This window comes from Streptomyces sp. NPDC047453 (assembly GCF_040643155.1).
Classification (GTDB): domain Bacteria; phylum Actinomycetota; class Actinomycetes; order Streptomycetales; family Streptomycetaceae; genus Streptomyces.
Genome location: NZ_JBEYTS010000006.1, coordinates 1 through 56,754 on the forward strand (window position 1 = coordinate 1; position 56,754 = coordinate 56,754).

A 56,754-nucleotide genomic window follows, 5' to 3' on the forward strand; every position below is an offset into this window, starting at 1 on the left:
GACCAGCGTCAGGTGGACTGGCAATTCACCACCCACGATGCACGCATCAAACTGCGCCATCTCTATCCCAAATATTAGCTGCGACAGTCTACTAGCCACCGAAGACCAACGGCAGCACCGCCGCGGCGATGATCAGGCTGACCCCGCTCACCAGGTCCGCGCGGATCCGGATGAGGCGCACCGCGGCCCGCCCGAGCTGGAGCCCGATCAGCGACATCACCGCCGTGATGAGGCCGAAGACGGGGGCCGAGAACCACGGCGAGAGCCCGAGGATGCCCAGGCTCGCGCCGGCGACCAGGTTGTCCAGGCTCAGCGTCAACGGGATGCCGAACAGCGCCCACGGGTGGTCCAGCTCGTCCGGCTCGGGGTTCCGGAGGGACGAGATGACGAGGTAGAGGCCGTACCCGCCGAGTGCGACCGCGCCCAGCACGTCGGCGACGCCTCCGACGGCCTCCCCGATTTCGCGGCCGATGAGCAGCCCGCCCAGCGGCATGACCGCGTCCCACAGCCCGAAGGTCAGCGCGACCTGCATCGCGCGGTTCAGACCGAAGGGGACGGTGCCGAGCGCTATCGACACCCGGAAATTGTCCAGGCTGAGTACGAAACCCAGGCCCAGCATCTCCCAGATCATGGCCACGTCACTGTCCGATGACGACCGACGTCGGCGTGAGCGGCTCTGCCTCGGCTCCTACCCGCCATAATCAGCCATTTTATACGGCGATTTGCCGGAGTTCCGCCCCGCATGAGGGGGTAGCCGAGTCAGCCGACGTGTGCGGCGAACGCCTCGTAGGCGCGGTCGTCGAAGAGGACGAAGCGGACCTCTTCGACCGAGGTGCCGGTCTCCCTCACGGTCTCCACCGCGATCCGGGCCGCGTCGTCCATCGGCCAGCGGTAGACGCCGGTGGAGATCGCCGGGAACGCCACGGTGCGGGCGCCCAGCTCGTCGGCGACACCGAGCGACGCGCGGTAGCAGGAGGCCAGCAGGTGCGAGCGGTCCTCGGTGCGGCTGTGGACGGGGCCAACGGTGTGGATGACCCAGAGGGCGTCCAGTTCGCCGGCCGTCGTGGCGACCGCCTGGCCGGTGGGCAGGCCTTTGCCGTAGCGGGAGGCGCGCAGGGCACGGCACTCCTGGAGGATCGCGGGGCCGCCGCGGCGATGGATGGCGCCGTCGACGCCTCCGCCGCCGAGGAGGGAGGAGTTGGCGGCGTTGACGATCGCGTCGACGCGCTGCCTGGTGATGTCGCCCTGGACGAGCGTGATGACGGTGGTCATGTCTGCCGCAGCCTCCTCCAGACGGCCTTCGCGGCGTTGTGCCCCGACATGCCGTGCACGCCGGGGCCCGGCGGGGTGGCCGAGGAACAGATGAAGACGGCCGGATGCGGGGTGCTGTACGGGAACAGCGACGGTTTCGGGCGCAGCAGGAGCTGGAGCCCGGAGACCGCGCCGGAGCCGATGTCGCCGCCGACGTAGTTGGCGTTGCGGGCGGCGACCTCGGGCGGGCCGGCGGTGGCGCGGGCGAGCACGCGGTCGCGGAAGCCCGGGGCGAAGCGCTCCAGCTGGCGTTCCACGGCGTCGGTGAGGTCGCCGGTCCAGCCGTTGGGGACATGGCCGTACGCCCAGAAGACCTGCTTGCCCGCGGGGGCGCGGGTGGGGTCGGCGACGCTGGGCTGGACCGTGATGAGGAAGGGCCGGTCGGGGGCGCGGCCCTCGCGGGACGCGGCGCGCAGCGCGGTGCCGATCTCGGCGCTGTCCGCGCCGATCTGCACGGTGCCGGCGCCGCGGGGCTCCCGCGCGGTCCACGGCACCGGGCCGTCCAGGGCGTAGTCGATCTTGAAGACGCCGGGGCCGTAGCGGTAGCCGTCGTAGTAGCGGCCGAGGCCGGCGATGCGGGCCAGCGCGGTGGGCGAGGTGTCGAAGACGTACGCCCGCGCGGGGGGCAGGTCGTCGAGGCGCTTGACCTCGTAGTCGGTGTGCAGGGCGCCGCCGAGGTCCTTGAGGTACGCGGCGAGGGCGTCGGAGATCGACTGGGAGCCGCCGCGGGCCACCGGCCAGCCGCGGGCGTGCGCGGCGAGTGCGAAGATCAGGCCGACGGCGCCGGTGGCGAAGCCGCCGAGGGGCGCCATGACGTGGGCGACGAGGCCGGCGAAGAGGGTCCTGGCCCGCTCGTCCCGGAAGCGGCGCATCAGCCACGTGGACGGGGGCAGGCCGACCAGGCCGAAGCGGGCCAGGGTGACCGGGTCGCGCGGGAGCGCGGTCAGGGGCAACGACATGAAGTCGCGGGCGAGGGTGTCCCACCTGAGCAGGAACGGCTGGACCAGTCTGCGGTACGTGCCCGCGTCGCGCGGCCCGAAGGAGGCGGCCGTCTCGGCGACGGAGCGGGCCAGCACGGCCGCGGTGCCGTCCGGGAAGGGGTGCGCCATGGGCAGTTCGGCGTGCAGCCACTCCAGGCCGTAGCGCTCCAGGGGCAGGGCGCGGAACGCGGGCGAGTTGATGCCGAGGGGGTGCGCGGCGGAGCAGGGGTCGTGCCGGAAGCCGGGCAGGGTGAGCTCCTCGGTGCGGGCACCGCCGCCCACGGTGTCCCGCGCCTCGAACACCGCCACGTCGAATCCGCGGCGGGCGAGCTCCACGGCAGCGGTCAGTCCGTTCGGCCCCGCACCCACCACGACCGCATCGAGCATCGACGGCACCTTCGGACCCCCTAGTCAGCCGATGGCCACTCGGCCCCAGGATATGCCGCACCCCCGACACACCGGGGTCGGGGCAGCGGGCTCGGGAACGGGGAGGCGTTACAGCGGGTCGCCCCGGCGCCCTCGGGAGGCTTTGACCGGGGGGCAGGGCGGCCGTCGCCAGGACGAGCCACCGACGCCGGCCAGGCCGGGCCGGGGATGCCGAGGACCGCCGTGCCCGGGCTCGCCGGGATCACGGCGTCGGGGTCGGGTCTTACACGCCGGGCAAGGAGGTGTGGGTGTCCGGGGCGGTGAGGAGGCCGGTGATGTGGCGGGCCGTGGCCGTGTTGCGGGCTGCTGTGAAGGGCAGGGTGTTGCCGCCCGTGATGCGGAAGGGGGTGCCGGTCAGGGTCAGGTGGGTGCCGCCGGCCTCCTCGACCAGGAGGAGACCTGCCGCGTGGTCCCAGGCCGCCTCCCAGCAGAAGGCCGTGGCGTCCAACTCGCCCCGGGCGACCGCGAGATACTCCAGTCCCGCCGACCCGCAGGGACGAGGTGCGACACCGTCCGCCCACAGGCCGCGCAAGGCATGCTTCTGCTCGTCCGTCGTGTAGTCGGGGTGGGACGTGGCGACTTCGAGGGGCCGCCCCGGCTCGGGCGCACCGCAGCGCAGGGGCACGCCGTCGAGGAAGGCGCCCTGACCGCGTACGGCCGTGGCGAGTTGGTCGCGCGCCGGCGCGTACGTCCAGGAGGCCAGTACGACCCCGTGCCGGGCGAGGGCGACCAGGGTGCAGAAGCCGGGGTCGCCGTGCACGAACTGCCGTGTGCCGTCCACCGGGTCGACGATCCACACGGGGGCGTCACCCCGTACCGCCTCGTAGACCGCCGGGTCGGCGTGCACCGCCTCCTCGCCGACCACGACCGAGCCCGGCAGCAGGGCGCCGAGCGCGTCCGTGAGGTACCGCTCGGCCAGCCGGTCCGCGTCCGTCACCAGGTCGTGCGGTCCGGACTTCTGGTCCACCTCGTGCTCCGCCAGCCGCCGGAAGCGGGGCATGATCTCGGCCGCGGCCGCCTTGCGGACCGCCTCCTCCACATCGGCCGAGTGACGTGCGAGAAACTCTTCGATGGTTTCCGTCTCTTCGATCATGTCTCTATGAGAACATGCCCCACTGACATTCCCCGCCGGGCCGGTGCACACCGGATGGAATCGGCGTGAACACCCGTCATCGGACATCCCGGTACGTCCGGTGGAGGCCCGCGGCCGGCGCGTGGTGGACGCCGGCCGGCTTCACCGGCCGACCGCGTACCCCTGCATCCCCCTCGGGTTGGCGGCCGCCGACAGGATGCCGGTCTCGGGGCAGCGGGCGACGGCGCACAGGCGTCCCTCGGACCACGGCTCGCCGACGGTCACGTCGTGACCGCGGCGCCGCAGCTCCGCGACGACCTTGGGGCCCATGCGCGACTCGACCGTGACGCTGCCGGGGCGCGTCCCGCGCGGGTAGAAGGAACCGGGGAAGCTGTCGTTGTGCCAGTTCGGCGCGTCGATGGCGCCCTGGAGGTCGAGGCCCCCGCGGACGGCGGCGCGCAGCGCGACCGCGAGGAAGAAGTGCGTTTGCCACTGGTCCTGCTGGTCCCCGCCGGGCGTGCCGAACGCCATGACCGGCACCCCGTCGCGCAGCGCGATCGAGGGGGTGAGGGTGGTGCGCGGACGGCGGCCCGGCGTCAGCGAGTTGGGCAGGCCCTCCTCCAGCCAGGCCATCTGGAGCCGGGTGCCGAGCGGGAAGCCCAGTTCGGGCACGACGGGGTTGGACTGGAGCCAGCCGCCGCTGGGGGTGGCGGCGACCATGTTGCCCCAGCGGTCGACGACGTCGATGTGGCAGGTGTCGCCGCGCGTGCCGCCGTCGGCGGCCACGTCGGGTTCGCCCGGCACGGGTGACGCGGGGCTGTTGGCGAACGTCGGCTCGCCGACACCCATCGCGTCGAACTCGCCCTCGCCGGCCGCCACCGCGTGCGCGTGCGTGCTCAGCCGTGGGACGCGCCCGCCGGGGCTGCCGGGCCGCAACTCGTACGAGGCGGCGGCGCCGACCAGCCCTCGCCGCTCGGTGTTGTACGGCGCCGACAGCAGCTCCGCCAGCGGCACCTCGTCGGCGTCCCCGTACCAGGCCTCCCGGTCGGCCATGGCGAGCTTGCAGCCCTCGATGAGCAGGTGAACGTAGTCGGCGGAGCCGTACGGGGGCAACTCAGCCGGAAGCAGGGCGAGTTGCTGGAGGAGCACCGGGCCCTGGCTCCAGGGGCCGGCCTTGCACACGGTCCAGCCGTTCCAGTCGTACGTCGCCGGCGTCTCGTAGGTCGCGGACCAGGCGGCGAGGTCGGCGGCCGTCAGGGTGCCGGTGTGCCGTTCGCCGCTGGTGTCCAGCGTCGGCCGCCCGGCCTGCCGGACCAGCGCCTCGGCGATGAAACCGGTGCGCCACACCTCCCGCGCGGCCTCGATCCGCGCCTCCCGGTCCCCCGCGCCCGCGGTCTCGGTGAGCAGCCGCTTCCAGGTGGCGGCGAGCGCGGGGTTGCGCAGCAGCGTGCCGGGGCGCGGCGAGTGTCCGCCGGGCAGGTAGACCTCTGCGGACGAGGTCCACTCGGTCTCGAACAGCCTCCGCACGGTCTCGACGGTCTCGCCGACGCGCTCCACGGGCGCGTGCCCGTGCTCTGCGTATCCGACGGCGTACTTGAGGACGTCGTCGAGGGACTTCGTGCCGTGGTCGCGCAGCAGCACCATCCACGCGTCGAACGCGCCCGGCACGGCGGCGGCCAGCGGGCCGGTGCCCGGTACGAGGTCCAGCCCGAGCGCCCGGTAGTGCGCGACCGTCGCCCCCGCCGGGGCGACACCCTGACCGCACAGCACCCGCACCTCGCCGCCCGCCGGGGCGAGCAGGATCGGCACCTCACCGGCGGGCCCGTTCAGGTGCGGCTCCACGACGTGCAGTACGAAGGCCCCGGCCACGGCCGCGTCGTAGGCGTTGCCGCCGCTCTCCAGCACGGCCATCGCCGACTGCGAGGCGAGCCAGTGGGTGGAGGACACCATGCCGAAGGATCCCTGAAGCGTGGGTCGGGTGGTGAACTGCATCTCTCACCTCGGTGTTTGGGCGCGCCTGCGGCCTCGCCAATCCTTCATACCTGTTCTGGGAAGGATCAGGGGAGTTTCAGCTTGACTCCGCTCAGCCTTGACCAGGCAGCAGGCTACCGATCGGATGCGCTCTCACTCCGGTGCCCCACCGGCTGACGCCTTCCCAGCGCGTGGCCGCAGGTTCGAGTCCTGCCGGGTCGCCTTTGACAGCCCCCAGTGGGAGGGCTTTTCACTGGTCAGACCGGGTTTCACCGCGCACGACGAAGCCCCGGGCCCCCGACGGTCATGGGAAGGCTCCGGGGCTGTCCGGCTGCCACCGGGTTTTCGCGGGTGACGTGTCGAATACCTGGCGAAGTTCTCGGCCGGACGGTCAGCCGACTCGCGGGACGGTCGCTGCGTGTCGGAGGAGTGGAGCAGGAAGCCCGCTCCGTCGTTCTCGTACGAACGGCGTCCGGCCCGCCGCCAGTGCCGCGGCCTTGGCCTCGTGGATGTCGATCCCTTGGACCTCGTGCCCGATTTCGGCCATGCAGGCGGCATGGACGGCACCGAGGTAGCCGGTGCCGATGACGGTCGGTTTCATGTGCTGCTCCGGGGGGTGGCGTGGAGGCGGACCGGCCCGGTCGTGGCACGGGGCTCGGCGACGGCGGGGCCGGGGACTCCTGGGGTTCGGTAGCCGTAGGGGTTGGCGGTCTGGAAGCGCCAGGAGTCCCGGCACATCCGGGCCAGGCCACGGATCGGGTACCAGCCCAGGACATCGGACGCGGCGGACCCGTCGACGACGAGTTCCGGCACGTCACCCGGACGCCGGGGGCCGATGCGGTACGGCACGGGCCGGCCGGAGGCCCGTTGGTAGGCCTCGATCAGCTGGAGCACCGAGGTACCGCGCCCGCTGCCCAGGTTGAGGACGTGCAGTCCCGGCGGCGCGGGACGCTCCAGCGCGAGCCGGTGCCCTTCGGCCACGTCCATGACGTGGATGTAGTCGCGCACGCCCGTTCCGTCCGGGGTGGGCCAGTCGTCACCGAAGACTGTGACGTGCTCGCGCAGGCCCGCGGCGACCTGGGCGATACAGGGCATGACGTTGTCCGGCATGCCGAGCGGGTCCTCCCCCAGAAGCCCGGACCGGTGGGCGCCGACGGGGTTGAAGTAGCGCAACGCGTGCACGGTGAACTCGGGCCGGCGGGCGCACACGTCGGCGAGGATCTGTTCGCACATCCACTTCGAGCGTGCGTACGGGTTGGCGGATGCCACCTGGTAGTCCTCGGTCAGGGGCATACGGGCGGCGGCGCCGTACAGGGAGCATGAGGAGGAGAACACCAGCCGGTGCACATGGTGTTCACTCATCACCTCCAGCAGTGCGGTGGTGCCGCCCACGTTGGTGTCGTAGTACTCGACGGGCATCCGCGCCGACTCCCCCACTGCCTTGCGGCCGGCGAAGTGAACCACCGTGTCGACGGGATGGCGGGCGAAGACGCTGGACAGTGCGTTGCGGTCGCGGACGTCCAGGACGTAGGAGGCGGCCAGGCGGCGGCCGGCCACCGACTCGACGCGACGGAGCGCCTCAGGGACGCTGTTTTGGTGGTTGTCGACGACGATCACGTTGTGACCGTGCGAGAGGAGCTCTGCGCAGGTATGGCTGCCGATGAATCCGGCACCCCCGGTCACCATGATCGTGCGTGGCTGGGACATGGAGTGACACCTCCGTTGGGCATCGAGGGGGAATGGAGGAGGACGGAATGAGGGGCGCGCGGCACCGCCCGGACCGTCGCGCCCATGAGGAACGCCGCCGGGCGAGCCGCTCAGCCGAGCAGGCCCGCCAAGTACTCGAGGAGGATCAGCACAGCGAGGACCAGCGGGGATGCGGTCGGGGCGGCCACGGCGAGCGGCGCTCGGACGGTGGCCAGAGCCCGCCACCGACGGATGTTCGCGGTGCCGGCGGTCTCCACAGCGTGCAGCAGGCAGACCCGGCAGGCACCACGGTGCAGGTTCCGGCGCCCGGCAGGCACAGGCAGACGTAGCCGAAAGCGGGACCGTTGATTTCACCGAAGAGGCCGGCGCCGCCGAGACCCCCAGCAATGATCACGTAAGGCATGACGAGCCGCAGAGACAGGGGAGCGACGGGCTGGTGTGCCTTGGGCGTGACCTGGAAGGTCAGGCTGCGCGGCCGGAGTCTGGCCCAGACCGCCGACAGCATTCCCCTGAGGTCCGACGAATCCCGCGCCCCCGGTCACCACGACACGCATGTTTCTCCCATCGATGTCACCTCAGTTGGGCAAGGTCAGGCACAGACATGAAGAAAAGATATGAAATCGGCCGGTATGACGATCTGGTCCCGGGTGGAGAGCTACCGCCGACCGGCCCAGTCCGGGCGGCTGTGCGGTTGCGCTTTACCGGCTAGGCCGCATTCCCTCGCGGCACATACCTGCACCGATGGAGTGAACGATGGCCCCCTGCCCAGCGTCGGCGAGTCGAACGGAATCAGGGTCCAGGCAGGCCAGACCGAGCCCGTGAACCGGCAGACCACATCCCGCACTGTGATCCTCATCCGCCTGGACCAACCGGCGATCACCGGCACACGGTTCCCGCCGGCGCGCGGGGAGTTCGAACGGCACGAGCCGGTACCCCTCCCAAAGACGCTGAAAGACCCGTTCCCGCAGGTCAGGGACTTAAGAGGTGTCGAAAGCCCAGGTCAGCGGCCCGATCCCGGGCCCTCCATGCCGAAGGCGCCCTGGAGGGTGGGCCGGGTGGTGAACATGCGGTGTCTTACCTCGCTGTTTCCGCGCGTCGGTCGGTCCGGGCGAACGACCTCGTCTCACCGCACGTCCGCCGGGAGCTCAATCCTCCCGGCATACGGCCCCTGGTTCTCCTCGCCGACATGCTGCTCGAACGTGATGTCGGCGCCGCCGTACGGGATCAGGAAACCGAAGTCCAACCGGTGACTCCTGATCCGGTACGTCTTCGCGTCCAGGACCAGTACCTCGTCAAGGCCGGAGAGCGTCAGCCGGGCGTCCTCGACGGCCACTCCCGCCTTGCGGAGCTGTTCAGCCGTCGGATCGAACTCGCGCTTCGCCTTCTTCGCCCAGGCCCGGTCCGCGACGGCACTCAGCTTCCGTTTGCCGCTCGCGACGCGGAGTTCCACCGTGCCGTCGCCCGTCCCGGTCACCTTCACGTCTCCCCCGGTGGCCTTCGCATACGTCCGGAACTCTTCGACGACCGCGACCGGGTCCTCGACCTTGTTCCACATCTCCGGGTCGGTGACGGGGGCGTGCTTCCAGGGCACGTCGCCTTCCTTGAGGTAGGCGGTGCCGTCGGCGACGTATATCTCCTCGTTCTTCCTGGTCCCCTTGCTGCTGGTGGTGACGCCCTCGGACCGCAGCGCCTCCGGCTTCATCGCGCGCCGGACCGTGGCCCGGTAGGTGGCCGCGTTCTTCTGCCCCTGGAGTGTGAGCCCCTCCTCCCCCTTCACGGAGAAGGTCCAGCCGGGCTTCTCGGCCATCGCCTTCTCCGCGAGGTCGAGGAAGTCCTCCGGGGACTCGGGCGTCGCGGACGGCTCGGGCGGCGCGGACACAGTCGCCGCCACCTCGGGGCTTCCCGCCGCCCCGGCCGGCTTCCGCGCCTCAACTCCGCATGCGTCCAGCGAGAGCACGAGCGGGAGTACGAGCACGAGGGCACACCGGAGGCGAGTTCGCATGGACCTTTTCCTTACGTCACGGCGGAGCGGCGCGGACTGTACAGCAACACTCGGCCGAGATCATCCCGACGGTCATTCCGCGCAAATCGACACACTCGACGGCTCGCCCTCGACCTCGTCACTCTGAAACCGGTATGCGTCGCGCTCAGCCCCTGACAACCGGGCTCCCACCGTCCGATTCTCACGGTCACGGCCCCGCCTGGACGTCGTGCGCCACCGCCCTGGATGACGCCCACGCCCCACGGACCTCGTAGGCGCGGGAACACCACGACGGTCCTCGGTGTTGATCTGCTGCGGCAGAACGGAGGTCGGACGGTGCACGGTGAGTACAAGGTCCCCGGCGGCAAACTCGTCGTCGTGGACGTGGAGGTCGAGGACGGCGCGCTGCGGCACGTGCGCGTGGCGGGTGACTTCTTCCTGGAGCCGGACGAGGCGCTGGACGCCGTGAACCGCGCGCTGGAGGGCGCCCCCGCGGACGCCGGCGCGGCGGGCCTGGCCGCCCGGATCGACGCGGCGCTGCCCGAGGGCACCGTGATGTACGGGCTGACGTCCGAGGGCGTCGGGATCGCGGTGCGCCGCGCGCTGGCGCACGCCACGGACTGGACGGACTACGACTGGCAGCTCGTCCACGACGGCCCGCAGTCCCCCGCGCTGCACATGGCGCTGGACGAGGTGCTGACGGCGGAGGTCGCCGCTGGCCGGCGTCCGCCGACCCTGCGCGTGTGGGAGTGGGCCGCACCCGCGGTGATCATCGGCAGTTTCCAGTCGCTGCGCAACGAGGTGGACCCCGAGGGGGCGGCGCGGCACGGCGTCGAGGTGGTGCGCCGGATCTCCGGCGGCGGCGCGATGTTCGTCGAGCCGGGCAATACGATCACGTACTCGCTGTCGGTGCCGGAGGCGCTGGTGCAGGGGCTGTCCTTCCAGGACAGCTACGCCTACCTGGACGACTGGGTGCTCGGCGCCCTCGGCGACATGGGCATCCGGGCCTGGTACCAGCCGCTGAACGACATCGCCACCGACCAGGGCAAGATCGCGGGCGCCGCGCAGAAGCGGATGGTGGGACCGGGCGGAGGGCCCGGGGCGGTGCTGCACCACGTGACCATGTCGTACGACATCGACGCCGACAAGATGCTCGAGGTGCTGCGGATCGGGCGGGAGAAGCTGTCCGGCAAGGGCATCGGGAGCGCGAAGAAGCGGGTGGACCCGCTGCGCCGGCAGACCGGGCTCGCCCGCGAGGCCGTCATCGCGCGGATGGTGGAGTCCTTCCGCGCCCGGTACGGCCTGACGGTCGGCAAGGCGACCGACGAGGAGCTGGCCCGCGCGCGGGAGCTGGCGCGGACGAAGTTCGGCTCGGACCAGTGGACGGCGCGGGTGCCATAGCGTTCACACGAACCGTACCGGCCCCGACTCCTGGGCGGGGACGAGGAGTTGCCGGCGCGGGCCTCAAGGGCCCTGCTCCGCTTCCCCTCCCCCGCCGGGACATAAACGGCAAACGGTACGTCAGAAGCAGGCGGCCGTGACCGTCCGGGCACGGAGCGGAGTACCGCTTCCGCCACACGGGGAGTCGTGTGACACTGAGGTCCCGTCCGTGGTGTGGAATCGCTTCGCACCGCGTCCGTCCCCCACACGAGAAGTGCGCCGTGCGTGAACTTCCTCTCCCCCTCGCGCTCACCGCGCGTCTGAGTCCGGTCGTCGTGCTCGCCTGCGCGGGCTGGGCGTTGACGTCCGGCCCGTTGGCCGCCTCCCCAGCCGCCGCCGGACCCAATACCGAACAGCAGGAGAACCGCGGCGCCGACGACGGCTCGTCCTCCGAGCCGTCCGCGCCGTCGTCGACCGCGGTGACCAAGACGTACGCGTCCGCCCCCGCACCGTGCACCAGCATCGCCGCGAAGACGGTCACGTCCCTGGTGCCGGGTGCAAAGCCGGCGGGCAAGGAGATCCCGTCGACGGACACCAAGGTGCGCCGGACCTGCTCCTGGAACGCGCTCAAGGACTACGACTACCGCTGGCTCGACGTGTCCTTCGAGATCATGGTGACGGACGAGGCGGCGCTGAAGTCGTACCAGCAGCGGACCAGCGACAAGAGCGGCGGCGGGGCGGTGCCCGGCCTCGGGGACAGCGCCTACTCGGTGGTGAACCTGACCACCGAGGACAAGCAGGAGACCCGCGAGGGCGTGGTGCTGGCCCGCTCCGCCAACGCGATCGTGGTCGTCACGTACAACGGCAGCGACTTCGAGTCGAAGAAGGCGCCGAGCACGGACGAGATCAACAAGGGCGCCATCAAGGCCGCCAAGGAGGCGATGGCCGCCCTGGAGAACGGTCGTACGGGCTGACCGTCCTCCCCGGGCGGTGAAGCGCGTCGGGCAGTACAGCGCTTCAGGCGGTGATGCGCGTCAGACGGTGGCCCGCTGCCGCCCGCGCGCCGCCATCAGCAGCAGGTACAGCACCAGTGAGGTGCCCAGGCCCACCGCCCAGCCGTAGTCGGCGAGGGACCTCAGGGCGGGGATGGGCCGGCCGTCGATCAGCGGGTGGAAGTCCGCGCCGCCGATGGCCAGCACGCCGCCCACCACGAAGGCCACGACCGCCCGCCAGTTCCAGCCGCCCTCGTACCAGTAGCGTCCGCCCGCGCGGTACAGGTCGGCCAGGTCCAGCCGGGAGCGCCTGAGGACCCAGTAGTCGGCGATGAGGATGCCGGCGACGGTGCCGAGCAGTCCGCCGACCAGGCCGAGCCAGGTGAAGATGTAGCCCTGCGGGTCGGCGTACAGCTTCCACGGGCACATCACCACGGCGAGCACGGCGGTGACGAGCGCGCCGGCGCGGAAACTGACCTTGCGCGGTGCGACGTTGGAGAAGTCGAAGGCCGGGGAGACCATGTTGGCCGCGATGTTGACCGACAGGGTCGCCACCAGCACGGTGACCAGCGCGTACACCAGGCCCACCACGTTGTCCGTCTTCGCCGCCAACTGCACCGGGTCCCACACCGGTTCGCCGTACACGGCCTGGGAGCCGGAGGTGACCAGCACGGACAGGAACGCGAACAGGGTCATGGTCGTGGGCAGTCCGAGCGCCTGGCCCCGGGTCTGCGCCTTCTGGCTCCTGCCGTACCGGGTGAAGTCCGGGATGTTCAGCGACAGGGTGGACCAGAAGCCGATCATGCCCATCAGGGAGGGCGCGAACAGTTTCCAGAAGTCCGCTCCCCAGCCCAGTTTCGACGGCTGGTCGAAGAGCGGGCCGAGTCCGCCGGCCTTGCTGCTCATCCACCACAGCATCACGAAGGCGCCGACGAGCACGAAGGGCGCCGCCCAGTTCTCGAACCGGCGGATGGTCTCCATGCCCCGGTAGATGACGGCCACCTGGATCGCCCAGAAGATGGCGAACGACGCCCACATCGTCCAGGCGTGGCCGCCCACCTTCGCGGCGTCCGTCCAGCCGCTCCCGATCAGCTTCCCGGCGAGGAAGTAGATCGCCTCGCCGCCGATCCAGGTCTGGATGCCGAACCAGCCGCACGCCACCAACGCCCGTACGACGGCGGGCAGGTTGGCGCCGCGCACGCCGAAGGAGGCGCGGGCGAAGACCGGGAAGGGGATGCCGTACTTGGGTCCCGCGTGCCCGGTGAGCAGCATGGGGACGAGCACGATCAGGTTGGCCAGGGCGATGGTGAACACCGCCTGCTTCCAGTCCATGCCGACGGCGATCAGACCGGAGGCCAGGGTCCAGGAAGCCGTGTTGTGGGCCATGCCGACCCACAGCGCGGAGAAGTTGTACGTGGTCCAGGTGCGCTTGGCGACCGGGACGGGCAGCAGGTCCGCGTTGGCGTAGGGGCCACTGGGCGGCGGAGTGCCGGGGGCGATCTCCACCCGCCCGTCGGGGAGGGTGACCTGCGCGGACGGCGGTATGGCCGGAGGAGCGGTGTCGGTCATGGGCAGCCCAATCGATGAGACGGGTCGAAACGGGGCGGTGCGGGCGCCCGGCCCCTCCCCGGGGAGGTGGGGAGGGGGGACAGAGGGGGGATGGGAACAGCGCTCGGGGACTCAGGAGTTGACGGCCGGGATGATCTGCTGCCCGTACGCGTCGATCACGGCTTCCTGCGCGTCGTGCATGTCGTACACGGCGAACTGGTCCACGCCCAGCTCGCGCAGCGCGTTCAGCTTCTCGATGTGCTTCTCGACCGGTCCGACCACGCAGAACCGGTCGACGATCTCGTCGGGCACGAACTGCGTGTCCGGGTTGCCGCTGCGCCCGTGGTGGGCGTAGTCGTAGCCCTGGCGGGCCTTGATGTAGTCGGTGAGTTCGTCGGGTACGGCGGCGGAGTGCTCGCCGTAGCGGGCGACCAGGTCGGCCACGTGGTTGCCGACCATGCCGCCGAACCACCGGCACTGGTCGCGGGCGTGGGCGAGCGCCTTGGGCGAGTCGTCGGCGGTGACGTAGGCGGGGGCGGCGACGCAGATCCTCACCTCGGACGGGTCGCGCCCGGCCGCGGCCGCCGCGTCCTTCACGGCCTTCACCATGTACTCGGTCAGGTAGAGGTCGGCGAGCTGGAGGATGAACCCGTCGGCCTCCTCACCGGTCATCTTCAGCGCCTTGGGGCCGTACGCGGCCATCCACACGGGCAGTTCCGCGCCGGGCTTGATCCACGGGAACCTGATCACCGTGCCGCCGAGGTCGGCCTCCTCTCCCCTGCCCAGCGCCCGGATGACCTTCATCGCCTCGCTGATCCGGGCCAGGGTGTTGGGTTTGCGGCCGGCCACCCGCATCGCGGAGTCGCCGCGGCCGATCCCGCAGACCGTGCGGTTGCCGAACATGTCGTTGAGGGTGGCGAAGGTGGAGGCGGTGACCTCCCAGGTGCGGGTGCCGGGGTTGGTGACCATGGTTCCGACGGTCAGCTTCTCGGTGTTCGCGAGGATCTGGCTGTAGATCACGAACGGCTCCTGCCAGAGCACGGCGGAGTCGAACGTCCAGCCGTAGCGGAAGCCGTTGCGCTCGGCGCGCTTCATCAGGCTGACCACGCGCGAGGCCGGCGGGTCGGTCTGCAGGACGAGTCCGAAGTCCATGGGCGGCACTCCTAGTCGAGGTACTGGCAGGTGGAGCGCGGGGTGTAGACGCCGTGCCCGGCGTGCCCGGTGTACTCCCGCTCGGTGATGACGGGTACGCCGCGGGAGAGCACGGTCTCCACCCGGCCGGTGATCCGCCTGCCCTCGTACGCCGAGTAGTCGACGTTCATGTGGTGGGTCTCGGCGGACATGACCTGCTCGGCGTGCGGGTCGTAGACGACGACGTCCGCGTCGGCGCCCGGCGCGATGGTGCCCTTCTTCGGGTACATGCCGAACATGCGGGCCGGGGTGGCGCAGCCGATCTCGATCCAGCGGCGGCGCGAGATGTGCCCGTCGACGACGGCCTGGTGGAGCAGGTCCATCCGGTTCTCCACGCCCGGCATGCCGTTGGGGATCTTGGAGAAGTCGCCGCGGCCGAGTTCCTTCTGGCCGGTGAAACAGAAGGGGCAGTGGTCGGTGGAGACCACCTGGAGGTCGTTGGTGCGCAGGCCCTTCCACAGGGCCGCCTGGTGCTCCTTGGGCCGAAGCGGTGTGCTGCACACGTACTTCGCGCCCTCGAAGTCGGGCTCGGCGAGGTTGTCGGTGGACAGGAAGAGGTACTGCGGGCAGGTCTCGCCGAAGACGTGCAGTCCCTGGTCGCGTGCCCTGGCCAGTTCGGCGACCGCCTCCTGCGCCGAGACGTGCACGACGTACAGCGGCGCGCCCGCGACCTGGGCGAGCCGGATGGCGCGGTGGGTGGCCTCGGCCTCCAGCAGGGCCTTGCGGACCTCTCCGTGGTAGCGCGGGTCGGTCTCGCCGCGGGCCAGGGCCTGTTCGACCAGGACGTCGATGGCGATGCCGTTCTCGGCGTGCATCATGATCAGCCCGCCGTTGTCGGCGGCCCTCTGCATGGCGCGCAGGATCTGCCCGTCGTCGCTGTAGAAGACTCCCGGGTAGGCCATGAACTGCTTGAAGGAGGTCACGCCCTCCTCCACCAGCAGGTCCATCTCCTTGAGCGTCTCCTGGTTCACATCGGAGACGATCATGTGGAAGCCGTAGTCGATCGCGCAGTTGCCCTGGGCCTTGGCGTGCCAGGCGTCCAGGCCCTCGCGCAGGGCTCCGCCGACGGTCTGGATGGCGAAGTCCACGATCGTGGTCGTGCCGCCCCAGGCGGCGGCCCGGGTGCCGGTCTCGAAGGTGTCCGCGGCGTAGGTGCCGCCGAAGGGCATCTCCATGTGGGTGTGGCCGTCGACGCCGCCCGGGATCACGTACTTGCCGGTCGCGTCGATGGTCCGCTCGGCGGTGAACGCCCCGGCGGCCGGGGTGCCGGAGGCGGCGAGGGCGGCGATGCGGCCGTCCTCGATCAGGACGTCGGCGTGGATCTCGTCGGCGGCGGTGATGACGAGGCCGCCGCGGATGACGGTGCGGCTCATGCTCCCTCTCCTTCCGGTCGGGTGTGCGCGGTGGGTCGCGGGTTCCCGGTCAGGGCGCGGTCAGCGGCTCGTACGTGCCCGGGGCGCGGTCGCGGTAGAACTGCCAGCGGTCGCGGACCTCGCGCAGCTTGGCCAGGTCCAGGTCGCGCACGACCAGTTCGGTGTCCTTGTCGCTCGCCGGTTCGCCGACGAACTGCGCCTCCGGGTCCACGAAGTACGAGGTGCCGTAGAAGTCGTTGTCCCCGTACTCCTCGACGCCCACCCGGTTGATCGCGCCGACGAAGTACTCGTTGGCGACGGCCGCCGCCGGCTGCTCCAGCTGCCAGAGGTAGCCGGACAGTCCGCGCGAGGTGGCCGACGGGTTGAAGACGATCTCGGCGCCGGCCAGTCCGAGGGCCCGCCAGCCCTCCGGGAAGTGCCGGTCGTAGCAGATGTAGACGCCGATCCTGCCCGCCTTGGTGTCGAAGATCGGCCAGCCGCTGTTGCCGGGCCGGAAGTAGAACTTCTCCCAGAAGCCCTTGACCTGCGGGATGTGGGTCTTGCGGTACTTGCCGAGGTAGGAGCCGTCCGCGTCGATCACGGCGGCGGTGTTGTAGAGGACGCCGGGCTGCTCCTCCTCGTACATGGGCAGCACCAGGACGATGCCGAGTTCCTTCGCGAGCGCCTGGAAGCGCCGGACGATCGGGCCTTCGGGGATCTGCTCGGCGTACGCGTAGAACGCGGGGTCCTGGACCTGGCAGAAGTACGGTCCGTAGAACAGTTCCTGGAAGCACAGCACCTGGGCGCCCTGCGCGGCCGCGTCGCGGGCCGCCTGCTCGTGGACCTGGATCATGGATTCCTTGTCGCCGGTCCACGCGGTCTGGAAGAGGGCGGCACGGATCACCTTGCTCATCGGGACCTCCACTCGCTGGATGTGCCGGGAGCGTAGAAAGCCGGCGGCTCCGCTTTGAGGTGCACCGTGTCACGTCTGCGGGGGCGGGGCGTGCCACCGTGTCACTCCGGGTCCGTCCCATGTCTCACCGCCGTTCTCCCGGCCGTTCTTCCGGCTCACTCCTGTTGCGCGTCGTGCGCGAGGAGCGCGATGTGCACCGAGGCGGCCTGTTCGAAGTCGTCGAGGTCCACCCCGAGGCACGCCTGTATGGACTCCAGGCGGCGGTACAGCGCGGGCCGGGAGACGTGGTGGAGCTGGGCGGTGCGGGACTTGTTGCGGCCGGTGGCGAGGTAGGTGCGCAGCACGGACAGCAGGTCGTCGTCGGCCCGGCGCAGCAGTCCGGCCAGTTCCCGCTCCGCGAAGGACTGCACGTGCGGGTCGTCGCGCAGCAGCCGGACCAGGCCGCGCAGGTGCACGTCCTTCAGGCGCACGACGGCCGGGAGGTCCAGGGCGTCGGCGGAGTCGGCCACGGCCCGGGCGACGTGCCGGGCCTCGCGCAGCCCGGCGGGCACGTCGTCCCAGACGGTGCGGGCGTCCGCGGCGGCGACGACCGTGCGGTCCGCGCCGGACCCGTCGCGCAGCCGGGCCGCGAAGTGCTCGGTGAGGGCGTCGGCGTCCTGGTCGCGGGCGAGGCTGAGCAGCACGGCGGTGGCGCCCTCGGCCAGCTCGGCGACCAGCCCGGGAAGGCCCAGCAGCCGCAGCAGCCGGTCGAGCCCGGCCACGTCGCCGTCCGGTACGGCCAGTGGTACGAAGCTGCGCCGGTTGACCGGCAGCCCGGCGGCCCGTGCCCGGGGCAGCAGCTGCCGGGCCGGCACGGCTCCGCCGACGAGGTCGGTGAGCAGGCCCTGCGCGGACTGCTCCTCCCAGGAGCAGCCGGCGTTGCCGCCGAGCATGCGGTGCAGGACGAGGGCCTCGGCGGCGCGGTCGGCCAGCAGCCGTCCAGTGGCGCTGTCGCCGCGGTGGCCGCACAGCACGATCCGGCCCCACCGCTCCCCGCGTCCGCCCAGTTCGGCGCGGATCCAGCCGTCGCCCTGGCCCGCACCGGCCTGCCGGGCGATACGTTCCCAGTCCCGCAGCACGTCGTCGACCGCCGACCGCTCTCCCGCCGTGGCCAGGACGCGGTGGGCGAGGTTGGTGACGACGACGGGGCAGGCGCTGTGCTGGGCGATCTCGTCGAGCAGTGCCTGGAGCGGGGCGCCCGCCGTGATCAGCGCGGTGAGGGCGGTGCGTACGGCCTCCGACAGGCTGACGGAGGCGAACTTGCGCCGCACCAGCCGGGACTGGACCTCCTCGGTCAGCTCGGCGAAGGGGAAGGGGCGGTGCAGGACGACCAGGGGCAGCTGGCACCGCTCGGCGGCCCGGCGCATCACGTCCGGCGGCGTGGGGAAGGCCCGGCCGAGGCCGAGTACGACGGCCGCGGCCTCCGCGCGGTGCAGGGAGCGGATGTACTCGGCCTGCTTCTCCTCGTCACCGGCGAGCAGCACGCCGGTGGTGAGGACCATCTCGCCGCCGGTGAGCATCACGCCGACGTCGGCGGCCTCGGCGACGTGCACCCAGCGCACGGGCCGGTCGAGGTGGCCGGCGCCGGCCACCACCTCGGGCTCCCCCGCGAGCACCCGCTCCAGGGTGAGGACCTGGCGCACCGACAGAGCGGGTTCCGACGGGTTCCAGGATGCCGGGGGTGTGTCCGAGGCGGTGGTCATGGCGACGTTCCCCTCTTTGTGCGGTTCGGTCCACCTCCGGTGGCGCTCAGTACGCGGCGCGCAGCGCGCTCTCCAGGATCGCGGCGCCCTCCTCGGCCTCCGCGACGGTCAGGGACAGCGGCGGTGCGATGCGCAGGGCGCTGGTGTTGTGTCCGCCGCCCTTGCCGATGAGCAGGCCGCCCTGCCGGGCCGCCTCCAGCACCGCGGTGGCCGCCTGCGGGTCGGCCTCGTCCGTCCCGGGCCGGGTCAGCTCGACGCCGATCATCAGCCCGCGTCCGCGGACCTCGCGCACGCCGGGCAGTTGGGCGGCGACGGCCCGCAGCCGCTCGATGAGGAGTCCGCCGACTCGCCGGGCGTTGCCCTGGAGGTCGTGTTCCAGGAGGTAGTTGAGGTTGGCGAGGCCCGCGGCCATGGTGAGCTGGGTGCCGCCGAAGGTGGAGATGCTGTTGGCGTCCAGGCAGTTCATGATCTCGGCGCGGGCGATCACCCCGCCGATGGACGTGCCGTTGCCGATGCCCTTGGCGAAGGTGACGATGTCGGGCGGCCCGCTGCGCGCGTGCGCCTGCCAGCCCCAGAAGTGGTCGCCGGTGCGGCCCCAGCCGGTCTGCACCTCGTCGGAGATCCACAGGATGCCGTGCTCCTGGAGCACCTCCCGGAAGGCGGCGTACAGGCCGTCGGGCGGAGAGGTGAAGCCGCCGACGCCCTGGACGGGTTCGGCGATCAGCGCGGCGGGCGGGCGGGTGTGGCCGAGGAGGTCCCTGAGGTCCTCGACGCAGGCGTCGATGAACTCGGCGTCGCTCAGGTGGGCGAAGGGACCCCGGGTGCGTACGCCGCCGTGGACGTAGAGCGTCTGGAGCGGGGACAGGGAGGTCGGGGACCAGCCGCGGTTGCCGGTGATGCCCACGGCGCTGAAGGAGCGGCCGTGGTAGCTGTTGCGCATGGCCAGGATGGTGTTGCCGCGCCGGTAGGTGGTGGCGAGCAGCAGGGCGGTGTCGTTGGCCTCGGTTCCGGAGGTGGTGAAGAACACCCGGGCGTCCGGGATCCCGCTCAACTGGACGACCCTCTCGGCGAGTTCGACCATCGGGCGATTGAGGTAGAGCGTGGAGGAGTGGATGATCCGGCCGGCCTGCTCGCTCACCGCCTTGGTCACCTCGGGCAGCGCGTGCGCGGTCATGGTGGTGAGGATTCCGCCGAAGAAGTCGAGGTAGCGCCTGCCGTAGGCGTCCCAGACATGACGGCCCTCGCCGTGGGTGATCTCGATCGGGTCCTCGTAGTAGAGCGCCAGCCAGTCGGGCGCGACGGCCCGGTGACGGTCATACAGGTCGCTCACGGCTGCACCAGCCCTTCGTAGGCGTCGGGGCGGCGGTCGCGGTAGAAGGCCCACTGCTGCCGCACCTCTTCGATGACGTCGAAGTCAAGGTCGCGGACGAGGAGTTGCTCCTTGGAGTCGTCGGCGACGTCTCCGACGAACCGTCCGCGGGGGTCGACGAAGTAGCTCGTTCCGTAGAAGTCGTTGTCGCCGTACTCCTCTCGGCCGACGCGGTTGATCGCGGCGACGAAGTACTCGTTGGCGACGGCGGCGGCCGGCTGTTCCAGCTGCCACAGGTAGGCGGACAGGCCGCGGTGGGTGGCGGAGGGGTTGTAGACGAGCTGGGCGCCGTTCAGGCCGAGCTGCCGCCAGCCCTCCGGGAAGTGGCGGTCGTAGCAGATGTAGACGCCGACCCTGCCGACGGCGGTGTCGAAGACGGGCCAGCCGAGGTTGCCGGGTTTGAAGTAGTACTTCTCCCAGAAGCCCTTGACCTGCGGGATGTGGTGCTTGCGGTACTTGCCGAGGTAGCTGCCGTCGGCGTCGATCACGGCGGCGGTGTTGTAGTAGAAGCCGGACTGCTCGACCTCGAACACCGGGACGACGATCACCATGCCGGTCTCGCGGGCGAGTTCCCGCATGCACCGCACCGTGGGCCCGTCCGGCACCGGCTCGGCCCAGCGGTAGTGCTCCGGCTCCTGGACCTGGCAGAAGTACGGCGCGTTGAAGACTTCCTGGAACCCGATGATCCGGGCACCCTGACGGGCCGCCTCTCGGGCGTGCTCCTCGTGTTTGGCGACCATGGACTCGGTGTCGCCGGTCCAGGTGGCCTGGACCAGGGCCGCACGGACGACGTTGGCCATGAGCTGCTCCTTCGACGTACGTCAGAGCCTCTACGCCCGTAGAACAGGCCTAGAGGCACGAACGTAAGCCTCTTCTCGTGGCTTGCCAAGACCATTGTCGTCAACCCGCGAAGTCGATCGTGTTTCGCACTCCGGTGGGCGAGCGCGTCGGCCGGCGGTAGGGGCGTCACGACGGGGCCGGGACCGGGGCACTCACCCTGGCCAGCAGCTCGTGGGGCGCCGCCGGGCCGGCCTGGAGCCCGGGAAGCAGCAGCAGCCACAGGGCGGCCAGGCGGTCCTCGATCAGCAGGCGGTCGTCGAGGACGTCGGAGAGCGTGTGCAGGCCGAAGAAGGCGGCGACCAGGGTGGGGGCGTCCCGGCCGGGCTCCGCCCCGGGGGCCAGTCCTCCCTCGCTCCGGGCGGCGGCGAGCATGCGTTCGACGGTGGCGATCCAGTCCACGAACGGCGGGGGCATCTCCACGTCGATGGACCGCCGCTCGGCCCACAGCCGCGCGCCGGCGCGGACGACGACGTCGTCACGGAACGCCCGGGCCACCGAGAAGCTCAGCCGCACCAGCCTCTCCAGGGCGGGCTCGGGCACCGACTCGTGCTGTGCGACCAGGGCCGGCCAGGCGGCGAAATGCGCCGTGACGACGGCGAGGGCGAGCTGCTCCTTGTTGGTGTAGTGGAAATAGATGGCCCCGCTGGTACGCCCGGACCGTGCGCTGATGTCGGCGATACTGGTCCCCGCGTAACCCCGTTCGAAGAACAGGTGAGCTGCTGCCTGCAATACGGCTCTGCGGGTTTCCTCCGCCCGTTCCTGCACGCGTCTCCCTCGTCCGTAGGTGCGTCGCGAGGAGGAATCTATCGGCCTTTGCCGCCCGGCCGGGAGAGCCCAACATGCGAAACTCTTAATAATCTTATTAGCATTTTTCCATGGACTCCGGATCGCGCACGCGGGATTCCCGCACCCCGTCGACCGGGTCCGGCGACCCCACCGCCCTTTCCCCTCTTTCCCGCCCTTCCCTGCTTTCCCGCCCTTCCCCGCTCGGCCGGTCCCGGACGGTCGAGCGCGAACTGGTCCACCGGACCTCGGTGGCCGAGGTGTTGCTGACCGACGTCCGCCCCCACGGTCCGCTCTCCTTCCGCGCCGCCGCCGCGTGGCCGCGCTCGCACCCCACGTTCCCGCGCGGACGCGACGACCGGCACAGCCCCTGGATGATCGTCGAGACCCTGCGCCAGCTCGGCATCTACATCCCGCTGCGCCACCTGGACGTGCCCCGCACCGCCCGCTTCCTGATCGACGACCTGTCCTACGCCCTGGACGTGGACGCGGAGCCCACGGCACCGCACGGGGCCAGCGAGGTCACCTGCCTGGTGCGGGTGGGCGGCCTGCGCACCGACCACGGCGGGAACGTGCTGACCGGGCTGCGCATGCGGGTCGACTTCCTGGCCGGCCGGCGGCCGTTCGCCCGCGCGGCGGGCGGGGCGCGGTTCCTCGACGCCGAGCGCTACGACCGGCTCAGGGCCGGCGCCGCCGCGGCCGTGCCGTCCGGAGCCGGGCCGCGGCCCGAACCCGCCCTGCTGGGGCTGGCGTCGGAGTCGGACGCCGTCGTCGCCGTGGCCGGCGAGGAGCTGCTGGTGTGCCCCGCCGATCCGCGCCATCCGTTCCTGTTCGACCACGGAACGGACCACGTGCCCGGGACGGCCCTGCTGGAGGCGGCACGGCAGGCGATCGCCCTGCGCAGCGGAGGGCGGCTCGTGCGACCCGTCGCCTGCCGGATGTCGGCCCTGCGGTTCACCGAGCACGCCCCGCCCGCCGTCATCGACTGCTCCGCCCGGGGCCGCACCGGCGAATTCCTTTTCCGGCAGGGCGGCACCACCACGGCCGAAGGCGTATTGCGATACCCGTGAGGTGTCACCCACACGTGCGTATTGCGGCAGTGAATATCCGCGACCGGTCAAGTGGAGCGTAACGTTCATTATGTTTCCGGTTCCGGATGAATTCCCGGAAACCGCGCAGTGCGGTGCGTGTGACTACCTCACCCCTCAACCACCCCTGTCCGCCTGCGACTTCACGCTGCCTTGAAACGCGTGACGAACGGCAGGCGCCGACGTCCACGACCGGCGGATCGCGCCGCCCTCCGGCAGGTCCGTCCCGCGCCAGAACGGCAAGAGCACATGGCCACACATCACATGTTCGACCTCGACTGGACCCCCGAAGCCGTCGTCTTCGACTGCGACGGCACGCTGGTGGACTCCGAACAGCACTGGCAACAGGCCCGGGTCAGCGTCCTGCGGGACTTCGACTGCGAACCCGGCCCGGACTTCACGGAACGCGCGAAGGGACTGCACTACACCGAGTGCGGCGCCCTCATGGCACGCGTCGCCGGGAGGCCGGACGCCGCCGAGGAGATGACCGAGCGGCTGCTGACGACCTTCCGCTCCCTCGTCGCACGCGAGCCGGTGGCCGCGCGCGGAGCCAAGGGGCTGGTGACGATCCTGAGCCGGGTCGCACCGCTGGCCGTGGCCAGCAACTGCCCCGCCGACGTGGTGGAGTTCTCCCTGGAATCGGTGGGCTTACGGCACCACTTCCGGCACATCGTCGTTCCCGACGAGGAGGTCCGCCCCAAGCCGCACCCCGGCACCTACGCGGAAGCCGTGCGCCGTCTGGGGGTGGCCGACGGCAACACGCTGGCCGTGGAGGACTCGGTCAACGGACTGAAGGCCGCGGCGCACGCCGGCCTCCGAGTGGTCGGGGTGGGCCCGCGACCGGGCCCCGAGGCCGCCGCCCTCGCCGACCTGTGGGTGGGCGCGCTGGACAACGCGGGCCTGATGGCCTGGGCGGCCAGCCGCCCCAGAACCGTCCGGCTCAGGACCGGCACCCCCGGCGCGGCGCCCGGCCGCCCCACGGTTCCGCCCCCCGGCGGCCCCAGCCGGTCCGGCACCACGCCCGCCCCCTGAGCGCCGTACCGCCCGCGGTGGTCCACGCCGCGCCGACGGCCACCGCGGGTGGTGCGGACGGTCATACCCCGGCCAGTGCGCTCCGCTCCGCCAACTCCTCCATGGACAGCCCCAGCACCCGGGCCAGCGCGGCGATCGTGAAGAAGGCCGGGGTCGGGGCCCGGCCCGTCTCGATCTTGCGCAGCGTCTCGGCCGAGATGCCCGCGCTCGCCGCGACCTGAGCCATGCTGCGTTCGCCGCGCGCCGCGCGCAGCAGGCGGCCGAGCCGCTCGCCGCGCTCGCGCTCCTCGGGGGTCAGGGGGGTGCGCACCATACGGGCATCCTACCGCGATTCAAATACCGGTATAGTAATTGGCATGGTGGAACTGAAGACGGACACGTCGATCGACGCAATGTACGAGGCCGGGCAGGTCGTGGCACGGGCCCTGACCGCCGCGCGCAAGGCCGCCGGCGTGGGAGTGTCCCTGCTGGAGCTGGACGAACTGGCCCACGACGTGCTGCGGGAGGCGGGCGCGGCCTCGCCGTTCCTCGGCTATCGGCCCTCCTTCGCCCCGACCCCCTTCCCCGCCGTGCTCTGCGCCTCGGTGAACGACGCGATCGTGCACGGGATCCCCACGAGGTACCGGCTGCGCGACGGCGACCTCGTCTCCCTGGACTTCGGCGCGAAGCTCGGCGGCTGGGCCGGCGACTCGGCGATCAGCTTCGTCGTGGGCCGGCCGCGCCCCGCGGACCTGCGGCTGATCGAGACCGCCGAGCGGGCGCTGGCCGCGGGTATCGAGGCGGCCGTGGTCGGCAACCGCATCGGCGACATCGCCCACGCCATCGGCTCGGTGTGCCGCGCGGCGGGCTACGGCATCCCGGACGGGTTCGGCGGCCACGGCATCGGCCGCCAGATGCACGAGGACCCCGGCGTCCCGAACGAGGGCCGGCCGGGCCGGGGCCTGCCCCTGCGCCACGGCATGGTCCTCGCCATCGAGCCGATGCTGATCGCCGGCGGCACGGACGGCTACCACGCGGCCCCGGACGGCTGGACCCTGTGTACCGACGACGGCTCCCGCGCGGCCCACGTCGAGCACACGGTGGCGATCACGGAATCGGGCCCGCGCATCCTCACGGAACGGTAGGGCCACCCGCGCCCAAGGGGCGCGGGGCCGTATCGGTGTGCGGCTCCGCCGCGCGGGCGCGACCAGCCGCGACGCACCCGCAGCCGCACGACGGCACAGTGCCCGCGACCGGCGGCCGCTCCGTGTGCCGTCCGCAGGAACTCGTGCCATCGTGGCATGAACGACCCCCACACCGGTTACCCGGCGGGAGCCACTGTCAGCGAAGGAACGGACAGCGATGACCAGCGGCTTCAACGGCCCGGAGGGCGACCGCGACCGCGACCCCTTCGGTGAACTCTTCGCCCGCTTCTTCGGCGGACCGCGCCCCGGCCCCCGGCAGATAGACATCGGCCGGCTGCTGAGCCAGCCCGCCCGGGAGCTGGTGCGGGGCGCGGCGCAGTACGCCGCGGAGCACGGCAGCCGGGACCTGGACACCGAGCACCTGCTGCGGGCCGCGCTCACCACCGAGCCCACCCGCAGTCTGCTCAGCCGGTCCGGTGCGGACCCCGACTCGCTCGCGACGCAGATCGACGAGCGGGCCGGCCCCGTGCAGCACCCGCCGGGCGAGGCGCCGCCACCGACCTCACTCTCGCTCACCCCGGCCGTCAAACGCGCCTTCCTCGACGCGCACGACATGGCGCGGGCCAGCGGCGCCGGTTACATCGGTCCGGAGCACGTGCTCAGCGCGCTCGCCGCGAACCCCGACTCGGCGGCCGGGCACATCCTGAACGCGGCTCGGTACGCCTCCTCCGGCCTGCCGCCCGAAGCCCCGGACGCCGCCACGCCGCCCGGGACGGAGCGGCAGCGGTCCACCTCGACACCGACCCTGGACAGGTACGGGCGCGATCTCACCGAACTGGCCCGGCAGGGGCGCATCGACCCGGTGATCGGACGGGAGCAGGAGATCGAGCAGACCATCGAGGTGCTCTCCCGGCGGGGCAAGAACAACCCGGTGCTCATCGGCGACGCGGGCGTCGGCAAGACCGCCATCGTGGAGGGTCTGGCGCAGCGGATCGCCGACGGGGACGTGCCCGACGTCCTGACCGGCCGCCGGGTGGTGGCGCTGGACCTGACGGGCGTCGTCGCGGGCACCCGGTACCGGGGCGACTTCGAGGAGCGGCTGAACAACATCGTCACCGAGATCCGCACCAACTCCGAGCGGCTGATCGTCTTCATCGACGAGCTGCACACCGTCGTCGGCGCCGGCGCGGGCGGCGAGGGCGGCGCGATGGACGCGGGCAACATCCTCAAGCCCGCCCTCTCCCGCGGCGAGCTGCACATCGTGGGCGCGACGACGCTGGAGGAGTTCCGGCGGATCGAGAAGGACGCGGCGCTCGCCCGCCGGTTCCAGCCGATCCTGGTGCCCGAGCCGTCCGTCGCGGACGCGCTGGAGATCCTGCGCGGGCTGCGCGACCGCTACGAGGCCCACCACCAGGTGCGGTACACCGACGAGGCGCTGGTGGCCGCCGTGGCGCTGTCCGACCGCTATCTGACGGAGCGCCGTCTGCCGGACAAGGCGATCGACCTGATCGACCAGGCCGGTGCCCGGGTGAAGCTGCGGGCGCGCACCAAGGGCACCGACGTACGGACCATGGAGCGCGAGGTCGAGCAGCTCACCCTGGACAAGGACCAGGCGGTGGCGGACGAACAGTACGAGCAGGCCACGCAGTTGCGCGACCGGATCACCGAGCTGAAGCAGCGGATCGGCCAGGCCACCGGCGGCGGCGAGGCCGACGAGGGGCAGCATCTGGAGGTCACCGCGGAGGCCATCGCCGAGGTGGTGTCGCGGCAGACCGGCATCCCCGTCAGCAGCCTCACCCAGGAGGAGAAGGAGCGCCTGCTCGGCCTGGAACTGCACCTGCACCGGCGGGTCGTCGGCCAGGAGGAGGCCGTGAGCGCGGTCTCGGAGGCGGTGCTGCGCTCCCGTGCCGGGCTGGCCAGCCCGGACCGGCCGATCGGGAGCTTCCTGTTCCTCGGCCCGACCGGCGTCGGCAAGACCGAGCTGGCCCGGGCGCTGGCCGAGGTCCTGTTCTCCAGCGAGGACCGCATGGTCCGCCTGGACATGAGCGAGTACCAGGAGCGGCACACCGTCAGCCGGCTGGTGGGCGCCCCGCCCGGGTACGTCGGTCACGAGGAGGCCGGCCAGCTCACCGAGGTGGTGCGCCGGCACCCGTACTCGCTGCTGCTGCTCGACGAGGTGGAGAAGGCGCACCCGGACGTCTTCAACATCCTGCTCCAGGTACTCGACGACGGGCGGCTCACCGACTCCCAGGGCCGCACCGTGGACTTCACCCACACCGTCATCGTGATGACCAGCAACCTCGGCTCGGAGGCGATCACCCGGCGCGGTGCCGGCATCGGGTTCGGCGCGGGCGGCGCGGAGGCGGACGAGGAGGCACGGCGCGAGCAGATCCTCAGGCCGCTGCGCGAGCACTTCCGGCCCGAGTTCCTCAACCGGATCGACGAGATCGTCGTCTTCCGCCAGCTGACCGCCGAGCAGTTGCGGCAGATCACCGACCTGCTGCTGGAGAAGACGCGCCGGCTGCTGCACGCGCAGGACGTCACGGTCGAGTTCACCGAGGCGGCCGTCGACTGGCTCGCCCGGCGCGGCCACCAGCCCGAGTACGGCGCCCGTCCGCTGCGCCGCACCATCCAGCGCGAGGTCGAGAACCAGCTCTCCCGGCTGCTCCTGGCCGGCCGGGTCCGCGAGGGAGGCCGGGTCGTCGTGGACGCGAAGGGCGACCGGCTCACCTTCGACCCCCAGAACAAGGAGCCCGCGCCTTCGCCCACGGAGTGAACGGCATGAACGGCCGGGGCCCGCTCTCCCTTCCGGGAGGCGGGCCCCGCCGACGTCTCAACCGGCCCGGGTCACGGCGACGGATTCACCACCATCGCCGAGCCTCCGCCCCGGCGCACCTTCTCCGCGGCGGCCAGCCACCTGCCGTCCGGCAGGCTCTGGACGCCCGTGGCGGCGCCGATCTCGGGATTGAGCTTGAACGAGTGGCCGATCGCCTCCAGCTCCTTCTTCAACACGCTGTCGTAGAGGGCCGGTTCGAGTTCGGTCTGCGCGGCGTTGCGCTGGCTGGCGCGCGGCGCGGCGATCGCGTCGACCAGGGACTGGTGCCGGTCGAGGAACCCGGTCAGGGTCTGCAGCACGGTCGTGATGATGGTCGCCCCGCCCGGCGAACCGAGCGCCACCACCGGCCGGTTGTGCCGGTCCAGCACGATCGTCGGCGAGATCGACGAACGCGGCCGCTTGCCCGGACCGGGCAGGTTCGGGTCGTGCACGGCCGGGTTGGCCGGGGCGAAGGAGAAGTCCGTCAGCTCGTTGTTGAGCAGGAAACCCCGGCCGGGCACGGTGATGCCGCTGCCGCCGGTCTGCTCGATGGTGAGGGTGTAGGCGACGACGTTGCCCCACCGGTCGGCGACCGTCAGGTGCGTGGTGTTCTCGCCCTCGTACGTCGTCGGCGCGGCCGTGCCGCCGCGGGAGCAGGCCGCGGGGTGGCGCGGGTCGCCGGGTGCGAGCGGGCTGGTGAGGACCACGTCGTCCTTGATCAGGCAGGCGCGGGAGTCGGCGTACTTCTGCGACAGCAGTTGCTTCGTGGGCACGTTCTCGAAGGCGGGGTCGCCGACCCAGCGCCCGCGGTCGGCGAAGGCGATACGGCTCGCCTCGATGAAGTGGTGCAGGTACTGGAACTCGTTCGCCGTCGAAAGTTCCGTGCGTTGCAGGATGTTGAGCGCCTCGCCGACGGTCGTGCCACCGGAGGAGGAGGGCGCCATGGAGAACACGCGCAAGCCCCGGTACGAGGTCTGCGTGGGCACCTGGAGCTTGGCGCGGTAGGCCGCGAGGTCCTTGGCGGACAGCTTGCCCGGGCGGGCGTTCCAGCCGGACTTCGGGTCGACGGGCGGGTGGTTGACGGTCTTGAGGATGTCCTTGCCGAGGTCGCCCCGGTAGATCGCGCCGACGCCCTTGGCGGCCAGCTCCTGATAGGTGCGCGCGAGGTCGGGGTTCTTCAGGGTCGAGCCGACCTCCGGCGGCTTTCCGCCGGGCAGGAACAGCTTGGCGGTGTCGGGGAAGTAGCGGAAGCGGGCCTCGTTGGCGGCGGTCTGCGAGCGGAAGGTCTCGTCGACCGTGAAGCCGTCGATGGCCAGCTTCTCGGCCGGCTTCAGGACCGCGCCCAGTCCTTTGGTGCCCCAGTGGTCCAGCGCCGTCTGCCAGGTGGCGGGCGTGCCCGGGGTGCCGACGCTCAGACCGCTGCTGACGACGTCGTTGAAGGCGAGCGGCTTGCCGTTCGCCATGAAGAGCGTCGAGTCGGCGGTCAGCGGGGCGGTCTCGCGGCCGTCGATGGTGTGCACCGTGCGGGAGCGGGCGTCGTAGTAGACGAAGTAGCCGCCTCCGCCGATGCCGGCGGAGTAGGGCTCGGTGACACCGAGGGCGGCGGCGGTGGCGACGGCCGCGTCGACGGCGTTGCCGCCCTGCTTCAGCACCTCGATACCGGCGGCGGAGGCGTCCGCGTCGACGCTGGCCACGGCGCCGCCGTAGCCGGCCGCCACAGGGACCTTCTCGACCGGTCTCGACTTGGCCTCCGGCTGGGCGGTGGGCGGGGCCGCGGCCCCCACCGACACCACGGCGGCCGAGACCGCCAGAGCCGCCAGTTTCCGTGCGACAGGACGACGCATCCGCACCTCCACGCTGATTGTGGTTCGGTTGCCTGATCGTTCGCGCAGCTTAATTCATTGCCATGCTCCCGTCAGGCCGACGGGGCCAGTCGGGTGTCGAACAAGGGTGCGCAGGACCGGCTACCATGCGCGGCCATGAACGACGACGTGCGCAACATCGTCCTGGGAGTGGCCGCGGCAGGGGTCAGCGCCGCGTTCGGCTGGCTGGCCCGCACCTATCTGTGGCGGCGCAGGCTGCGTCGCAAGCAGGCGTTCTTCGGGCTGCCCGACAACGCCGAGTCGCTGCTGGTGGTCAACCGCGACCCGGCGACGGCGGAACTCGCGGTGCACCGGTTCGACGTGTTCGCCCTGCTCGAACTCGCCGCGCTGATCAAGAGCTGTGGCGCGAACGTCCAGATGGTCACCCAGGACACGATCCATCAGGGATTCGGCGAGCGCACGGAGTTCTGCGTAGGGGGTCCGGGGTCGAACCGGCGCATGGTGGCGCACATGTCGGCCATGCTGCCGGGGGTGCGGGTGAACACCGACCGGGAGCCGGGCCCGGACCAGTGTGCCTTCCGGATCGGCACCGAGCACTACCGCATGGACTCGGGCGTCACGGAGCACGTGCTGCTGGCCCGTCTCACCGCGGGCGAGCGCGGCGGCAGCCGGCCGGTGTTCCTCTTCTGCGGCCAGCGCGCGATCGACAACCAGGCCGCGACCCGCTATCTGGCCCGCAACCACGAGCGGCTGTACCGCAAGTACGGCAACGGCTCCTTCGTGCTCCTGCTGAAGGTGATCAACTCCCAGGCCTACGGCCCGGACGTGGTCGAACTCGTCGCGGACGTGACCCGAGCGGCACGGGCTCCCCTGCCGGAACCCGAAGCCGAACCCTCAACAAGCGTTACCAGTACGTAACTTACGGCGCCGCCTACGGCGAGCCGTCCGGTGTGGATCCGCGTCGAGCACAACCCGTCCGGCGCGCAGCTGACCTTCCCCTCGCCGGCGGACGACCCGTCATATCGGTCCGTCCCGCCGCGCGAGCAGTGATCTCCGGCTGCCGCCGGCCGGGTATGGCTCTCCGTGACCTGCTGCCCCCTAAGGTCGAGGGGCCGCCGTGGGGGTGCCTCACCCGGCAGCAGCGTCCCCGTCCCGGTGGCGGTGGGCCAAGGCGCCATCACCACAGGGACGAGCGAAACATCGTAGTCGAGGTCGGGCGCGCCGGGCCCGGCGGTGTGGAGGAACGCCCTTCGGGGGCCGTGCGGCCCCGCTCCTTCCGGCGCTCACACCTCCGCGATCTCCGCGTACAGCTGGGAGAGTTCGGGCACCCCGGCGCTCGCCCAGCCGTGGCCGGCGGTCACCACGTCGATCTCGCGTCCGGAGGCCAGCCTGACGACCGGACGGCCGCCCGGCCCGATCTCCCAGCCGGCGCCGGGCACGGTCCGTACGACGACCGTGCCCAGGTACAGCCCGGCGTCGTTGCCGAGCCAGGTCAGGGTGTCCTCGTCGTCGCGCCAGCGCGGCAGCAACTGGTCCAGCGCCTCCAGGGAGGCGGCGGAGTCGTCGAGCCGGAGTCCCGCCCCGGACACCTGGGAACGCAACAGCTCACACTCGGAGAGGAGTTGAGCGAGGCCCGCCCGGCCCTCGGATCCCTCGGGGAACACCACGGCACCGACGGACGAGTCCTGCCTTTTGCGCCACCTGCCCAGGAAAGGGATGTCCATGGCCCCAGGGTGACATCCGCACCGCCGGTCGCACCACAGGCGCGCGGTCCCGGCCGGGCCCTAGACGTCGAGGTCCACCACGACCGGGGCGTGGTCGGAGGCGCCCTTGCCCTTGCGCTCCTCGCGGTCGACGTAGGAGTCGGTGACGGCCTTCGCGAAGGGCTCGTTGGCGTACACCAGGTCGATGCGCATGCCGCGGTTCTTGGGGAAGCCGAGCTGGCGGTAGTCCCAGTACGTGAAGGGGTGGTCGTACTTCAGGGGCCGGGGGACCACGTCCGAGAGGCCCACCTCGCGCAGAGCGGTCAGGGCGGCGCGCTCGGCCGGGGTGACATGGGTGGAGCCCTCGAAGGCGGCGCGGTCGAAGACGTCGTCGTCCGTCGGCGCGACGTTGTAGTCGCCGAGGACGGCGAAGGGGCGGCTGCCGCCCGCGTCGCCGGCGACGGCCGCCCTGAGGGCTTCGAACCACTGGATCTTGTAGGCGTAGTGGGGGTGGTCCACCTCGCGGCCGTTGGGCACGTACACCGACCAGACGCGGACCGGGCCGCAGGTCGCCGAGATGGCGCGGGGCTCCTCCACGCCCTCGTAGCCGGGGTCGCCGGGCAGGCCGCGGACCACGTCCTCGAGTCCCACGCGGGAGAGCACCGCCACGCCGTTCCACCGGCCGGTGGCGTGGACCGCCGCCTCGTAGCCCAGTTCGCGCAGCTGGTCGAAGGGGAACTGCTCCTCGGCGACCTTGGCCTCCTGGAGGCACAGCACGTCCGTGCCGCTGCTCTCCAGCCAGGCCAGCAGCCTGGGCAGACGGGCGGTGATCGAGTTCACGTTCCAGGTCGCGATGCGCATGCCTCACAACCTACCGGGCACCGCTGACAACGCCCTCCGCCCGGCTTCAGGACCCGGCTCAGACCTCCGCCGACGCCCCCGGCGTCAGCCGCAAGTGCTCCGCGCCGCCCAGGGCGCCGATCTGCCGGTCGTAGATCGGGCGGGCCAGGTCGGTCAGCAGGGCGTCGTGGATGTCGTAGGCACGCCGCGGCCCGACCTCGCGAACGTAGTCGATCACCTCGGAGATCTTGTTCCAGGGCGCCATCACCGGCAGCATCAGCGTCTCGACCGGGACGTCCGGCACCGTGAGCGCGTCGCCCGGGTGGAAGACGCGGCCGCCGTCGACGAGGTAGCCGACGTTGGTGATGCGCGGGATGTCCGGGTGGATCACCGCGTGCAGCTCGCCGTGCACCTGCACGTCGAAGCCCGCGGCGGTGAAGGTGTCGCCGTGGCCGACGGTGTGGACGCGGCCCGGGAAGGCGGCGGCGATCTGCTCCGCGACGGACTTCAGGGTCCAGATCTCGGCGCCGGGACGGGACTCCAGGGCGGCGCGCAGATGCCCCTCGTCGAAATGGTCGGCGTGCTCGTGGGTGACCAGGATCGCGTCCGCGCCCGACGCGGCGTCCTGCTCGCTGAACCCGCCGGGGTCGATGACGAGCGTCCGCCCATCCTTCTCCAGGCGAACGCAGGCGTGCGACTTCTTCGTGAGTCTCATGCTCCCCAGCCTGGACCACCCGCGCGCCGGGCGCGCGGGTGGTCCCCGGTGGCGGCGCCCGGCGCCCGGCCGGGGATCACTCCGTGGGCGTCGTCTCCTCGCGTATGACCTGCTGGGCGATCCCGAAGGCGGCGCCCGCCGCGGGAATCCCGCAGTACACCGCGGTCTGCAGCAGCACCTCCTTGATCTCGTCCGGGGTCAGCCCGTTGCGCAGAGCGGCCCGGGTGTGGGCGGCGAGGTCCTGGAGGTGGCCGCCCGCGACCAGGGCGGTGAGGGCGACGCTGCTGCGGGTGCGCCGGTCGAGGCCGGGCCGGTCCCAGATCTCGCCCCAGGCGTAGCGGGTCAGGAACTCCTGGAAGTCACCGGAGAAGTCCTCCGCCGCGGCGAGCGTCCCGTCCACGTGCGCGTCGCCCAGCACCTCGCGGCGGATCTTCAGACCGATGTCGTACCGGTCCGGCCCGCCCGCCGCCTGCGCCGGCACGGGCGCCGGGGCGATCTCGGCGATGGGCGAGACCTGCGGGGGCGCGGCGAGCACCGGCCTGACCGGGGGCCCGACGATCGCCATGTGTCCTGTGGTCGAGTCGAAACCCGGGTGCCAGGCGGTGGAGAAGTGCCGCACCAGCAGGTCGGTCACGGCGACGGGCTGTTCCACCGGCACCAGGTGGGAGGCGCCGGGCACGACGGCCAGGCGGGCGTCGCGGATGCCGGCGACCAGGGTACGCGCCTCGGCGGGGCCGGTGACCTGGTCGTCGGAGCCGACCAGGACCAGCGTGGGCACGCCGATGTGGCCGAGCTCGGCGCGGACGTCGAAGACGGCCAGCGCCTCGCAGGCGGCGATGTAGCAGCCGGGGTCGGTGGTGCGCACCATCTGCACGGCCCAGTCGGTGATCGCGGGCTGCGCGGCGGCGAAACCGCTGGTGAACCAGCGTTCCGGGGAGGTGCGGGCGATCGGGTCGAGCCCGTTCGTCCGGACGATCACCCCGCGCTGCCGGAACTCGTCGGGGGTGCCGAACCGCGGCGAGGTGGCGATCAGGGCGAGGGAGGCGAGTCGCTCCGGGTGGCGCAGCGCCAGTTCGACGCCGATCGCGCCACCGAGGGCGCACCCGGCGTAGCCGAAGCGCTGCACGCCCAGTCCGTCCAGGGTGGCCAGCAGCCGGGTGACCAGGTCGGAGACCGAGTCGGCGGGGTGCGCGGGCGCTCCGCCGTGTCCCGGCAGGTCGAACCGGAAGACACGCCACTGCTTCGTCAGCTCCGGGACCTGCCGGTCCCACATGTGCCAGGTCGTACCCAGTGAGGGACCCAGGATCAGGACTGGGGCGTCTTCCCGCCCGTCGAAGCGGTATTGCAGGGTGTTCGTCGGTGTGTCACTCACGCCCTGCACGCTCTCACATCACACAAATTCTCAATTGCTTGGGTCGGAGCCCCTCGCAAGCCGTCCCAGGTTGTGGTGACTTCGCGAAGATCCTCTCCTTGTCGACTTTAACGGGAAGTGACGGTCCCTTCCTCAGACGCGTGTAACGCCTGTTACTTTCGCAAGGTGAGCAATGATTCGGCGAGGAACTGGGTGCTGCTGATCCTGCGGCTGCCCGCGCATCCGTCGCGCCACCGGGTGGCGGTGTGGCGGGAGCTGCGCAAGGTCGGCGCGCTGTCGCTCGGCCAGGGCGCATGGGCGGTGCCGGACGTGCCGGTCTTCGCCGACGGCGTGCGGCGGGCCCTGGAACTGGCCGAGCGGGCCGGGGGCGAGAGTGTGGTGCTGAGCGCCGCCGGCCGGGAGCCGCGGGACGCGGCCCGGTTCGAGGCGATGTTCACCGCCGCCCGCGAGGAGGACTGGGGGGAGTTCACCGCCGACTGCGGCAAGTACACCGCGGAGCTGGACAAGGAGATCGGCAAGGGCAAGTTCACCCTGGCCGAGCTGGAAGAGGAGGAGCAGTCGCTGGAGCGGCTGCGCCGCTGGCACCGCGACCTGCGGGCCCGGGACGTGTTCGGCGCCCCGGGCGGTGCGGAGGCCGACCGGCGGCTCGCCGAGTGCGTACGGCGCTTCGAGGACTACAGCGAGCGGGTCTTCGCCCATCTGCACGCCTTCTCCGCCGGTACCGGGGAGGGGGCGCGGTGAACGGGCCGAGGGCCACCGGCACCGCCGCGATACCGGCCCCGGACCGGCGGCGGATGTGGCCGCTGTACGCGGCCGGGTTCACCACCGCCTTCGGCGCGCACGGCATCGCCGCCAACCTCGCCTCCGGCGACACCGGGCTGGTCCGGTCGGTGCTCTACCTGGGGGTCCTGCTGGCCCTGTACGACGGCGCGGAGGTCGTCCTCAAGCCGGTGTTCGGCACCCTCGCCGACCGCGTCGGCGCCCGCCCCGTACTGGTGGGCGGGCTGATCGCGTTCGCCGCGGCCTCCGCCCTGTTCGTCGCCGTACGGGACCCGGGCCTGCTGTGGGCCGCCCGGCTGGGGCAGGGCGCCGCCGCCTCCGCGTTCTCCCCGGCCGCCTCCGCCCTGGTCGCCCGCCTGAACCCGCGGGCCGGACATGGCCGCGCGTTCGGCTCCTACGGCTTCTTCAAGAGCATCGGCTACACCGCCGGCCCCCTGCTCGGCGGCGCGCTGGTCTGGGCGGGCGGGCTGACGCTGCTGTTCGCCGTCCTCATGCTGCTGGCCGCAGCCGTCGCGGTGTGGGCCGCGCTCACGGTGCCCGCCGTGCCGCCCCTGCCCAGGAGCCGTCAGACGCTCCTGGGCCTGGCCCGCCGGCTGGCCGACGGCGCCTTCCTGCGGCCGGTCGCCGCGCTGGCCGCCGCGACCGCCGCCCTGTCCGTCGGCGTCGGGTTCCTGCCCCTGTCCGGCGCGGCCGACGGCCTGCCGCCGGTGGCCACCGGGGCGGCCGTCTCCGTCCTGGCCGCGTGCGCGGCCCTCGTCCAGCCGTGGGCCGGGCGCGCGCTGGACGACGGACGGCTGACGGCCCGCGCGGGCCTGGCCGCAGGACTCGTCGTGACCGCGTGCGGACTGGCCGCCGCCCTGCTGCCCGGCGTGACCGGACTGTTGACGGCCGCCGTCCTGATCGGCGCCGGCACCGGTCTGATCACCCCGCTCGGTTTCGCCGCCCTCGCCGCCGCGACCCCCGAGGAGCGGATGGGCCAGACCATGGGCGCGGCCGAACTCGGCCGCGAACTCGGCGACGCCTCCGGCCCGCTCCTGGTCGCCTCCGTGGCCTCCGTCGCCACCCTCACCTGGGGATACACCGCTCTGGCCGTCCTGACCGCGCTTCTGCCGCTTGCCCTGGCCGCCCGCCGCACGCCCCGCTGACACGGCTCTTCCGGGCTGCCGTGCCCCAGCGGGGGGTGTAAGCAGGAAGCATGCGTCCAGGGCGGCGGATCTCGCACCGCTATCACTCGTGGCAGGCCAGCGACGCTCTGCTCGCGGTGCCGCTCGGTTTGATCGCCGCCATCGTCGTCGCCGACATCCTGACCCCGCCCCACGTGCCGCTGGGGCCCCTGCTGATCGTGGCTCCCGCGATCACCGCGTCCTTCGCCAGTCCCTTCCTCACCGCCCTGGTCGGCGCCATCGCCGTGGCGGCCCTGCTCGGCGTCGGCGCGGGGTTCCACCTGCTGACGACGGAGAGCGTCGGCGCGCAGATCATCTCCCTGGTCGTGGTCTCGGTGGTCGTGACGGTGTTCCGTTATCTGCGCGAGCGGCACACCCGCGAGCTGGAACAGGTACGCAGGGTGTCGGAGGCCGCGCAGCGGGTGGTGCTCAGGCCGTTGCCCCGGCGCATCGGGCCGCTGCGGGTGGCGTCGGTGTACCTGGCGGCTCAGGAGGAGGCGCTGATCGGCGGCGACCTGTACGCGGCCGTCCGCACCCCGGTCGGCACGCGGCTGATCATCGGCGATGTGATGGGCAAGGGCCTGACCGCGATGGGCGACGCCTCGCTGCTGCTGGGCGCGTTCCGGGAGGCCGCGCACCGGAAGGCGGCCCTGCCCGAGCTGATGGCCTACCTGGAGCGCAGCGTGTGCTGGAACCTGGCCGAGCCCACGGAGCCGGGGCAGGAGGGGGAGTGCTTCATCACGGCCGCGATCATCGACATCCCCGACGCGCTGCCGCAGGCGCAGATGGTGACCTGCGGACACCCGCCGCCGTTGCTGCTGCGCGACCGGCAGGTCGTCACGCTGCGCGCCAGCGCTCCCGCTCCGCCGCTGGGCCTGGGCGAGCTGAGAACACCGGAGTACCGGGTGGACACCTTCCGGCTGGAGCCCGGGGACCTGCTGCTGCTGTACACCGACGGTGTGGTCGAGGCACGCGACCCCGGGGGCGTCTTCTACCCGCTCGCCGCACGGGCCGTCTCCTGGACACAGGACAGCCCCGTGGCTCTGGTCCATCACCTGCGGGCCGACCTGCTGGACCACGTCGGCGGGCGCCTGACCGACGACGCCGCGGTGGTCGCGTTGCAGCGCACTGCCGGTCCTTGGCCCGCGGATCCCGGTCCTCAGCCCACGGATCAGGCCGGGGCGCCGCCGACGGTTCAGACGGGGCGCCCCCGACGGATCAGGCGGGGCGCCGCCGACGGGTCAGGTAGAGGCGCCGCCCGCGGTCCGGCAGGGGGCGTATACGGGTCCGGCAGGGGGTGTCAGAGGGCGCCCGGTGCGCCCAGGCCGGTCAGGGCGCCGACCGGGTCGAGGTCGGGGGTGCCGCGGGGCCACCAGTCGTCGCGGTCCGGCTCCGATTCGTACGCGTACCACAGGCCGTCCCGGCCGAGGCGGAGCTGGAGGTGGCCGCGGGGGTGGGTGAGCCGGTTGCGCCAGGGGCGGAAGGCGGGCAGGTCGGCGGCGAGGAGCAGCGGGCGTGCCCGGTCGAAGCGGCCGGCCGGCGGGTCCCAGGGCTCCTCCAGGACGGCGAGTCCTTCGAGGCCGCCTTGGCGCCAGGCCGCCACCGCCCGCGCCAGTTCGGCCGTGCCGCGGCCGGTGGCGGAGGCGAGCGAGGCGTACAGGGAACGGGTGGCCGCGGTCAGTCCGGAGCCGGGGCGGGCGGCGGCGAGGCGTACCGCGTCCTGCCACAGCGTGAGCCCGCCGACCGGGTCCCGGCCGGTGGTGAGCAGGGCGTGGGCGCGGGCGGCGGCGTCGGTGGCCAGCTGGTCCAGGGCGAACGGGTCGGGGCCGCCCGGTGCCGCCGGGTACACCGGGGGCTGTTCCGGGTGCGGGGGTGCGGGCAACGGCGCGGGCAGCGGCGGGCGCCGCCGCTCGGCCAGCGCCTCGCCCGCGCGCACCCCCGGGAAGGGCCCCGGTTCCCGCTCCTGCGCGGCGCGGGCCGCGCGGGTGGCGTTCAGCCGGGACAGGGCGTCGAGCAGTTCCCGCTCGCCCCGGCCGCGGAGCAGCAGCAGGACGAAGGGGTCCGCGTCCAGCAGGCGTGCGGTCTGGTAGCAGAGGGCGGCGGCGTGCTTGCAGGGGTGGCCGCGGTCGGGGCAGCTGCAGTGCGGCTCCAGGTCGCCGGGGCCGGGGAGCAGTGGGACGCCGCAGTCGGCGAGCGACTGGGGCATCTCCTTGTCGAGGAGCGCGGCAATGTGCCCGGGGCGCTCCGCGACGGCGTCCAGGAACCGGTCCCAGTCGGCGTCGTCCAGCGTCCGCAGCCGCACCTGGACCCGGTACGGGCGCGGCCGGCTCCCCCGCACGTACGCCAGGACCAGCCCCGGGGTGACGGTGACGGCGTCCACGTGCCCCGTCTGCGCGTACCCACGCCCGCGGGCCAGCCGCGCCGCGTCCAGCGCGCCCTCCTCCAGCGCGTCGACCCACGCGTCGCCCCACCAGGTCTCGGCGAACCGCTCCCCTTCCACCGCCCGCGCCGGGAACGCCGGAAAGGTACGCCGAAGTTCGCCGTCCCGGCGTGGGGAGGCCATGGTGCGGGGGACCCGGGGCGCGGCCGAGGACGAGGACGTTCGACTGCCGTACGCCCGCCTGCCGTCCGAGGCGGCTTCCGGGATGCCCGCCGAGGGGGCACCCGGGGTGCCCGTCGAGGTGCCCTCCCCCGCCGCCGAGGGGGTATCCGGGGTACCCGCTGAGGCGCCGTCCCGCGTCGCGGCTGAGGGGGCGCCCGGAGTGCTCGCCGGTGGGCTCTCCCCCATCACCGCCGAGACGCCGTCCGGGGCACCCACTGAGGCGCCTCCTCGCGTGGCACCTGAGGAGACGTCCGAGGCGCCGTCCCACGTCGCGGCTGAGGAGGCGTCCGGAGCGCCCTCCGAGGCGCCCTCTCCCGTCGCTGTCAAGGGGCCGCCCGCCGGGGTGCCTGCTGAGGCGCCGTGCCGCGTGGCAGCTGAGGGGGCACCCGGGGTGCCTGCCGGGGCGCCGTCCCGCGTCGCCGCCGAGGGAGCACTCGGCGTGCCTACCGGGGCGCCCTCCCTCGTCACCGTCCAGGCGCCGTCCGGGGCGTCTGCCGAGGCCCACTCCTCCGTCCCCGCCAAGAGGGCGTCGGAGGGGACGACGGGGGTGGCCTCCTGCGATGTGCGACTCGGAGAGCCGTCGGACGGGGTGATCGAGGTGACGCTGGTCGTCAGGACGCCCTCCGAGACGTCTTCCTGGGTCCTCGTCAGGGCGGCCTGCGACGCGGCAGCCCAGGCGACGGTCGGGACGGCCGTAGTAGAGAGGTCCTCCCCCGAGGGCACGGGTGTGGGCGGGATCGTCCGGGGCTCGGGGCTTCCCTGGTCGGTCGGGCCGTTGCCGTTGATGTTCGCGTCGTGGCCGGTCGCTGCCGGGGGCGTCCGGAAGGGGCCGGTGGGCGCGGTGGCGTGGGTGCCTGCGCCGTCGTGTTCAGCGTCCGCTCCGGCCCGGGGGTCGGTGGGCGTCGGCCGCGTCGCTCGGCGAGCGGCTCTGGTCCCCGCCTGCGTCGCCTCCGCACGGGCCGCACGCCGGGCCAGGGCGCCGCGCAGCGCCTCGCGCGCGGCCTCCGAGGGACGGGCCGTCGCGGGCCGCCGTGGTGCGGTACCGTCCGCCGGGGCGCCGGAGCACGTCGACGGTCGCGGGGCCGACTCGTCCGCTGCGGCCTCCGAGGAGCAGACCCCCGCTGGCCCCCGCGATGCGGCGCCGTCCGCCGGGGCGCCGGAGAACGTCGACGGTCGCGGGGCCGACTCGTCCGCTGCGGCCTCCGAGGAGCAGACCCCCGCTGGCCCCGGCGGTGCGATGACGTCCGCCGGGGGCGTCTCCGGTCGGGGCGCCGGCTCGTCCGGGTCCTCCGCGGTGCCGTCGCCGCGCCGGGCGTTCACCGCGCGCCGCAAGGCGTCCCGTGCGGCGTCCCCGGGACGGCTCCCCGCACCGGCCGGGTCGCCCGGAACGGGCTTGCGGTGGTCCGCGGGTCCTTCGGGGGTCCGGGTCTGCTGTTCCCGCGCGGCGCGCAGGGCCCGGCGTGCCGCGTCGGCGGGGCGCTCGTCCATCAGGCCTCCCTCCGCAGCGAGACCAGGTCGGACAGCTCGCGGTCGGTCAGCTCCGTGAGCGCCGACTCGCCCGCGCCGAGGATCGCGTCGGCCAGGGCGCGCTTGGCGGCGAGCATCTCGGCGATACGGTCCTCCACGGTGCCCTCGGTGATCAGGCGGTGCACCTGGACCGGCTGGGTCTGGCCGATGCGGTAGGCGCGGTCGGTGGCCTGCTCCTCGACCGCCGGGTTCCACCAGCGGTCGAAGTGGACGACGTGGCCCGCCCGCGTGAGGTTCAGGCCCGTGCCCGCCGCCTTCAGGGACAGCACGAGGACCGGGGTCGCGCCGCTCTGGAAGCGGTCCACCATGCGCTCGCGCTCCGGGACCGGCGTACCGCCGTGCAGCAGGTCCACCGGGACCGCGCGGGTGGTGAGGTGGGAGGTGATCAGGCGGGCCATGCCGACGTACTGGGTGAAGACCAGCGCCGAGCCGTCCTCGGCGAGCAGGGTGTCCAGCAGCTCGTCCAGGAGCGCCAGCTTCCCGGAGCGCGCCGCCGGCCTGTCGCCGCCGCGGGCGTGCTCCTCCTTCAGGTAGAGAGCCGGATGGTCGCAGATCTGCTTCAGCGAGGTCAGCAGTTTCAGGACCAGCCCGCGCCGGGCGATGCCCTCGGCGGTCTCGATGGCGAGCATCGACTCGCGCACCACGGCCTCGTACAGCGCGGCCTGTTCGCGGGTGAGGGGGACGGGGTGGTCCGTCTCGGTCTTGGGCGGCAGCTCGGGGACGATGCCGGGGTCGGCCTTCCTGCGGCGCAGCAGGAAGGGGCGTACCAGGCGGCCCAGGCGCTGCACGGCCTCCTCGTCCTCGCCGGTCTCCACCGCGCGGGCGTGCCGGGCGCGGAAGGACTTCAGCGGGCCGAGAAGCCCGGGGGTGGTCCAGTCGAGCAGGGCCCACAGTTCGGAGAGGTTGTTCTCCACGGGGGTGCCGGTGAGGGCCACGCGCGCGGGGGACGGGATCGTCCGCAGCGCCTTCGCGGTCGCCGAGTACGGGTTCTTGACGTGCTGGGCCTCGTCGGCGACGACCATGCCCCAGGGCTGCTCGGCCAGCAGGGGTGCCGTGGACCGCATCGTGCCGTACGTGGTGAGCACGAAGCCGCCGTCGAGGCCGTCCAGGGTGCGGTCCTGGCCGTGGAAGCGGCGGACGGGGACGCCGGGGGCGAACCGGGTGATCTCCCGCTGCCAGTTGCCCAGCAGGGAGGCCGGGCAGACCACCAGGGTGGGTTCGTCGCGCGCACGCTTGAGGTGCAGCGCGATGACGGTGACCGTCTTGCCGAGGCCCATGTCGTCGGCGAGGCAGCCGCCGAGGCCGAGGGAGGTCATGAGGTCGAGCCAGCCCAGGCCCCGCAGTTGGTAGTCGCGCAGGGTGGCGTCGAGGCCCGGCGGCGGTTCGGCGGGCCGGACGCCTGCCGTGAGCCGGTCCCGCAGGGTCGCCAGCGCGCCGACGGGCACCGCCTCGACCGTCTCGCCGTCGACCTCCGCGGTGCCGGTGAGGGCGACGGAGAGCGCGTCGACCGGGTCGAGCAGGCCGAGGTCGCGCTTGCGGGCCTTGCGGACGAGGGCCGGGTCGACGAGCACCCAGCGGTCCCGCAGCCGCACCACCGGACGGTGGGCCTCGGCGAGCGCGTCCATCTCGGCGTCGCTGAGCGGATCGCCGCCGAGCGCCAGCTGCCAGCGGAACCGCAGCAGTTCCTCGCCCTCGAAGAAGCCGGTGCCGTCCTTGGCGGAGCCCGGCGCGGGGCGCACCACCGCGGTCGCCGTGAGGTCCTGGGCCAGGTCGCGCGGCCAGTGCACGGCGACGCCTGCCGCGGCGAGCCGGGTCGCGGCCACGCCGAGCAGCTCGCTCACCTCGCCCTCGGAGAGGGCGAGGACGTCGGGCACCTCCTGCTCGGAGAGCCGGTCCAGGGGGGTCCAGACGCGGGCCGCGCGCCGTACGGCCAGGGCGGCGTCCACGCGTGCGCGTGGGCCGAACGCCGTGTCCGCCTCGCCCGCCCACAGGGCCGCCGCGTCGGCGACGAGGGTGGGGTCGGCGAGGCTGTGCACCTGGACGATCGCCGCGCCCGCACTGCGGGCCGCCCCGTCGCCGTTGGCGCCGTCACCGTCGAAAAGGTCGTGCGCGGACAGGTCCAGGCGGAGTGAGACGCGGACGCCCGCGTCCATGCCGGCGGCGACCTCGGCGGCCCAGTCGTGGGCGTGCGGCAGGTGCTGCGGCCCGCGGGCGGCGAAGGGCTTCCCGGAGGTGTGGGGTGCGGCCGGGGTGCGGGGCAGGGTGTCGGCGACCGCGTCGAGGAAGGTGCGCAGCAGCGCCTCCGGTTCGGGCAGGCGGAGCGGGCCCGAACCGGGCAGCGGGACCGCGTGGCCCTCGTAGGGCAGGGCGGCGGCGATCGCACGCAGGTGGGCGATGTCGTCCGGGTCGAGGGGGCCCGCGCGCCAGGCGTCGTGCCCGGTGGCGGTCAGGCCGGGCAGCAGCCGTCCACGGGCGACGAGCCGCAACGCGTGCAGGGCGGCGGCGCCCCAGCAGGCCGTGGCGGGGTGGGCCGCCGGATCGTGCCGTGCCCGTACGAGGTGCGGCAGCGCGTCCTCGATCGGCAGCGACAGCGCGGACGCGCTCCTGCGCCGGACCCCCGCCCCGTGCCGCCGCACGACGGTGAGTTCCATGGGCAGCGGCCCACTGCCGTCCGGGGGCGGCCCGGGCGTGCTCGCCGCTTCCCGTCCGGCGCGCTCCGAGCGGGCGTCGGCCGTTCGGCCGTTGCCGTCGGCGGGGCCGCTCCCCGTCCATACGTCGCCGTTCGGGTCCCAGAAGGCGATGCGGCTGTCGCGTGGAAGGGGGGCGGGGAGGAGGACGGCGGCGAGGCGGGGGGACACGGACACCGTGTGCGTCGTGCTGTCCCTCGCTTCGACCACCATGTCGCTCATACGTTCTGTCACCTCCCGCTCGCCGTCCGGCCCGGTCGTCTTCGACTGTACGGGCGGGGTCTGACAATCGGCTCCGGCGGCCTGGATCGGGCCACGGCCCGCATCAGGGGACGGTGCGGGAGACGACGTAGACCATCGGCAGGACCGGGTTGGACAGGTTCACGACCACGTCCTGCGTGGGGGCGGGGTTCTTCTGGCCGTGGGTGAGGCCCCACCAGGGGCCGGGGCTGGTGAAGGTCCAGCCGGTGGTCTTCTTGTCCCGGGCGCCGACGGTGACGGCGCCCTCCTTCAGGTCGCTCCGGTTGACTCCCATGGCCTCCAGGAAGGAGGTGAGGCCCGGTTCGGTGGTCCGGAACTGGACGTAGAGACGGCTGGTCTTCCAGTTGTTCGTCTCGTAGTAGGAGACCATGTCGGCCGGGTGCGGGATCGGCACCTGGTAGAGACGGCGCTGGACCTTGGACGGGTAGCCGGGCGCGAGGCCCTTCACCGAGTACCGGGCCTCCTTGTCCTTGCCGCTGTCGCGGCTCTGGTTGGCGGAGATCACCAGGTAGCCGGCCGGAACGCCGATGAGCAGCACGATGATCAGCAGGGTGAGAGTCCTGCGGCGGTTGCGGTGCCGGCGGTCCTCGACACGCGGCGGCCTCCCGTCAGGGGGTGCCGCCTGGCGTGGCAACGACATCGTCATAGCGCCTCCCGGGCCGCGCGCCGCGCCTGCGCGTACCGCTCGTAGCGCTCGTACCGCTCGACCCGGCGGCGCTTGGCGCGCCGGAAGCGGCGGGCGACCAGCCGGGCGAGGTCGGCGGCGCCGACCATGCCGGCCTCGGGGCCGAGCTGGGCGCGGGTGATACGGGCCTCGGGGCGGTAGCCGCGGCCGGTGAGGTGCCGTTTGAACGCGTCCCGCGCGGGGCCGATCAGCAGGTCGTCGGCCGCGGAGACCCCGCCGCCGATGACGAAGCAGGACGGGTCGAGGGCGGCGGCCAGGTTGGCGATGCCGACGCCGAGCCACTGGCCGATGTCCTCGAGCAGTTCGATGCACATGGCGTCGCCCTCGCGGGCCAGCTCGGTGATCATCGGCCCGGTGATGTCGGCGATGTTCCCTTTGACGTGCTCGATGATCCCGTAGGCGACCGGGGAGTCGGCCGCGGCCAGCTCACGCGCCTCCCGCACCAGGGCGTTGCCCGAGCTGTACTGCTCCCAGCAGCCCCGGTTGCCGCACGGGCAGCGGTGGCCGCCCGGCACGACCTGCATGTGCCCGAACTCGCCCGCGACACCGAATTTTCCCCGCTTGACCTGGCCGTCCTCCAGGATCGCGCCGCCGATACCGGTGCCCAGCGTGATCATGACGAGGTGGTCCTCGTCTCGGCCCGCGCCGAAGCGCCACTCGGCCCAGGCGGCGGCGTTGGCGTCGTTGTCGACCAGGACCGGCACGGACAGGCGTTCGGAGAGGCGGTCGCGCAGGGGTTCGTTGCGCCAGGACAGGTGGGGGGCGAACAGCACGCGGTTGCGGTCGGCGTCGACCCAGCCGGCCGCGCCGATGCCGACCGCGTGCACGTCGTGCCGGTCGGACAGGTCCAGGACCAGCTCGACGATGGTGTCCTCGACGACCCGCGGGCTCTTGGACTTGTCCGGGGTCTCCGTGCGGAGCCGCTCCAGGATGTTGCCGTCGGCGTCGACGACGCCCGCCATCACCTTGGTGCCGCCGATGTCGATGCCCACCGTGGGGACGCGGGGTGCGGTCAGGTGGGAGCGCCGCTCCCGGGTACCGACCGTGCGCAGCACGGGAGCGCGGCGGGAGCCGATGGGGGCGGTGAGGTCGCGGTAGGTGCTCATCGGGCCCGATTCTGCCGCACGATGGGTAAGGGTCCCGCACGGGGCACCGAGGAGCCGGTGCCCGGTTTGTACGGGATGCGGCCGCGCGGGGGTCGTCGCGTCCACGCTGCGGAGCGGCATGATGCCACAACCCCGCGGGCCCTCAGGTCCCTTGCAGCTCATGGCGTAGATCGTCCAGGTCGCTGCCGCCCGCCATCTGCCGGGTCAGCTCGTCCAGGGTGATCTCGTCCCGAGTGTGGTGGCCGACCATGGCGCCCCGCCTCAGCAGGACGAATCGGTCACCTACAAGGTACGCGTGATGGGGGTTGTGGGTGATCAGCACAACCCCCAGACCCTGGTCGCGGGCTGCCGCCACATACCTCAGCACCACACCCGACTGCTTCACGCCGAGCGCCGCGGTCGGCTCGTCCAGGACGAGCACCTTCGCGCCGAGGTACACCGCGCGCGCGATGGCGACGCACTGGCGCTCGCCGCCCGACAGGGTGCCGATGGGCTGGTCGACGTCGCGCAGGTCGATTCCCATCCGCAGCAGTTCGGCCCGCGCCGTCCTGCGCATGAGGTCGACGTCCAGGCGCTTGAAGGGGCCGGTCCCCCTGCGGGGCTCGGAGCCGAGGAAGAAGTTCCGCCAGACCGGCATGAGGCCCACGACGGCCAGGTCCTGGTACACCGTGGCGATGCCCCGGTCCAGGGCGTCGCGCGGTGAGGTGAGCCGGGTCTCCTCGCCCTCGACGCGCAGGACACCGCCGTCGTGCTGGTGCAGTCCCGCGATGATCTTGATCAGGGTCGACTTGCCGGCGCCGTTGTCGCCCAGGACGCAGGTGATCTCCCCGGCGTGGACCTCCAGGCCGACGTCCTCCAGGGCGCGGACACCGCCGTAGTGCTTGCTGACGCCGGACAGCTCCACGAGTGCCGTGCGCGCTTCGGTCTGCGTCACTTGGTGGCCTCCGCCCGCCTGCGGACCCAGGTGTTGAGCAGGGTCGCGAGGAGCAGCATCGCTCCGAGGAAGAACTTGAACCAGTCGGGGTTCCACTCGGCGAAGACGATGCCCTTGCTGGTCATGCCGAACAGGAGGGCTCCGACCGCCGAGCCGATGGCGCTGCCGTAGCCGCCGGTGATCAGGCAGCCGCCGATGACGGCGGCGATGATGTAGATCAGCTCGTTGCCGACGCCCTCGCCGGACTGCACCGCGTCGAAGGAGAAGAGCAGGTGCTGCCCACAGATCCAGGCGCCGAGGCCCACACCCATGTAGAGGCCGGTCTTGGTCCCGGTGACCGGTACGCCGACCGCGCGGGCCGCGTCCTTGTTGCCGCCGACCGCGAAGATCCAGTTGCCGGTGCGGGTGCGCAGCAGGATCCAGGAGGCGAGGGCGACCAGGCCGAGCCACCACAGGATGGTGACCTTGACGTCGACGCCGCCGATGGTGAGCGTCGAGGCGAACACCGCGTGGGCGCTGGAGAAGCCCTCCATGTCGCCGATCGTCTTGGTGGAGACGGTGCCGTCGATCAGCTTGGTGAAGCCGAGGTTCATCCCGGTCAGCATCAGGAAGGTGCCCAGGGTGACGATGAAGCTGGGCAGCCCGGTGCGGGTCAGCATGAAGCCGTTGAAGGCACCGATCGCCAGGGTGACCAGCAGGGATACACCGACCCCGACCCAGACGTTCGCGGTCATCTGGTAGCTGAACATCGAGGAGACCAGCGCGGAGGACGTCACCATCACGCCCGCCGACAGGTCGAACTCGCCGCCGATCATCAGCAGCGCGACCGGAACCGCCATGATGCCGATGGTCGAGGACGCGTACAGGACGGTGCTGAGGCTGGCGGCGCGCAGGAAGCCGTCCGCGGCGCAGGCGAAGAAGACGAAGACGGCGATCGCCCCGACGACCGAGCCGAGCTCGGGACGGGTGAGCAGCCTGCGCAGCGCCGAGGTCTGCGGAAACGTTTCGGCAGCCGAGGCTTCGGGGCGGACGGCCGACCGGTCCGTGGTCGTCCCGCTCATCGGGTGCCCCGCTTCGTGTACTCCTCCAGCGTGGCCGCCTGGTCCTTGGTGACGATCTGCGGGCCGGTGAGCACCGGCCGGCCGCCGCCGAGGACGTCACCGTTGTACTTGTAGAGCCAGAGCAGGTCGACGGCCTGGTAGCCCTGGAGGTAGGGCTGCTGGTCGACGGCGAAGCCGAGCGTGCCGTCCTTGAGCTCGGCGGCGACCTTGGCGTTCAGGTCGAAGGTGTCGACCTCGGCCCTGCTCCCGGCGTCGGCCTTCGCCTTGACGGCGGTGCCCGCGTACGGGGCGCCGAGCGTGACGACCGCGTCGACGGACCTGTCCGCCTGGAGCCTGGCACCGATCGCGGCCTGCGTGTCCGGCATGTTGGTGCCGTTGACGTAGAGGTTCTCGACCGTGCCGGAGAAGGTCTTCGCCACCCCGGCGCAGCGCTGCTCGTGCCCGACGTTGCCCTGCTCGTGCAGGACGCAGAGCACCTTCTTCCTTCCGCGCTCGGTCAGCTCCTGCCCGACGGCCTCACCGGCGACGGTCTCGTCCTGGCCGACGTGCGTGAGGGCGCCGTACGCCTTGGACTGCGCCGATCCGGAGTTGACCGTGATCACCGGGATGCCGGCCCGCTCGGCGCGGGCCACGGCGGCCTTGAGCGCGTCGGGTTTGGCGAGGGTGACGATGATGCCGTCGACCTTCTTGTCCACCGCCGCGTCCACGAGCTGGGCCTGCTGCTGGGCCTCGGCGTCGTGCGAGTACAGGAAGTTGATGTTGTCCTTGACCGCGGCCTGCTTGGCGCCGCTCTGCACGATGTCCCAGAACGTGTCACCGTCCCCGGAGTGCGTGATCATCGCGAAGGTCCAGCGGGGGGTGTTCACCGCGGCCCTGCCCTGGGCCGCCGCGGCCTTGCGGGCATCCTCCGCCCGCTTGCCGCCGGTGCTGCTGCACCCCGCCAGCGACAGGGACAGTGCCCCTGCCAGCGTGATGACTACCCAGGTTGGAAACCGTGCCACGAGGCCGTGCCCTTCTTGCTGTGCCCGAACGTACACAAGGGGCCGATGACGATCCCACCAGCCCCGAACGTTCCATTATCGGACACCGGAACCACTGATTCCGCGGGCGGGGAGTGGGTGACCGGTCACATTGTCCGGACATGAGGAGGGTGCCTGGAGCACACCAGGCGGGCGCAGGGCGCGGTCAGGGACGTACGAGGAGCTGGAACTCGAAGGAGTAACGGGAGGGCCGGTAGGTGTGCGTGCCGTACTCCACCGCGCGGCCGGTGTCGTCGAAGGTGGTGCGCTGCATGGTGAGCAGGGGGGCGCCCTCGGGCTCGGTGAGCCGCTCGGCCTCGGCGGAGGAGGCGGCACGGGCGCCGATGGACTGGCGGGCGCTGTGCAGGGTGATCCCGGCGGCGCGCATCAGCCGGTACAGGCCGGTGGCCTCCAGCTGACCGGTGTCCAGGTCGAGCAGTCCGGGCGGCAGGTAGTTGGTCAGGTACGCCATCGGCTCGCCGTGGGCCAGGCGCAGCCGTTCGATGCGGTGGACCTCCTCGCCCTCGGCCACCCCGAGGGCGGCGGCGACCTCGGCGGAGGCCGGGACCACCGTGTTGACCAGGACCTTCGTCGCCGGACGCTGACCGGCCGCCTCCAGGTCGTCGTAGAGGCTGCTCAGCTCCAGCGGGCGCTTGACCCGGCTGTGCACGACCTGCGTGCCGACACCGCGGCGGCGTACCAGGAGGCCCTTGTCGACCAGCGACTGGATGGCCTGGCGGACGGTGGGCCGGGACAGGCCGAGCCGCGCGGCGAGCTCGATCTCGTTGCCCAGCAGGCTGCCGGGGGTGAGGCTGCCGTGTTCGATCGCGGCCTCGAGCTGCTGGGACAACTGGAAGTACAGCGGTACCGGGGAACTCCGGTCCACATGGAGTTCGAGTGAGACGGTGGGGTCCACTTCTGGTTTCGGCACGGCCCGAGCGTAGCTCCGCGGCCGGTTGACGGGAAGTCGTGAAGTTCGATTGTCCGGACATGCGGATTGACAGGGTCCGGGGTCCGCCCTCACTTTGTTCCCATGCGCATCGGGGTCATCGGTACGGGCCGCATAGGCACCATCCACGCGAACACACTCAGCCGCCACCGCGAGGTCGGCTCATTGATCCTCACGGACGCCGATCCGGCGCGGGCACAGGCCCTCGCCTTCCGGCTGGGTGAGACGGCGGCACCGGGGGTGGACGAGATCTTCACCTGGGGCGTGGACGCGGTCGTGATCACCACGGCGACCTCGGCCCACGCCGAACTGATCGGCCGGGCGGCGCGGTCGGGGCTCCCGGTGTTCTGCGAGAAACCGATCGCCCTGGACCTGCCGGGCACGTTACAGGCGCTCGCCGAGGTCGAAGCCGCCGGCACGGTGCTCCAGATGGGCTTCCAGCGCCGCTTCGACACGGGCTACGCCGGCGCGCGCGAGGCGGTGCGCTCCGGGCGCCTCGGCCGTCTGCACACGGTCCGCGCGCTCACCTCCGACCAGGCACCGCCGCCGCCCCAGTGGCTTCCGCTCTCCGGCGGGCTTTTCAGGGACACCCTGATCCACGACTTCGACGTGCTGCGCTGGGTGACGGGCCGCGAGGTCCTCAGCGTGTACGCGGCCGGATCCGACGCCGGCCCCGCGATGTTCCGCGAGGCGGGCGACGTCGACACCGGTGCGGCGCTGCTCACCCTCGACGACGGCACGCTCGCCACCGCGACCGCGACCCGCCTCAACGGCGCGGGCTACGACGTCCGCATGGAACTGGCCGGGGAGCGGGACCAGATCGTGGTCGGCCTCGACGACCGGACGCCGATCGCGTCCACCGAGCCGACCGGCCCACCGGCCGCGGACAAGCCCTGGCCCGACTTCCTGGAACGCTTCGGCCCCGCCTACGAAGCCGAACTGGCCGCGTTCGTGCAGGTGCTGCACGGTGAGCGCCCCAACCCGTGCGACGGCCGCGAGGCCCTCCAGGCCCTGCGCATCGCCGAGGCCTGCGAGGTCTCCCGCCGTGAACACCGCCCGGTGAGCCTGGCGGAGATCCCGGGCGGCGACCGGGCGGTCTACCGGTGACGGTCCCGCAGCCACAGTGACCGCCGTCCGGAGGCCCGGACGGCTTCCGGGCCGACCGCCGACGCACGGTCGACCATCGGCTCCCGGCCGAGCGATGGCTCCTGGCCAGCCAGTGACTCCCGGCCGACCACCAGCTCCCGGCCGACCAGCGGCTCCCGGCCGAGCGATGGCTCCCGGCCGAGTGATGGCGCATGGCCGACCGGCGGCTCCCGGCCAACCGGCGGCTCACCCCGACCGGCGGCGCACGGCCAACCAATAACTCCCGGCCCAGCGATGGCGCGGCCGACCGCCGGCTCCCGCAGGACCAGCGGCTCTCGGACGACCGGTGGCGCGGCCGACCGGTCGCGCGGCCGACTCGGTGGGCGCGGCGGCACGGGCGAGTCTTCGGCGGGCACGGGCCAAGTGGCGGGCGCGGCGCCCGCACACCGGCTCACCAGCCGCACCAACCAACCGGCCCACCGGCCCACCGGACTAACCGACGCACCAGCTCACCAACCCGCCAGGCGCACCAGTCGCACCAATCACGCCAGGCGCACCAGCCCACCGCCGGACTCGCCCACCCGCAGGCGCCGCACGGGCCGCACGGCCTGCCCGGTGGGAGAATTGACGATCATGCGTGCCGCTTATGTCGACCAGCTGGGGCCACCCGACGTCATCCGCTTCGGCGAGCTGCCCGCTCCCGTGCCGGGACCGGGCGAGGTGCTGGTGGACGTGCTGGCCACCACGGTCAACCCGGTGGACACCTTCGTCCGCTCGGGGCTGTTCCGCACACCGCTGCCGTTCCCGTTCGTGATCGGGCGCGACCTGGTGGGCACGGTGGCGTCCGCGGGCTCCGGTTTCGCCGTCGGCGAGACGGTGTGGTGCAACAGCCTGGGCCACGACGGCCGGCAGGGGGCGGCCGCCGAACAGGCCGTGGTGCCCGCCGACCGCCTCTACCGGCTGCCGGCGGGCGTACGCCCGGAGGAGGCGGTGGCCGTGTTCCATCCCGCCGCGACCGCCTATCTGGCTCTCTTCACACACGGCGGGCTGCTCCCCGGTGAGACGGTCCTGGTCGGTGGCGCGGCCGGCAACGTGGGCGGCGCGCTGGTGGAGTTCGCGTACCGGGCGTACGCGCGGGTCCTCGCCACGGCCGCACCGCGCGACCACGAGCACGTCCGCTCCCTGGGCGCGGCGGAGGCCGTGGACTACCACGCCCCCGATCTCGCGGCGCGGCTGACGCGGCTCGCTCCGTCCGGCGTCGGCGTCCACGTCGACACCTCGGGACACAACGACCTGAGGACCGCGGTCGAACTCCTCGCCCACCGCGGCCGCATCGTCGTCCTGTCCGGTGCCCGCGACGAGCCGACCCTTCCGGTCGGTCCGCTCTACATGAAGGGCGGCTCCCTGCGAGGCTTCGCCATCTCCCACGCCACCGCCGCGGAACTGGCCGAGGCGGCGGCCGCCGTCAACGGCCTCCTGGCCTCCGGCGGGCTGCGGCCCCGTTCGGTGGAGTACCACCCCCTGAGCGCCACGGCGGAGATCCACCAGCGCATCGAGCGGGGCGAACTCCACGGCCGACGCGTGGTGCTACGCCCCTGACTCCGAAGCGTGGTGCTACGTCCCTGACCCGGGCCCGTCCGGTACCTCTCCGTCACCGGCGTCCTGTTCCGCCGGCGCGGCCGTCCGGGCGGCCCACCGCCGCCGGGCGCGCATCACCGAGAGGGGGTGGCCGACCACGACGGCCACCCCCAGCCCGACGAAGTAGACGCCGCTCAGGACGGCCCGTGGCGCCCATCCCAGTGCCGCCGCCACGGCCAGCATGACGAACCCGGCCGCGCAGCACAGCGCCCCGGCGCCCACGATCACCCAGCGGAATCGAGCGCCCCTCCACCCGGCCTCGGCCTTCGACCGGATCCTGGCGCCGTTCACGGTCCGCAGTTCACGGTCCGGCCGGCCCCTGCGGCGCACCTCCCGGTAGTGGTCCATGACCTCGGCCTCGGCACCCGTGGGAGGACCCCGGCGTGCCCGTGCGCCCATCGCCCCGCCTCCTCCTCGTACAGGTGTCCACTCGCCTCACCGGACTATGACAGAATCCGCCGACACCTCACGGGCGACAGGAGTGTGATGGACGGTCGCATATCCGGAGGGCCGCAGGTCTCGGCGGCCCGTGTGTGGCTGTTCACCGCGGCCATGTCCGCCGTCGCCTGGCTGCCTCTGTTCGCCCCCACCCTCCTGATCGCGGCCGTGGGGGTGGCCTCGGGGGTCTGGCAGATGGCCGCGCTTCCGGTGCTGTGGTTGCTTCCGGCCCTGCGCGAGGTCATGATCCCCGACGTCCTGCCGGGCCGGGCGGTACGGCCGGACGACCAGCCGGAACTGGCGGCACTGGTACGGGACTTGGCCGAGCGGACCGGCTTCGGCGCTCCGCTGCTGGTGCGGATCCTCCCGGAGCCGGCGGTGCTCACGTGCCGCGTGAGGGCGACGGGCGGTCCCGGCTACGCGCTGCTGCTCGGACTGCCGCTGGTCCGGGCGCTCTCGGCCGCGCAGCTTGCCGCGGTGATCGCGCACGAGCTGGCCCACCGGCGCCACTTCGACGACCGTCGCACACGTGCCCTGCTGGCGGCACGCGGTGCGCTCGCCGAACGGCTGGACGGGCGCCTGCGACCGCTGGCCCCGTTGGCCGCTCCCCTGCTGCGCGCGACTCAACCCTGGTCCTGGCAGGCCGAGTCGGCGGCCGACACCGAGGCCGCACGGATCGTGGGCGGTACGGCGGTGCGCGAGGCGGTGGAGCGGGTCGCCGTGATCGAGGCGGCTTTCGACGTGATCACGCAGGACTGGGTGGAGGACCTGCTCGAGGACGGCACGTATCCGGTGGACCTCTACGAGGCGTTCGACCTCGCCCTCCAGGATCCGCCGGTGCTGCACCGGGCCGCCCGCGAGGACGCCGAGGACCGGGCCCTGGACGTCTACGCGATGGCCGCCCAGCCGCCGTCGGCCGTGCGGACGGCCGCGCTGCCGCACACCGGCACCTATGCGGCGTACGGCTCGGCTCCGCTCGGGCTGCGGGACGCCGAGGCGGTCGCCGAGTGGTGCGTCCAGCGTCTGGCCTGCACGGACGGACCCGGTGCGACCCTCCAGGAGGGCGGCGGTGTCCGGGGCAGCGCCCTGCGGCCCGAGGACCTGAAGCCGGTACGCCTCCTCGAACTCGACCCCGACAGGTTCCGCCTCCCCGCCGACGGCGGCCCCGGCGGGGCGGCGCTGGCGGCCGCGACCGGACAGCCCTCCCCCACCGGGGCGCTGCACGTCGCACTGGACGCCCTCGCCGATGCCGACTGGTACCGCCTGGCCCGCCGGATCGACCCCCAACTGCGGTGGCTGCCGGCCGCCGCGCGCAGGGCGGTCGGCGGTCAGGTCCTGGCCAGTGCCATGGGCGCGGCGCTGGCGCCATTGCTGCTCGAGGCCGGCTGGTCCTGTGCCGACCGCTGGATGAACACCGTGCTCAGGGCGCCGGACGGCACGGTCGTCGACCTGTACGAGGTGCTCGTCACGGCCGTGGAGGGCGGTGACCCCGCGCCCGTCCACGCCCTGCTGGAGAAGACCGGGACCGAGAAGGCGGAGAGAGCATGAGACGCCCCGGCCCCGCCCTGCGCGTCGCCCTGCTGGGCGTGACGGCCACCCTGACCGGCTTCGCGCTGCTCGCCGGCTGGCTGGGTTTCCACGCGTACGCCTACGACCAGGCCCGCGAGCGCGCCACGGCCCGCACCAACGGCGTGATCGTCGAGGACGGCCTCGGAGAGGGCGAGGACATCCGGGTGCGCTGGAAGGACCGCTCGGGCCGTGAACACGAGCAGCGCTTCGGCATCTACGACACCGACCGCTACACCAAGGGCCGCCACTTCCCCGTCGTCCACGACCCGGACGAGACGGATCCGCGGGGCTTCCCCGGCGACCCGGAGGAGACGTCCGACGAGGACGACCTGCTCGTCCCCATCCTGCTCGCCGGGGTCACGGCGGCCGCGCTGTGCTCGGTGTGGGCCTGGCGTGGCGTGCGGTTCCGGCGGGCGGCGCGGCGGCCGGGCCGTCCGATGACGGCGACGGTGCACTGCGGTGTCCGGCCCGTCTCCTCGCAGGCGCTGTCGGAGACCCTGTGGCTCGCGCTCACCGAGGCGGGCGTGAGTGACCGGCCGGTCGCCTGGCAGCGGATCATGTGGCATACCGCCCTCGACGAGATGCGCGGCCCGGTCGAGGTGAGCGCCCATCACCGGGCGGGCTCGCGCGGCGCCGTGGTGGCCCAACTGCCGGACGGCACCCGCCTGATGCCCCTGGGGCGCCTGCGGCACCGTGCGCCGCGCCGCGTGTTCCTCGACGAGTACACGGCGGTCCGTGCCACCCTGGAGGACTCCTTCACCCCGGTCGACGCCGCGGCGCTCTCCGCGAGGCCCTGGTGGTGGCCGGGCGCCCAGGCGGCCGCCGTCGGACTCGTCGTGGGCGCCCTGGCGGGGGCCCTCTTCATCGGCGGAACCGCGGTGGCGACCGTGAGCATGGCGCTGTGCGGGGCCGCCCTGCCCGCCGCGCTGTGGGCGCAGAGCGCTCCGCGGCCCTGACCCGCGCCGCACCGAAGCGGCACCCGCTGCCCGCCCCGTCCGAGCCCCGGCCGGGCAGCGGCTCGCCCCGCGGCCGGGTGCGTGGAGGGTCCGCGGGGCGAGGGACGTGCGGTGGACTCGTGGTTCAGCAGCCGAAGTTGACGAGCTTGAACGTGACGTAGTGGTCCGCGGTGTAGTAGTCCTCCCGGGTCTTCTGGCCGGTGACTATGCGTCGGGCGCCACGGTCGGGGGAGCCCGGGGTGACGACCGTGTACTCGTGGTAGTACCCGGTCGACTGCTTGGGCAGGACGCCCTCGCGGTTCTGGAAGACGGCGCCGTCCTGGGAGTACGGGAAGGGACCGCCCTTGTCGATCAGGCGGAGCGTGTCGTGCGCCTGGGAGGGCAGCGCGCTGTAGCAGATGCTGCCGACCGCGGTCGCGGCGGCGTCGGCCGGGGCGGCGGCGACGGTGCCACCGACCAGGAGGGCGGACAGGAGGGCGCCCGCGGCGCCGATGCGGGTGGTACGTGGGGGGAATCTCATGCGCTCATCATGACGCGCGTAGACACTGGCATGTCAATGACAAGTCCGAGGAATTTACCGTCGAGTTCGAGGAATTCGCGGGGAGTTAATCCAGGTAGGAGCCGTACCGGGGGCGGCCCGCGACGTCGTACGACTGGCTGGGACACCCGGTCTCGGTGACGCGGCCGCCGGTGTGCGTGAAGGCGGTCGGGACGGTGGTCTCCTCGAACAGGCGGCGCCCGGCGCCGAGTACGACCGGGAACGTCAGCAGGTGGACCGTGTCGACGAGGTCCAGCGCCGGCAGGGAGCGGACGAGGGCGCCGCTGCCGTGGACCTGGAGTTCGCCCTCGGTGCGCTCCTTGACCGCGGCGACCTCCTTGGCGAGGTCGCCGGAGAGCACGGTGGTGCCCTGCCGGGCGGGGTCGGCCAGGGTCGTGGAAGCCACGTACTTGGGCAGGCCGTTGAGGCGGGAGGCGACCGGGTCGGCGGGGTCGATCACGTCCGGCCAGTAGGCGGCGAAGATGTCGTAGGTGCGGCGGCCGAGGAGGAAGGCGCCGGCGCGGTCGAAGACCTCGGCCATGAAACGGCCGAAGCCCTCGTCGCCGTACGGAACGCTCCAGCCGCCCTGCGTGAAGCCGTCGCGGTCGTCCTCCTGGGGACCGCCGGGCGCCTGGTGGACGCCGTCGATGCTCACGAAACCGGCCCGGTGGGCGGGGCGTGCCGGTCCGTGCGGTCGGCCGCCCCGCGGGTACGGACGGGTCAGCCGCCCAGTTCCTGGTGGCGGGCCGCCAGGGCGGCCGCGCCCTGCTCGGTCAGCGCGCCGAACAGGCGGAGCCGGGAGATGCCTCCGTCCGGGAAGATGTCCACGCGCGCGTGCGTGCCGACGGCCGCCGCGGGCAGCACGAAGCGGTGGTTGGTGTCGGGCTGGAGACGGGTGCGCGGCAGGATCTCCGTCCACTCGCCGTCCTCCCCGTCCTTGACGGAGACCGACGCCCAGCCGGCGCTGTTGCCCTTGAGGTAGGCGGTGTCGATCTCCAGGGCGCGGATCTCGGTGTGCGCGGCGAGGCGGTAGCTGATCCAGTCGTTGCCCTGGTCGCGGCGGCGGCGGGTCTCCCAGCCGTCGTCCATCTTGCGGGAACGGCCCGGCTGGATGGTGTTGGTGGCCGGCGAGTAGAAGAGGTTGGAGGCGTCCACGACGCTGCCGCCGTTCTCCAGCGCCACCACGTCGAAGGTGCCGAGCGCGGCCAGCCACGCCGGGTCGGGCACGACCTCGCCGTACACCCGCAGGCGCGCGATGCCGCCGTCGGGGTGCTGCTTGAGACGCAGGTGCGTGAAGCGCTGCTCGGCGTTCACCTCGAAACCGTTGTCCGCGTGGCCGCCGACCGCGGTGCGCGGGACGAGGGTCGTCCACTTGACGTCGTCGGCGAGGAGTTCCTCGGGCGTGGGGGCGCCGTCGACCGAGGTGCCCTCGACGGAGACGGCCTGCGGGTAGTTGCCGCGGAAGTGGGCGGTGTCCACGACGATGCCGCGGACGACGCCGGGCGCGCCGAGCCGGATCAGCGCCCAGTCGTGGTCGTCCTCGGTGGGCCAGGGGTGCTCGGCCGAGACGCCGCGCCGGCGCCGGGTCTCCCAGCCGTCCATGACCTTGCCCTTGTGCCCGAAGTCCTCGGGGTCGAACTCGGCCCGCTCGGGCACCAGCAGGTTCTCGCGCATGGCGAAGAACT

General features: G+C 72.6%; 48 protein-coding genes and 2 pseudogenes (1 of these 50 only partly in view). 14 read left to right on the forward strand and 36 right to left on the reverse strand.

What is annotated here, in order from left to right:
- Positions 1–91: 91 nt before the first annotated feature.
- The 9 genes and pseudogenes from ABZ818_RS07920 to ABZ818_RS07960 form a co-directional block, all read right to left on the reverse strand.
- Positions 92–631 carry a manganese efflux pump gene (locus ABZ818_RS07920; RefSeq protein ID WP_361412098.1) on the reverse strand — a complete coding sequence of 180 codons (540 nt, stop codon included), beginning with the start codon at positions 629–631 and terminating at the stop codon, positions 92–94.
- Between the two features lie 128 nt (positions 632–759).
- Positions 760–1,272 carry an O-acetyl-ADP-ribose deacetylase gene (locus tag ABZ818_RS07925; RefSeq protein WP_361412100.1) on the reverse strand — a complete coding sequence of 171 codons (513 nt, stop codon included), beginning with the start codon at positions 1,270–1,272 and terminating at the stop codon, positions 760–762.
- The gene (locus ABZ818_RS07930; protein ID WP_361412102.1) at positions 1,269–2,678 is read right to left on the reverse strand and encodes an NAD(P)/FAD-dependent oxidoreductase; all 1,410 of its coding nucleotides are present in this window, start codon (positions 2,676–2,678) and stop codon (positions 1,269–1,271) included. Before ABZ818_RS07930 ends, ABZ818_RS07925 begins: the two co-directional genes overlap by 4 nt.
- Positions 2,679–2,940: 262 nt before the next feature.
- Positions 2,941–3,810 (reverse strand): inositol monophosphatase family protein, encoded by an 870-nt coding sequence (locus ABZ818_RS07935; protein WP_361412104.1) that lies wholly within the window; start codon positions 3,808–3,810, stop codon positions 2,941–2,943.
- Positions 3,811–3,951: 141 nt separating this feature from the next.
- A complete protein-coding gene (locus tag ABZ818_RS07940; RefSeq protein WP_361412106.1) occupies positions 3,952–5,781 on the reverse strand; it encodes a gamma-glutamyltransferase in 1,830 nt (609 codons plus the stop codon).
- A 442-nt stretch (positions 5,782–6,223) separates the two neighbouring features.
- Positions 6,224–6,361 (reverse strand): annotated as a pseudogene (locus tag ABZ818_RS07945) (3-hydroxyacyl-CoA dehydrogenase NAD-binding domain-containing protein); the annotation flags it as partial.
- Positions 6,358–7,467, reverse strand: coding sequence for a UDP-glucose 4-epimerase GalE (gene galE, locus ABZ818_RS07950; protein ID WP_361412108.1), 1,110 nt, complete (start codon positions 7,465–7,467; stop codon positions 6,358–6,360). The gene galE and the pseudogene ABZ818_RS07945, both read right to left, overlap by 4 nt.
- A gap of 110 nt (positions 7,468–7,577) precedes the next feature.
- Positions 7,578–7,784 carry a hypothetical protein gene (locus ABZ818_RS07955; RefSeq protein ID WP_361412110.1) on the reverse strand — a complete coding sequence of 69 codons (207 nt, stop codon included), beginning with the start codon at positions 7,782–7,784 and terminating at the stop codon, positions 7,578–7,580.
- A gap of 806 nt (positions 7,785–8,590) precedes the next feature.
- A complete protein-coding gene (locus tag ABZ818_RS07960) occupies positions 8,591–9,469 on the reverse strand; it encodes a hypothetical protein (RefSeq protein ID WP_361412112.1) in 879 nt (292 codons plus the stop codon).
- A 315-nt stretch (positions 9,470–9,784) separates the two neighbouring features.
- On the opposite strand from ABZ818_RS07960, the gene ABZ818_RS07965 reads away from it, so the two are divergent.
- Positions 9,785–10,849, forward strand: a complete 1,065-nt coding sequence (locus tag ABZ818_RS07965; protein WP_361412114.1) for a biotin/lipoate A/B protein ligase family protein — start codon at positions 9,785–9,787, stop codon at positions 10,847–10,849.
- A 260-nt stretch (positions 10,850–11,109) separates the two neighbouring features.
- Positions 11,110–11,802, forward strand: coding sequence for a hypothetical protein (locus tag ABZ818_RS07970; protein WP_361412116.1), 693 nt, complete (start codon positions 11,110–11,112; stop codon positions 11,800–11,802).
- Between the two features lie 60 nt (positions 11,803–11,862).
- On the opposite strand, the gene ABZ818_RS07975 is transcribed toward ABZ818_RS07970, so the two are convergent.
- From ABZ818_RS07975 to ABZ818_RS08010, 8 genes are all read right to left on the reverse strand, one after another.
- A complete protein-coding gene (locus tag ABZ818_RS07975; RefSeq protein WP_361412118.1) occupies positions 11,863–13,389 on the reverse strand; it encodes an NCS1 family nucleobase:cation symporter-1 in 1,527 nt (508 codons plus the stop codon).
- A 111-nt stretch (positions 13,390–13,500) separates the two neighbouring features.
- Entirely contained in the window at positions 13,501–14,520 is a 1,020-nt protein-coding gene (locus ABZ818_RS07980) for a TIGR03842 family LLM class F420-dependent oxidoreductase (RefSeq protein WP_361412120.1), read from the reverse strand.
- A gap of 11 nt (positions 14,521–14,531) precedes the next feature.
- Positions 14,532–15,932, reverse strand: a complete 1,401-nt coding sequence (gene hydA, locus ABZ818_RS07985; protein ID WP_361412122.1) for a dihydropyrimidinase — start codon at positions 15,930–15,932, stop codon at positions 14,532–14,534.
- A gap of 49 nt (positions 15,933–15,981) precedes the next feature.
- Entirely contained in the window at positions 15,982–16,824 is an 843-nt protein-coding gene (locus tag ABZ818_RS07990; protein WP_361412124.1) for a nitrilase-related carbon-nitrogen hydrolase, read from the reverse strand.
- Between the two features lie 155 nt (positions 16,825–16,979).
- Complete coding sequence (locus ABZ818_RS07995; RefSeq protein ID WP_361412126.1) at positions 16,980–18,566, reverse strand: PucR family transcriptional regulator; 1,587 nt, start codon at positions 18,564–18,566, stop codon at positions 16,980–16,982.
- A gap of 46 nt (positions 18,567–18,612) precedes the next feature.
- Entirely contained in the window at positions 18,613–19,896 is a 1,284-nt protein-coding gene (locus tag ABZ818_RS08000; RefSeq protein WP_361412128.1) for an aspartate aminotransferase family protein, read from the reverse strand.
- The gene (locus ABZ818_RS08005; RefSeq protein WP_361412130.1) at positions 19,893–20,735 is read right to left on the reverse strand and encodes a nitrilase-related carbon-nitrogen hydrolase; all 843 of its coding nucleotides are present in this window, start codon (positions 20,733–20,735) and stop codon (positions 19,893–19,895) included. The genes ABZ818_RS08000 and ABZ818_RS08005 overlap by 4 nt, the downstream gene beginning before the upstream one ends.
- Before the next feature lie 166 nt (positions 20,736–20,901).
- Positions 20,902–21,540 (reverse strand): ScbR family autoregulator-binding transcription factor, encoded by a 639-nt coding sequence (locus tag ABZ818_RS08010; RefSeq protein WP_361412132.1) that lies wholly within the window; start codon positions 21,538–21,540, stop codon positions 20,902–20,904.
- A gap of 110 nt (positions 21,541–21,650) precedes the next feature.
- Between ABZ818_RS08010 and ABZ818_RS08015 the strand changes: the two genes are divergently transcribed.
- Both ABZ818_RS08015 and ABZ818_RS08020 read left to right on the forward strand, forming a co-directional pair.
- Positions 21,651–22,628, forward strand: a complete 978-nt coding sequence (locus ABZ818_RS08015; protein WP_361412134.1) for a ScbA/BarX family gamma-butyrolactone biosynthesis protein — start codon at positions 21,651–21,653, stop codon at positions 22,626–22,628.
- Positions 22,629–22,895: 267 nt separating this feature from the next.
- Entirely contained in the window at positions 22,896–23,678 is a 783-nt protein-coding gene (locus tag ABZ818_RS08020) for an HAD family phosphatase (protein ID WP_361412136.1), read from the forward strand.
- A gap of 61 nt (positions 23,679–23,739) precedes the next feature.
- On the opposite strand, the gene ABZ818_RS08025 is transcribed toward ABZ818_RS08020, so the two are convergent.
- Entirely contained in the window at positions 23,740–23,991 is a 252-nt protein-coding gene (locus tag ABZ818_RS08025; protein WP_361412138.1) for a helix-turn-helix transcriptional regulator, read from the reverse strand.
- Between the two features lie 43 nt (positions 23,992–24,034).
- On the opposite strand from ABZ818_RS08025, the gene map reads away from it, so the two are divergent.
- Entirely contained in the window at positions 24,035–24,802 is a 768-nt protein-coding gene (gene map, locus ABZ818_RS08030; RefSeq protein WP_361412140.1) for a type I methionyl aminopeptidase, read from the forward strand.
- Between the two features lie 217 nt (positions 24,803–25,019).
- Complete coding sequence (locus ABZ818_RS08035) at positions 25,020–27,578, forward strand: ATP-dependent Clp protease ATP-binding subunit (protein WP_361412142.1); 2,559 nt, start codon at positions 25,020–25,022, stop codon at positions 27,576–27,578.
- 71 nt (positions 27,579–27,649) lie between these two features.
- On the opposite strand, the gene ggt is transcribed toward ABZ818_RS08035, so the two are convergent.
- Positions 27,650–29,461 carry a gamma-glutamyltransferase gene (ggt, locus tag ABZ818_RS08040; RefSeq protein ID WP_361412144.1) on the reverse strand — a complete coding sequence of 604 codons (1,812 nt, stop codon included), beginning with the start codon at positions 29,459–29,461 and terminating at the stop codon, positions 27,650–27,652.
- A gap of 135 nt (positions 29,462–29,596) precedes the next feature.
- Between ggt and ABZ818_RS08045 the strand changes: the two genes are divergently transcribed.
- Positions 29,597–30,358 carry a hypothetical protein gene (locus ABZ818_RS08045; RefSeq protein WP_361412146.1) on the forward strand — a complete coding sequence of 254 codons (762 nt, stop codon included), beginning with the start codon at positions 29,597–29,599 and terminating at the stop codon, positions 30,356–30,358.
- 365 nt (positions 30,359–30,723) lie between these two features.
- On the opposite strand, the gene ABZ818_RS08050 is transcribed toward ABZ818_RS08045, so the two are convergent.
- The 4 genes from ABZ818_RS08050 to ABZ818_RS08065 all read right to left on the reverse strand — a co-directional run bounded on the left by ABZ818_RS08050 (position 30,724) and on the right by ABZ818_RS08065 (position 34,070).
- Positions 30,724–31,164 (reverse strand): DUF6278 family protein, encoded by a 441-nt coding sequence (locus ABZ818_RS08050; RefSeq protein ID WP_361412148.1) that lies wholly within the window; start codon positions 31,162–31,164, stop codon positions 30,724–30,726.
- A gap of 60 nt (positions 31,165–31,224) precedes the next feature.
- The gene (locus ABZ818_RS08055; RefSeq protein ID WP_361412150.1) at positions 31,225–32,004 is read right to left on the reverse strand and encodes an exodeoxyribonuclease III; all 780 of its coding nucleotides are present in this window, start codon (positions 32,002–32,004) and stop codon (positions 31,225–31,227) included.
- A gap of 58 nt (positions 32,005–32,062) precedes the next feature.
- Positions 32,063–32,698: an MBL fold metallo-hydrolase gene (locus tag ABZ818_RS08060; RefSeq protein WP_361412152.1), complete on the reverse strand. Its 636-nt coding sequence runs from the start codon at positions 32,696–32,698 to the stop codon at positions 32,063–32,065.
- A 76-nt stretch (positions 32,699–32,774) separates the two neighbouring features.
- The gene (locus tag ABZ818_RS08065) at positions 32,775–34,070 is read right to left on the reverse strand and encodes an alpha/beta fold hydrolase (protein ID WP_361412154.1); all 1,296 of its coding nucleotides are present in this window, start codon (positions 34,068–34,070) and stop codon (positions 32,775–32,777) included.
- A gap of 165 nt (positions 34,071–34,235) precedes the next feature.
- On the opposite strand from ABZ818_RS08065, the gene ABZ818_RS08070 reads away from it, so the two are divergent.
- Positions 34,236–34,811, forward strand: coding sequence for a Chromate resistance protein ChrB (locus ABZ818_RS08070; RefSeq protein ID WP_361412156.1), 576 nt, complete (start codon positions 34,236–34,238; stop codon positions 34,809–34,811).
- 53 nt (positions 34,812–34,864) lie between these two features.
- A complete protein-coding gene (locus ABZ818_RS08075) occupies positions 34,865–35,995 on the forward strand; it encodes an MFS transporter (RefSeq protein WP_361412456.1) in 1,131 nt (376 codons plus the stop codon).
- Positions 35,996–36,077: 82 nt separating this feature from the next.
- Here the strand turns inward: ABZ818_RS08075 and ABZ818_RS08080 are convergent, their stop codons facing one another.
- Positions 36,078–36,329: a hypothetical protein gene (locus ABZ818_RS08080; protein WP_361412158.1), complete on the reverse strand. Its 252-nt coding sequence runs from the start codon at positions 36,327–36,329 to the stop codon at positions 36,078–36,080.
- 157 nt (positions 36,330–36,486) lie between these two features.
- Here ABZ818_RS08080 and ABZ818_RS08085 point away from each other — a divergent pair.
- Positions 36,487–37,128, forward strand: a pseudogene (locus ABZ818_RS08085) (PP2C family protein-serine/threonine phosphatase); the annotation flags it as partial.
- Between the two features lie 185 nt (positions 37,129–37,313).
- Here the strand turns inward: ABZ818_RS08085 and ABZ818_RS08090 are convergent.
- The 8 genes from ABZ818_RS08090 to ABZ818_RS08125 form a co-directional block, all read right to left on the reverse strand.
- Complete coding sequence (locus ABZ818_RS08090; RefSeq protein ID WP_361412458.1) at positions 37,314–39,338, reverse strand: SWIM zinc finger family protein; 2,025 nt, start codon at positions 39,336–39,338, stop codon at positions 37,314–37,316.
- Positions 39,339–40,102: 764 nt separating this feature from the next.
- Complete coding sequence (locus ABZ818_RS08095; RefSeq protein ID WP_361412460.1) at positions 40,103–43,042, reverse strand: DEAD/DEAH box helicase; 2,940 nt, start codon at positions 43,040–43,042, stop codon at positions 40,103–40,105.
- 112 nt (positions 43,043–43,154) lie between these two features.
- Positions 43,155–43,736 (reverse strand): sugar kinase, encoded by a 582-nt coding sequence (locus ABZ818_RS08100; protein ID WP_361412160.1) that lies wholly within the window; start codon positions 43,734–43,736, stop codon positions 43,155–43,157.
- Entirely contained in the window at positions 43,733–44,881 is a 1,149-nt protein-coding gene (locus ABZ818_RS08105; protein WP_361412162.1) for an ROK family glucokinase, read from the reverse strand. Before ABZ818_RS08105 ends, ABZ818_RS08100 begins: the two co-directional genes overlap by 4 nt.
- Positions 44,882–45,023: 142 nt before the next feature.
- Positions 45,024–45,815 carry an ATP-binding cassette domain-containing protein gene (locus ABZ818_RS08110; protein WP_361412164.1) on the reverse strand — a complete coding sequence of 264 codons (792 nt, stop codon included), beginning with the start codon at positions 45,813–45,815 and terminating at the stop codon, positions 45,024–45,026.
- Positions 45,812–46,876 carry an ABC transporter permease gene (locus tag ABZ818_RS08115; protein ID WP_361412166.1) on the reverse strand — a complete coding sequence of 355 codons (1,065 nt, stop codon included), beginning with the start codon at positions 46,874–46,876 and terminating at the stop codon, positions 45,812–45,814. The genes ABZ818_RS08110 and ABZ818_RS08115 overlap by 4 nt, the downstream gene beginning before the upstream one ends.
- Positions 46,873–47,877, reverse strand: coding sequence for a sugar ABC transporter substrate-binding protein (locus tag ABZ818_RS08120; protein WP_361412168.1), 1,005 nt, complete (start codon positions 47,875–47,877; stop codon positions 46,873–46,875). Before ABZ818_RS08120 ends, ABZ818_RS08115 begins: the two co-directional genes overlap by 4 nt.
- 184 nt (positions 47,878–48,061) lie before the next feature.
- Complete coding sequence (locus ABZ818_RS08125; protein WP_361412462.1) at positions 48,062–48,811, reverse strand: GntR family transcriptional regulator; 750 nt, start codon at positions 48,809–48,811, stop codon at positions 48,062–48,064.
- Positions 48,812–48,928: 117 nt separating this feature from the next.
- Between ABZ818_RS08125 and ABZ818_RS08130 the strand changes: the two genes are divergently transcribed.
- Together ABZ818_RS08130 and ABZ818_RS08135 are read left to right on the forward strand one after the other, a co-directional pair.
- Entirely contained in the window at positions 48,929–49,951 is a 1,023-nt protein-coding gene (locus ABZ818_RS08130; protein ID WP_361412170.1) for a Gfo/Idh/MocA family oxidoreductase, read from the forward strand.
- Positions 49,952–50,563: 612 nt separating this feature from the next.
- A complete protein-coding gene (locus ABZ818_RS08135; protein WP_361412171.1) occupies positions 50,564–51,529 on the forward strand; it encodes an NADPH:quinone reductase in 966 nt (321 codons plus the stop codon).
- Between the two features lie 15 nt (positions 51,530–51,544).
- Here the strand turns inward: ABZ818_RS08135 and ABZ818_RS08140 are convergent, their stop codons facing one another.
- Positions 51,545–51,967, reverse strand: a complete 423-nt coding sequence (locus ABZ818_RS08140) for a hypothetical protein (protein WP_361412173.1) — start codon at positions 51,965–51,967, stop codon at positions 51,545–51,547.
- A gap of 87 nt (positions 51,968–52,054) precedes the next feature.
- On the opposite strand from ABZ818_RS08140, the gene ABZ818_RS08145 reads away from it, so the two are divergent.
- Positions 52,055–53,554, forward strand: a complete 1,500-nt coding sequence (locus ABZ818_RS08145; RefSeq protein ID WP_361412175.1) for a M48 family metallopeptidase — start codon at positions 52,055–52,057, stop codon at positions 53,552–53,554.
- Complete coding sequence (locus ABZ818_RS08150; protein WP_361412177.1) at positions 53,551–54,531, forward strand: hypothetical protein; 981 nt, start codon at positions 53,551–53,553, stop codon at positions 54,529–54,531. Before ABZ818_RS08145 ends, ABZ818_RS08150 begins: the two co-directional genes overlap by 4 nt.
- 124 nt (positions 54,532–54,655) lie before the next feature.
- Here the strand turns inward: ABZ818_RS08150 and ABZ818_RS08155 are convergent, their stop codons facing one another.
- From ABZ818_RS08155 to alc, 3 genes are all read right to left on the reverse strand, one after another.
- Positions 54,656–55,051, reverse strand: a complete 396-nt coding sequence (locus tag ABZ818_RS08155; RefSeq protein ID WP_361412179.1) for a ribonuclease domain-containing protein — start codon at positions 55,049–55,051, stop codon at positions 54,656–54,658.
- An 85-nt stretch (positions 55,052–55,136) separates the two neighbouring features.
- On the reverse strand, positions 55,137–55,724 hold the full coding sequence (locus ABZ818_RS08160; RefSeq protein ID WP_361412181.1) for a dihydrofolate reductase family protein: 588 nt from the start codon (positions 55,722–55,724) through the stop codon (positions 55,137–55,139).
- 65 nt (positions 55,725–55,789) lie between these two features.
- On the reverse strand, positions 55,790–56,754 hold the 3' portion of the coding sequence (alc, locus tag ABZ818_RS08165; RefSeq protein ID WP_361412183.1) for an allantoicase. It continues 151 nt past the right edge of the window; only the last 965 of its 1,116 coding nucleotides appear in the window; its start codon lies beyond the right edge, outside the window; its stop codon occupies positions 55,790–55,792.

Excerpts from the sequence above, each read along its gene's own strand:
- ABZ818_RS08055 (WP_361412150.1), bottom strand. The coding sequence starts at position 32,004 with ATGCGCATCGCGACCTGGAACGTGAACTCGATCACCGCCCGTCTGCCC.
- ABZ818_RS07925 (WP_361412100.1), bottom strand. The coding sequence starts at position 1,272 with ATGACCACCGTCATCACGCTCGTCCAGGGCGACATCACCAGGCAGCGC.
- ABZ818_RS07960 (WP_361412112.1), bottom strand. The coding sequence starts at position 9,469 with ATGCGAACTCGCCTCCGGTGTGCCCTCGTGCTCGTACTCCCGCTCGTG.
- map (WP_361412140.1), top strand. The coding sequence starts at position 24,035 with ATGGTGGAACTGAAGACGGACACGTCGATCGACGCAATGTACGAGGCC.
- ABZ818_RS08025 (WP_361412138.1), bottom strand. The coding sequence starts at position 23,991 with ATGGTGCGCACCCCCCTGACCCCCGAGGAGCGCGAGCGCGGCGAGCGG.
- ABZ818_RS07990 (WP_361412124.1), bottom strand. The coding sequence starts at position 16,824 with ATGAGCAAGGTGATCCGTGCCGCCCTCTTCCAGACCGCGTGGACCGGC.
- ABZ818_RS08115 (WP_361412166.1), bottom strand. The coding sequence starts at position 46,876 with ATGAGCGGGACGACCACGGACCGGTCGGCCGTCCGCCCCGAAGCCTCG.
- ABZ818_RS08080 (WP_361412158.1), bottom strand. The coding sequence starts at position 36,329 with ATGATCTGCGCGCCGACGCTCTCCGTCGTCAGCAGGTGGAACCCCGCG.
- ABZ818_RS08155 (WP_361412179.1), bottom strand. The coding sequence starts at position 55,051 with ATGAGATTCCCCCCACGTACCACCCGCATCGGCGCCGCGGGCGCCCTC.
- hydA (WP_361412122.1), bottom strand. The coding sequence starts at position 15,932 with ATGAGCCGCACCGTCATCCGCGGCGGCCTCGTCATCACCGCCGCCGAC.
- ABZ818_RS08150 (WP_361412177.1), top strand. The coding sequence starts at position 53,551 with ATGAGACGCCCCGGCCCCGCCCTGCGCGTCGCCCTGCTGGGCGTGACG.
- ABZ818_RS08015 (WP_361412134.1), top strand. The coding sequence starts at position 21,651 with ATGGACTCCGGATCGCGCACGCGGGATTCCCGCACCCCGTCGACCGGG.
- ABZ818_RS08060 (WP_361412152.1), bottom strand. The coding sequence starts at position 32,698 with ATGAGACTCACGAAGAAGTCGCACGCCTGCGTTCGCCTGGAGAAGGAT.
- galE (WP_361412108.1), bottom strand. The coding sequence starts at position 7,467 with ATGTCCCAGCCACGCACGATCATGGTGACCGGGGGTGCCGGATTCATC.
- ABZ818_RS08020 (WP_361412136.1), top strand. The coding sequence starts at position 22,896 with ATGGCCACACATCACATGTTCGACCTCGACTGGACCCCCGAAGCCGTC.
- ABZ818_RS08140 (WP_361412173.1), bottom strand. The coding sequence starts at position 51,967 with ATGGGCGCACGGGCACGCCGGGGTCCTCCCACGGGTGCCGAGGCCGAG.
- ABZ818_RS08100 (WP_361412160.1), bottom strand. The coding sequence starts at position 43,736 with ATGACGATGTCGTTGCCACGCCAGGCGGCACCCCCTGACGGGAGGCCG.
- ABZ818_RS08050 (WP_361412148.1), bottom strand. The coding sequence starts at position 31,164 with ATGGACATCCCTTTCCTGGGCAGGTGGCGCAAAAGGCAGGACTCGTCC.
- ABZ818_RS07920 (WP_361412098.1), bottom strand. The coding sequence starts at position 631 with ATGATCTGGGAGATGCTGGGCCTGGGTTTCGTACTCAGCCTGGACAAT.
- ABZ818_RS08135 (WP_361412171.1), top strand. The coding sequence starts at position 50,564 with ATGCGTGCCGCTTATGTCGACCAGCTGGGGCCACCCGACGTCATCCGC.
- ABZ818_RS08105 (WP_361412162.1), bottom strand. The coding sequence starts at position 44,881 with ATGAGCACCTACCGCGACCTCACCGCCCCCATCGGCTCCCGCCGCGCT.
- ABZ818_RS08145 (WP_361412175.1), top strand. The coding sequence starts at position 52,055 with ATGGACGGTCGCATATCCGGAGGGCCGCAGGTCTCGGCGGCCCGTGTG.
- ABZ818_RS08095 (WP_361412460.1), bottom strand. The coding sequence starts at position 43,042 with ATGGTGGTCGAAGCGAGGGACAGCACGACGCACACGGTGTCCGTGTCC.
- ABZ818_RS08035 (WP_361412142.1), top strand. The coding sequence starts at position 25,020 with ATGACCAGCGGCTTCAACGGCCCGGAGGGCGACCGCGACCGCGACCCC.
- ABZ818_RS07975 (WP_361412118.1), bottom strand. The coding sequence starts at position 13,389 with ATGACCGACACCGCTCCTCCGGCCATACCGCCGTCCGCGCAGGTCACC.
- ABZ818_RS07995 (WP_361412126.1), bottom strand. The coding sequence starts at position 18,566 with ATGACCACCGCCTCGGACACACCCCCGGCATCCTGGAACCCGTCGGAA.
- ABZ818_RS08130 (WP_361412170.1), top strand. The coding sequence starts at position 48,929 with ATGCGCATCGGGGTCATCGGTACGGGCCGCATAGGCACCATCCACGCG.
- ggt (WP_361412144.1), bottom strand. The coding sequence starts at position 29,461 with ATGCGTCGTCCTGTCGCACGGAAACTGGCGGCTCTGGCGGTCTCGGCC.
- ABZ818_RS07940 (WP_361412106.1), bottom strand. The coding sequence starts at position 5,781 with ATGCAGTTCACCACCCGACCCACGCTTCAGGGATCCTTCGGCATGGTG.
- ABZ818_RS07980 (WP_361412120.1), bottom strand. The coding sequence starts at position 14,520 with ATGGACTTCGGACTCGTCCTGCAGACCGACCCGCCGGCCTCGCGCGTG.
- ABZ818_RS08075 (WP_361412456.1), top strand. The coding sequence starts at position 34,865 with ATGTGGCCGCTGTACGCGGCCGGGTTCACCACCGCCTTCGGCGCGCAC.
- ABZ818_RS07935 (WP_361412104.1), bottom strand. The coding sequence starts at position 3,810 with ATGATCGAAGAGACGGAAACCATCGAAGAGTTTCTCGCACGTCACTCG.
- ABZ818_RS08005 (WP_361412130.1), bottom strand. The coding sequence starts at position 20,735 with ATGGCCAACGTCGTCCGTGCGGCCCTGGTCCAGGCCACCTGGACCGGC.
- ABZ818_RS07930 (WP_361412102.1), bottom strand. The coding sequence starts at position 2,678 with ATGCTCGATGCGGTCGTGGTGGGTGCGGGGCCGAACGGACTGACCGCT.
- ABZ818_RS08045 (WP_361412146.1), top strand. The coding sequence starts at position 29,597 with ATGAACGACGACGTGCGCAACATCGTCCTGGGAGTGGCCGCGGCAGGG.